This window comes from Falsiroseomonas frigidaquae, assembly GCF_012163145.1.
GTDB lineage: Bacteria > Pseudomonadota > Alphaproteobacteria > Acetobacterales > Acetobacteraceae > Falsiroseomonas > Falsiroseomonas frigidaquae.
Genome location: NZ_JAAVTX010000002.1, coordinates 785,992 through 839,784, shown reverse-complemented (window position 1 = coordinate 839,784; position 53,793 = coordinate 785,992). Strand labels below are relative to the sequence as shown.

The following is a 53,793-nucleotide window of genomic DNA, read 5'->3' as shown; positions in this document are numbered from 1 at the left end:
CACCATCCTCGGCACGCTGGTCGGCATCGCGCGGCTGTCGCAGAACTGGCTGCTGTCGAAGATCGCCGGCTTCTATGTCGAGGTGATCCGCGACCTGCCGCTGCTGCTGCAATTGCTGTTCTGGTACACCATCCTGCAGAGCCTGCCCGGGCCGCGCCAGGCGCTGAACCCGGTGGATGGCGTGTTCCTGTCCAATCGCGGCCTGCTGCTGCCCTTCATCGAATGGTTGCCCGCGCATGGCTGGGCCATGGTGGCGCTGGTGGCGGGCTTCGTGGCCACGCTGTTCTACGCCCGCGCCATGCGCGCCCGCCAATACGCCGATGGCCAGCCGCGCAAAGTATGGCCGGCCGGCCTGGTGCTGATGGTCGGGCTGCCGCTGCTGGTCTGGATCGCGCATGGCGCCCCCTTCACACCGGATATCCCGGCGCTGCGCGGCTTCAACTTCCGCGGCGGCATCGCGATGACGCCGGAGTATTTCGCGCTGCTGCTCGGCCTGGTGACCTACACCGCCGGCTTCATCGCGGAGATCGTCCGCGCCGGCATCCAGGCGGTGAACCAGGGGCAGTGGGAAGCGGCGCAGGCGCTGGGCATGCGCCGCGGCGACATCCTGAAGCGCATCGTGCTGCCGCAGGCGCTGCGGGTGATCGTGCCGCCGATGACCAGCCAGTATCTGAACCTGACCAAGAACAGCTCGCTGGCCGTCGCCATCGGCTACCAGGACATCGTCAGCATCGCCAACACCACGCTGAACCAGACCGGCCAGGCGATCGAGGGCATCGCCATCATCATGCTGGTCTACCTGACCATCAGCCTGTCGATCAGCCTGTTCATGAACTGGTATAATTCCAGAATTGCCCTGGTGGAGCGCTGAGCATGAGCGACGTCACGCTGAATGCCGCGGCGGCCAGCCCGGAAGCCGCGCCGCGCGCCGCGCCGGTGACCAGCACGGGGACGGTGGCTTGGCTGCGGGCCAACCTGTTCTCCTCCTGGATCAACACCGCCGTGTCCCTGGCGCTGGCCTATCTGCTGGTGCGCTGGACCATCGGCTTCATAGACTGGGCCTTCATCAATGCCATCTGGACCGTGCCCATGCAGGGCAACGTGCCGCAGACCCAGGCCTGCCGGGCGCTCGAAGGCTCCGGCGCCTGCTGGGCGGTGATCGGGGAGAAGCACCGCTTCATCCTGTTCGGCACCTACCCGTATGAGGAGCATTGGCGGCCGCTGCTGGTCTGCGCGCTGTTCATCGCCCTGTACGTGGTTTCCGCCATGCGGCGCTTCTGGTCCTGGGTGCTGATCCCGATCTGGGTCGGCACGCTGACCCTGATCGGCGTGCTGATGTGGGGTGGCGTGCTCGGCCTGTCCTATGTGCCGCAGGAACGCTGGGGCGGGCTGCCGATCACGCTGATCCTGTCCACCTTCGGCCTGGCCTTCGCCTTTCCGCTGGCGGTGCTGGTGGCGCTCGGCCGGCGGTCCAAGCTGCCGGCGATCAAGACGCTCTGCGTGCTGTATGTGGAACTGGTGCGCGGCGTGCCGCTGATCAGCCTGCTCTTCATGGCCAGCGTGATGTTCCCGCTGTTCCTGCCGGAGGGCATGAACATCGACAAGCTGCTGCGCGCGCAGGTCGCCATCACGCTGTTCGCCGGCGCCTACCTGGCGGAAGTGGTGCGCGCCGGGCTGCAGACCCTGCCGCGCGGGCAGTATGAGGCGGCCGAGGCACTCGGCCTGTCCTACTGGCACAAGACCGGCCTGATCATCCTGCCGCAGGCGCTGCGGCTGGTGATTCCGCCGCTGGTGAACACCTTCATCGGCTTCTTCAAGGACACGTCGCTGGTGCTGATCATCGGCATCTTCGACCTGCTGACCGCCGGCAAGACGGCGATCGTGGAGCCCGCCTGGCAGGGCTTCGGGATCGAGGTCTATGTCTTCGTCGGCGCCATCTACCTGGTCTTCTGCTTCGCCATGTCGAAGTACAGCCAGGACCTGGAACGCGACCTCAACCAACATCGCCGCCGCTGAACGCAGGCCCCGGAAGAATGAGCAGGGAAGCTGAAAATGGGTGACACCATCGAGACCGAGGGCCGCTTTGCCTCCGCCATGCGGGCCGATGCGCCGCCGGCGATCGTGCTGCAGGACGTGAACAAGTGGTTCGGCGCGCTGCATGTGCTGCGCGACATCAACCTGACCGTCGCAACCGGCGAAAGGGTGGTGGTCTGCGGCCCCTCCGGCTCCGGCAAATCCACCATGATCCGCTGCATCAACCGGCTGGAACAGCACCAGCAGGGCAAGATCATGGTGGACGGGATCGAGCTGTCCGACGACCTTCGCAGCCTGGACGCGATCCGCCGCGAGGTCGGCATGGTGTTCCAGTCCTTCAACCTGTTCCCCCACCTCACGGTGCTGGAGAACTGCACCCTGGCGCCGATCTGGGTGCGCCGGATGCCGAAGAAGGAAGCCGAGGAACTGGCGATGGAGTACCTGGAACGGGTCCGCATCCCGGAGCAGGCGAAGAAATACCCCGGCCAGCTTTCCGGCGGCCAGCAGCAGCGCGTCGCCATCGCGCGCGCGCTGTGCATGAAGCCCAAGATCATGCTGTTCGACGAGCCGACCTCGGCGCTCGACCCGGAAATGATCAAGGAAGTGCTGGATACCATGGTGATGCTGGCGGAGACCGGCATGACCATGATCTGCGTGACCCACGAGATGGGCTTCGCCCGCCAGGTGGCCGACCGGGTTGTGTTCATGGACCGCGGCGAGATCGTCGAGAGCGGGGAGCCGGAGGCACTGTTCAGCGACCCCAAGACCGACCGCCTGCGGCTGTTCCTGAGCCAGATCCTGCGCGGGCATTGAGGCGCCGGGTTGCGCCGGTGATCTCGGAGAGGGCTTCGCCCTCCCCGCGCCCTACCCACCAGGGGCCTCGGGCCCCTGGACCGCGAGGTCCTGGGCAGGAATGGGTTCGAAGGGCCGAAGCCCTTTGTGGCGGGGGTATGGGGGGAGGCAACGCCTTCCCGGCATCGCCGGCGCAACCCGGGGGCCAGCGTGCTTGCGCCGGCCCCGGCATCGGTCCTATGGCTCCCCAGGTTCCGCGCTTGGAGCAACGCCTTTGAGTCATCCTCCTGCGGCCGCGCGTCCTGTGACGGCGGTTGCCCTGATTGGTGTGCTGGGTGTCGTCTACGGCGATATCGGGACCAGCCCGCTTTATGCGTTGCGGGCCTCGCTGCTACATTTCTCATCCGATGGGATCGAGCGCTGGGAGATTCTCGGGCTGCTGAGCCTGATCTTCTGGGCGCTGGTGCTGACCGTCACGGTCAAGTACGTCACCCTGATGCTGCGTGCCGACAATCGCGGCGAGGGCGGCATCCTGGCCCTGATGGCCCTGGCGCAGCGCCAGGCGCAGTCCGACCGGGGGCGCTGGCTTGTGGCGCTGGTGGGCATCGCAGGGGCCAGCCTGTTCTTCGGCGACGGCATCATCACCCCGGCAATCTCCGTGCTGTCGGCGGTCGAGGGCCTGAAGGTCATCTCGCCGACATTCGAGGAAGCGGTGGTGCCGATCGCGCTCGGCATCCTGCTGGCGCTGTTCCTGGTACAGTGGCGCGGCACCGGCAGCATGGGGCGCATCTTTGGCCCGATCTGCGCGGTATGGTTCGCCGTCATCGGCCTGCTCGGCCTGATCGAGGTGGTGCAGGAACCTGAGGTGCTGGTGGCGCTGTCGCCCACCTACGCGATCCAGTTCTGCCTGCACTACCACCTGGCGGCCTTCATCGCCTTCGGGTCGGTCGTGCTGGCGGTGACGGGGGCGGAGGCGCTGTACGCCGATATGGGCCATTTCGGCCGTCGGCCCATCCAGATCGCCTGGGTCGCGCTGGTGCTGCCGTCGCTGGCGCTGAACTACTTCGGCCAGGGCGCCCTGCTGCTGTCCAACCCCGCGGCCATCGAGAACCCGTTCTTCCTGCTGGCGCCCGAATGGGCGCGGCTGCCGCTGGTGGTGCTGGCGACGCTGGCCACCATCATCGCCAGCCAGGCCATGATCTCCGGCGCCTTCTCCATCGCCCGGCAATGCGTGCAGATGGGCTTCCTGCCGCGGCTGACCGTGCTGCACACCAGCGAGACGGAACAGGGCCAGATCTACCTGCCGCAGGTGAACATTCTGCTGCTGATCGGCGTCGTCATCCTGGTGCTGGAGTTCAAGAACAGCGACAGCCTGGCGGCCGCCTATGGCCTGGCGGTGACCGGCACCTTCGTCTGTACCTCCTGCCTCGCGCTGCTGGTGTTCCGGGGGCTGTACCGCTGGTCCTGGCCGCTGGTGATCGGGGTGTTCGGCCCGCTGCTGCTGCTGGACCTGACCTTCTTCATCTCGACCGCGCTGAAGATCCCGGAGGGCGGCTACGTGCCGCTGGTGCTGGGCGTCATCCTGTTCACGCTGATGCTGACCTGGCGCCGCGGGCGGGACCTGCTGTTCGCCCGCTTCCGCCAGGACAGCCTGCCGCTGAAATCCTTCCTGGCCCGGCTGCCGCAGTCACGCACCACGCGGGTGCCGGGGATTGCCGTGTTCATGACCAGCCAGGCGGATTTCGTGCCCGGCGCGCTGCTGCACAATCTCAAGCACAACAAGGTGCTGCACCAGCGGGTGCTGTTCGTGACCGTGCTGAACGAGGACATTCCCCGCGTCGAGGACCGGCGGGAGGTGACGGAGCTGGCGCCCGACATCCACCGCGTGATCCTGCGCTACGGCTTCCTGGAAAGCCCGAACCTGCCGAAGGAGCTGGAAGCGCTGCGCGATGTAGGCATTCCCTTCGAGCCGATGCAGGCCAGCTACTTCCTGGGGCGGGAGACGGTGGTGGCCGCCGCGGTGCCGAAGATGCCACGCTGGCGCCAATGGCTGTTCACGCTGATGAGCCGCAACGCGCTGCCGGCCACGGAATTCTTCCGCATCCCCTCGGACCGGGTGGTCGAGCTGGGCGTGCGGGTGGCGATCTGAACCGGGGCCGCGCTGCCGCGTTGCCCCGCTGCCACGCCGTGTCGCGCTGGCGAGGGAGGGGGCAGCGTGGCCGCGTCGAGGCTGGTTGACGTGACATTGGTACGGACCTGGAGCCCGGCGGAACCGCAGGGCGAAGCCGGGTACCGCATCGTCTTCGCCATGGCGCTGGACGCGCAGGGCGCGCCGGACGGCCAGGCCTGGTTGGATGACCCAGACCCCTGGCCGGCAAGGCTGGAGGCGCCGGACGCGGCCCTGGCACATGGCGACGTGGCCTATGACGAGGAAGGCTGGTCGCTGCGCTTCCCGCACGGCAGCGTCCCGCTGGCGGACGCCCCGCCGCACCGCATCCTGGGCGGCGCCGGCTGGCTGCGGCCGGGGGAGGTGGTGACCATCCGCACCCCGGAGGGCACCGAGGCCGCCTGGCGGGTGGTGGCGGTCGGCTGAGCGCCGGGGCGGCGCGCCGCCACAGGTCACCGCCAAAAGGAAAGGGCGCCCACCTTGCGGCGGACGCCCTTCCGAAAACTGGTGGAGCCATGGGGAGTCGAACCCCAGACCTCTTGAATGCCATTCAAGCGCTCTACCAACTGAGCTATGGCCCCGCACGCTTCAGCGCGAGGCCGGCCGTATAGCCGCCACTCGGGGGCTACGCAAGACTGCCACATGCGGCTTTTGCATCACCCCTTCCGCCCCGCCACGGACCCGCATAGGTTCCGGGGATCGGCGCTGGAAGGCACAGGGTGGCAATGGGCAAGATCTACGGGGATGCGACTTCGGCACTGGCCGGGCTGTTGCGGGACGGCATGACCATCATGTCCGGCGGCTTCGGCATCAGCGGCATACCCTCCGTCCTGATCGAGGCGATCCGGGAATCCGGCGTGAAGGACCTGACGGTCATCTCCAACAACGCCGGCATCGACGATGCGGGGCTCGGCCTGCTGCTGCACACGCGGCAGATCCGCAAGATGATCAGCTCCTATGTCGGGGAGAATGCGACCTTCGCGAAGCAGTACCTGGCCGGGGAACTCGAGATCGAGTTCAACCCGCAGGGCACGCTGGCGGAACGCATCCGCGCCGGCGGCGCCGGCATCCCGGCCTTCTTCACCAAGACCGGCTACGGCACGGCGGTGGCGGAGGGCAAGGAGACCCGGGAATTCGACGGCGAGCACTACGTGATGGAGCGCGGCCTGGTCGCCGACCTCGCCATCATCCACGCCTGGATGGCGGACCACGAGGGCAACCTCGTCTATCGGAAGACCGCGCGGAACTTCAATCCGGTGATGGCCACCGCGGCCAAGGTGACGGTGGCGCAGGTCGAGCACATCGTCCGCAACGGTGAGATCGAGGCCGACCACATCCACACCCCCGGCATCTTCGTGAAGCGCATGATCGCGCTGCCGCCGGATTTCCAGAAGCGCATCGAGCAGCGCACCACCCGCAAGCATCCCGCCCCGGCTGCGGCCGGGTCTGAATCGCCGGCCGTGGCCGGCGCCGAATCGCAGGCCTGAAAGGACCCTACCCATGCCCTGGACCCGCGACGAAATGGCGGCGCGCGCGGCGCGCGAGCTGCAGGACGGCTTCTACGTCAATCTCGGCATCGGCATCCCGACGCTGGTGGCGAACCATGTGCCGCCCGGCATGACGGTGCAGCTGCAATCCGAGAACGGCATGCTCGGCCTCGGCCCCTTCCCCTATGAGGGGGAGGAGGACCCGGACCTGATCAATGCCGGCAAGCAGACCATCACCCAGCTGCCCAGCAGCAGCTTCTTCGACAGCGCCCAGAGCTTCGGGATGATCCGCGGCGGGCATATCGACCTGTCGATCCTGGGCGCGCTGCAGGTGGCGCAGAATGGCGACCTGGCGAACTGGATGATCCCCGGGAAGATGGTGAAGGGGATGGGCGGCGCCATGGACCTGGTGGCCGGCGTCAAGCGCGTGATCGTGCTGATGGAGCACACCGCCGGCGGCAAGCCGAAGCTGCTGCGCGAATGCACCCTGCCGCTGACCGGCCGCCGGGTGGTGGACATCGTGGTGACGGAACTCGGCGTCTTCGGCATCGACAAGAAGGGCGATGGCCCGATGCGCCTGCTGGAGCTGGCCCCCGGCGTGACCGAGGCCGAGATCCGCGACAAGACCGAGGCGGAGTTCACCACCGCCCTGGCCGACGCCTGAATTCAGGCAGGGGGCGCCGCCCTGGCGCCCCCGCAGACAGATCCTACTGAAGCTGCGGCTGGCGGACCTGTTCGTAGCGCAGGCGGTCATCCTGCAGGATGCGGCGCAGCCGCTCCAGCTCCCTCTCCCGCTCCGCCAGGGAGCGTTCCCAATCGGCGCCGCCCGACTGGGTTGCGGAAGCGCGGGCGGTCGGCGCTGGCGCGGCGTACGCTGGCTGCGCCGGTGGGGCGCGGCGCACCGTGCGGCGCGGCGGGCTGCGGCGCCGCGTCGTGGGGGCGGCGGCGGGCACCGGCGGAGGCGGCACCCAATCCAGCAGCGGGATCGGCCCGCGCGCCTCGGCCTGGCCGCCCGGGGCGCCGGGCGTGAAGCCGGCGCCGGAGGAGAACGAAGGCGGTGCCGGCGTGCGTTCCCGGAACGCCTCGAAATCGGTCACGGTGGAGCCGAGCAGGTCGCGGCCCGGGCCGGAATCATTCCAGTGCTGCGCCAAAGCGGGCCGGTCGAGCATCAGCCCGAGGGCCAGGACGGCAGGCAGGGAGAGAAGGGCAAAGCGACGCATCGGGCGGTTTCCCATTTGGCTCAAGGGCCGGGCGACGCGGGGGCGCCTATCGGCCGGAAGATGGACGCCCCTGCCGCGCCGCACAAGCGATGAAAGGCCGATGCCGCCGGCAGGCGCCGCCTATAGCAGGCAGAGCGCCTCCAGCTCCCGCCGCAGGGCGGGGGGCAGGTCGGCCAGCCCGCTGGCGGCGGAGCTGCCGCGGGGTGCATCCGGCGGAGCCGCGGCGGCCTCCAGGTAGCGCCAGCCCTGGAACGGCTTCTGCGGCCGCGGTTCCAGCAGCACCAGCTCCGGGTCCAGCACCAGCCCGGCGCAGCTGCTGCCGTCGTCCCAGCGTTCCTCCCGCACCTCCAGGATGCGTTGGCGCACCCGGATGGCACCCGACAGCACCCAGTAGAGCGAACCGCCCTCCACCAGCTCCGCCGCCCGCTTCGGCATCATCCGGGTCTGGTGGCGCAGTGGCGGGTCCGCCACGGCACGCCGCGCCTGGCCAGCGGCGAGCTCGGCCACTTCCTTCGGTCCGACACAGAGCTTCAGCAGGTGCAGCATGTGGCGATGGATGTGGCCAATTCCGGAGTCCGCGCAAGCCCTTCCCGCAGGCTCTGCGACGGTACCCCGCCAGCCGGGCTGCTGGCGCGCCTGCCGCTAAAGCTTGCCCCGCCGCGTGATCCGGGGATAATCGGAAGCAACGAAACAGTCCAAGGGAGACAAACCATGCTTCGCCGCAACCTGCTGGGTGCGACAATCCTGGGCGCCGCCGCGCCAGCGCTGTTCGCGCCGGCCATCGCACAGCCGCGCAACGCGTCCTGGCCGCGCGCCCTGAACATGGGCACTGCCGCGCCCGGCGGCACCTATGCGCTGTACGGACCGGCCTGGGGCCAGATCGCGCAGGAAGCCACCGGCGTGCAGATCTCCTACCGCACGACGCAGGGCCCGAACCAGAACATCATCCTCGTGAACCGCAAGGAGATCGAGCTGGGCATGGCCACGATGGGCGTGGCGCTGCAGGCCTGGAACGGCGTCGGCGCCTGGACCCAGGGCAACAAGTTCCGCGACATCCGCGCGCTGTTCCCGATGTACGACACGCCGTTCCACGGCATCGCGCTGAAGCGCACCGGCATCACCAAGCATGCCGACCTGAACGGCAAGAGCGTCGGCGTCGGCCCGCGCGGCGGCACGCCGGGCACCTACTACCCGCAGCTTCTGCAGGAACTGGGCGTCACGCCTTCGGCCGTGCGCTACGGCTCGGCTTCCGACCTGGTGGGGCAGATCCAGGACGGGCTGCTGGACGCGTTCCTGTTCGCCTCCGGCGTGCCGGTGCCGGCCTTCTCCGAGATCGAGGTGCAGGCCGAGGTGAACTTCCTCGACTTCACGCAGGATGAGATCACCAAGCTGACGGCGAAATACCCGGAACTGGCGGCGGGCTCGCTGCCCATGGGCACCTATCGCACCCAGCAGAAGCCGCTCGGCATCGTCGGCATGTACAACTTCGCCATCGTCCACAAGTCGATCCCCGACGACCTGGCCTATGAGATCACCAAGTCGGTGCTGTCGCAGAACGCCCGGCTGAAGGCGGCGATCGCGGCGGCGTCGGAGACGCTGGCGGCGAATTGGACGAAGAACACCTTCCTGCCCTTCCACCCCGGTGCGGCGCGCTATCTGCGCGAAAGCGGCCAGCAGGTGCCGGACAACCTCGTCCAGGCCTGAACCAGCGCAGACGGGTCACGGAGCCGAACGTCAAGAGACGCTAACGGTTCCGTGATCGGTCTGCCGCAGTTGGCGTGCGAACCATTCACACGCTGGCAAGACCGCATCGTCATCCTGCAGCTCCAGTCGTTTTCGTGGAGCCTGCATTATGCGTTTCCTCCTCGACCTATCGGTCGGTCGCAAACTGGCGGCCTCCGCCGCGCTGACTTTGCTGCTGCTCGGCGGACTTGTGACCCTGGTCTGGCAGGAGACGTCCGGGATCATGTCCGAGCAGGCCGCCTCCGCGCGCATGCAATCGGCCATGGACCGGATGGAGGACGGCGCGGACCAGCTGCGTGAAGTGGCGGTGCTGGAACGCGACCTGATGCTGACGCATGACGAGGCCGGCCAGGTGCCGGCCTGGCAGGCGGTGGAGGCTGCGATCCGCACCGGCGTCAGCGGGGTGCAGGAAGCGGCGCAGGCCTCCGGCTCCCCCCGCGTGGCCGAGACCGCCACGGCCGTGGCCCAGGCGTCCGAAGCCTATCGCGAAGCGCTGGAAGTGGTCGCGCAGCTCCGCCTGCAGGTGATCCAGGCGCGCGACAAGGAACTGTTTCCGCTCTCCTCCGAATACGACAGCCTGTTCGAGGCGGTCTCCGCCAGCTTCGGCTTCGACCTGCCGGCCGACCAGCAGGATGACGCGCGGCACCGGCTGCTGACCGTGCATGGCGCGGTGAACGATGTGCGGATCGGCGTGCAGCGGTTGCTGGCGACCGGCGACGAGGCGCAGCTTCGCCGCGTGCGGCGCGGCATCGCGCAGGCCCGTGTGCACAGCCGCGGCCTGCTGGCGATCGAGGCGCCGGGCCGGCTGCGCGAGGATGTGAACCGCCTGGCGGAACGCGCGCAGGCGATCGGCCTGGCCGCCGCGAAGATCCTGGATGCCGGCGAGGAGATCGAGAAGGCACGCCGCGAACGCGTGACGGCGGCGCGGGCGGGGCTGCAGGACGCGATCCACGAACTCGGCACGGCCGGGCTGCAGGTGGCCACCGCGCAGCGGCAGCAGGTGATGCACCGCGCCGAGGTGGTGCGTGACGTCGGGATCTGGTCCGGCGGCGCCATCGGCCTGGTGCTGCTGCTGTCCTCCTTCGGCATGGCGCGTGGCATCGGCGCTCCGATGCGCCGGCTGTCCGCCGTGATGGCCCGCATCGCCAGCGGCGACGCCACGGCGACGGTGCCGGATCGCGGCCGCCGCGACGAGATCGGCCAGATGGCGGAGGCGCTGGAGGGCCTGCGCGCCACCGTCAATCGCGCCTTCGCCCAGAGCCAGATGATCGAGCAGCTTCCGGCGGCGGTGATGAGCGCCGACCCGAACGACAATTTCCGCATGACCTACATGAACGCGGAATCGAACCGCCTGATGGAATCCCTGCGCCGGGTGCTGCCGATCGCGCCGGACGAGATGCTGGGCCAGAGCATGGACGTGTTCCACAAGAACCCGGAGGCGCAGCGCGCCGTGCTGGCCGACCCGTCCCGCCTGCCGCATACCGGGCGGATCACCCTGGGCGACGAGGTGCTGGAGCTGCGCGTTTCGGCCATCCGCGACGCCGCCGGCAAATACAATGCCGCGATGCTGACCTGGAGCCTGGTGACGGAGCAGGTGCGGCTGGCCAATACCTTCGAGACGGAAGTCGGCGCGGTGGTGGCGGCGGTGGCCGAATCCGCGGCGCGCCTGCAGCAATCCGCCATCTCCCTTTCCGGCACCGCGGCGACCTCGGGCGAGGAAGCCGCGGCGGTTGCGGCGGCCGGCGGCCAGGCACAGGGCGACGTGCAGGCGGTGGCCGCGGCGGCGGAGGAGATGGCCAGCTCGGTCAGCGAAATCTCCCGCCAGGTGGGTGAGGCGGCGCAGGTCGCCAGCCGCGCCGTGACGGAAACCCGCGCCACGGACGCGACCGTGCAGGGCCTGTCCGAGGCGGCGGCGCGGATCGGCGACGTGGTGCGGCTGATCGGCGACATCGCCGGCCAGACCAACCTGCTGGCGCTGAACGCCACCATCGAGGCGGCGCGGGCGGGCGAGGCCGGCAAGGGCTTCGCGGTGGTCGCCAGCGAGGTGAAGTCCCTCGCCGGGCAGACCGCCAAGGCGACGGAGGAGATCGCCGCCCAGATCGGCCAGATGCAGCAGGCCACCAGCCAGGCGGTGGCCGCCATCCGCGGCATCGGCGCGACGGTGGAACGCACCAGCGAAATCGCCACGGCCATCGCCGCGGCGGTAGAGGAACAGGGCGCCGCGACGCAGGAAATCGCCCGCAGCGCCAGTCAGGTGGCGGATGCGACGCAGACCGTGGCACAGCGGATCGAGGGGGTGCGCGGCGCCGCCCAGGCCACCGGCGTGGCCGCCAGCGCCATGCGCGACGACAGCGGCGCGCTGGCCAACCAGGCGACCCAGCTGCGCCAGAAGACCGACAGCTTCCTGCGCGCCGTGCGGTCCATGTAGGGGCCGCGCCTGCCGGCGCCTTGCCGGTCTGGGGGCGGAGCGCCTAAGCCCACCCCCGGACAAGGCAGGAGCGGCAGCATGGGCTACAGGATGGCCGTGGTCGGCGCCACCGGGGCGGTGGGGCGGGAGATCCTCAAGACCCTGGCGGAACGTACCTTTCCCGTGGACCGCATGGTGGCGCTCGCCTCCGGCCGGTCCGCCGGGCAGCAGGTCTCCTTCGGGGATGACCAGGTGCTGACGGTGCAGTCGCTGGACAGCTTCGACTTCAAGGGCACCGACCTGGCGTTGTTCTCGCCAGGTGCCGCGATCAGCGCGGTGCATGCGCCGCGGGCCGCGGCCGCCGGCTGCGTCGTGATCGACAATACCAGCCAGTTCCGCATGGACCCCGACGTGCCACTGGTGGTGCCGGAGGTGAACCCGCAGGCGCTGGCCCGCTTCAAGAAGCGGCGGATCATCGCCAACCCGAACTGCTCCACCATCCAGATGGTGGTGGCGCTGAAGCCGCTGCACGATCTGGCGCGGGTGAAGCGGGTGGTCGTCTCCACCTACCAGGCCGTCTCCGGCGCGGGGCGGGAGGCGATGGACGAGCTGTGGTCGCAGACCCGCGGCGTGTACGTGAACGAGACTCCGCCCTCGGAGCAGTTTACCAAGCAGATCGCCTTCAACTGCATCCCGCATATCGACAATTTCCTCGGCGACGGTTCGACGCGGGAGGAGAAGAAGATGGCGGAGGAAACCCGCAAGATCCTCGGCCCGGATATCGCCGTGATGGCGACCTGCGTCCGCGTGCCGGTCTTCATCGGCCATGCCGAGGCGGTGCATGTGGAATTCGAGGAGCCGATCACCGAACAGCAGGCCTGGGAGGCGCTGCGCGAGGCGCCGGGCGTCATCGTGCTCGATCGCCGCGAGGATGGCGGCTACGCGACGCCGGCCGAGATCGCCGGCGAGGATTCGGTCTATGTCAGCCGCCTGCGCCGCGACCTGACGGTGCCGCACGGGCTCGCCTTCTGGTGCGTCTGTGACAATCTGCGGAAGGGCGCGGCGCTGAACGCGGTGCAGATCGCGGAGGAACTGGTGGCGCAGGGGCTGTTGGCCGCCTGACGGCCGCGCGCCACCATTCCCGACGGCGATGCCCGGAGGCAAAGACTGCGCGGCGGTGGCCCTCACGCCGCTGAAGAAGAATTGCGCCTGCTGAACGCGCGCGTCGCGGGTCGCGGCGCTGAGTTGCAGGCTGGGCAGGATTGTAGGGCGTTTCGACGCGCGAGAACGAGGGCCGCGGCGGTCAGCAAGGTCTCGTCCACGCCGTGGACAAGACCTCGACCCTCCCGGAGATGGTGCCTCCGGGCTCCGATCAGCTGACTGGTTGCCCAGAGGGGGCGACTCGCAGAAGGGCCTGAGCAAGCTCAGCGTCGTCCCCGATCATCCTGATCAGTTTTCGCAAGCCGTCCTCAAGTGCCAGGCGTGCATTGGCTCCGGTAGCCAATTGGAGGCTTGGAACAATTCCCTCGGCGGTAAAGGTCTTTGCGAGGACGAGCCGGCCGGATCGGTCAGTCAGGCGCACGTTGACAGACAGGTCGGCGTTCGCTGACCCGGCAAAGAATCCTGTGCGGAACTGGCTGAAGAAGCGCAGGACCTCGACGTCCAGCCGAGCGTCGCTTCCTCCGATTCTGAATCCTCTGGAAGTCAGTTCCTCTACGACTGCACGCTGAGTTTCGGCGATCACGTCGTTGGTGGAGATGATGGGAGCCATCTCCATCCCGTATCCATTGATCTTGTTGCTCACCCTGTCCCTGATCGTTCGGCCATCCCGCGTCTCGACTGTCACGCCAACTTCGCTGGCGCCCGGAATAGCTTGAACTCCAGGCGCCGCCACGTGCCGGACCTCAATGTAGTCGCGTTCAAGGGCGCACCCGCCCAACAGCAGGCACGCAAGAAGTAGGCGCCGCATCTCGATTCCTCCCCATTTGGATCGGAAGGGTATCAGGATCTATCGTTACGGGTAGTCTGCCCAGGCGTCGGCAGTCTTCTTGAGACGCCACCCGCCCCGGCGCTATGCCTGCGATGAGCACGAACCGGCGGCCTTCAAGGCTGCGCAAGTTGCGCCGAAACTTGTGGAGTGAGAGGCAACCTGAGTGCCGCTTCGGCGCGGAAATGCGGACGCGCAGTCGCGGTTAACCGCGTCTTCAGAACAACAGCCGCATGATCGTGGCCAGCGCCGCGCCGGCCGTCAGCAGCTTGTGCACCACGTCGAGCAGCGCCTTTGGCCAGCCGGGGCCGCTGCCGCGCGCGGCAGTATTGGCGCAGTTTCGGCGGGCGAAGCGGGGCAGTCGGGCCTTTGGGACTCGGGGGAGCATGCGAGCGAGGATATCATTCCTAATCACGCTGCCTATTCACGATTTGTTCTCCGATTTCCGCCAGCCTGCGTTGACGCTATGGCGCGGTGCACCATAAAACCCTGTCAACACTGTGCGCGCGCCCCCCAATCAGGCGCGTCATGAGGAGCGGGCACCGCATGTCATCAGTCCCAGACGCAAGCGACGCGACCATGCTGGGTCGCCGCACCGATGGCACGCCGGTCCGCCGGCCGCTGTCGCCACATCTGCAGGTCTACGACATGATGCAGATGACCAGCGCCATCTCCATCTCCCACCGTGCCACCGGCATCGCCTGGACCGCCGGCGCCGTGTTGATGGTGTGGTGGCTGGTGGCCGCGGCATCCGGGCCCGAGGCTTTCGACCGGGTGCAGTGGTTCCTCGGCTCCTTCGTCGGCATCCTGATGCTGATGGGCGTGACGGCCGCGGCCTGGTTCCACACCCTGGCTGGCGTGCGCCACCTGTTCTGGGATGCCGGCTATGGCTACGACATCCCGACCACCTACAAATCCGGCCGCGCGGTGCTGATCGGCACCGCGGTGCTGACGGCGCTGACCTGGCTCGCGCTGCTGATCTCCTGGTGAGGGGCGAGACCATGGAACAGACCACCCGCGCCACCACCCTCCGCACCCCGCTCGGCCGCGTCCGCGGCTCGGGTTCGGCCAAATCCGGCACGCATCACTGGTGGATGCAGCGCGTCACCTCACTGGCGCTGCTGCCGCTGACCGTCTGGTTCATCGCCATACTGGCCACCTCCGCCGGCATGACGCATCTGGAAGCGATGGCCTGGATCGGCCATCCGGTGAATGCGGTGCTGCTGCTGGCGCTGATCGGCCTGACCTTCCACCACACCGCCTCCGGGCTGCAGGTGGTGCTGGAGGACTACGCCAAGCCGGAATGGGTGAAGATCACCTCGATCCTGGCCGTGAAGGCGGTCTGCGCCTTGTTGGCGCTGGCGGCCGCCCTGGCCGTTTTGCGCCTTGCGGTCTGAGGCATTGCACCAAACTCGGTACCAAACGGCGCGGGCCATTTCGCCCCGCCTCACGGATGGACGGCAGGACAGATGAACGCCATCTCCAAGCCCGCAATCGGCGGCGGGGCCTATCGGATCGTCGACCACACCTATGACGTGGTCGTGGTCGGCGCGGGCGGTGCGGGGTTGCGCGCCACCTTCGGTATGGGGGCCTCCGGCCTCAAGACCGCCTGCATCACCAAGGTCTTCCCGACGCGCAGCCACACCGTGGCGGCCCAGGGCGGCGTCGGCGCCGCGCTCGGCAACATGGGCGAGGATGACTGGCGCTGGCACATGTACGACACCGTGAAGGGGTCGGACTGGCTGGGCGACCAGGATGCCATCGAATACATGTGCCGCGAGGCGATTCCTGCGATCATCGAGCTGGAGCACTACGGCGTCCCGTTCTCCCGCACCGAGGACGGCAAGATCTACCAGCGCCCCTTCGGCGGCCATATGCAGGACTACGGCAAGACGCCGGCGATGCGCGCCTGCGCCGCCGCGGACCGTACCGGCCACGCCATCCTGCACACGCTGTACCAGCAGGCGCTGAAGGCCAATTGCGAGTTCTTCGTCGAATACATCGCGCTCGACCTCATCATGGATGATGAGGGCGTCTGCCGCGGCGTTACCGCCTGGAACCTGGAAGACGGCAGCCTGCACCGCTTCCGCGCCCAGACCGTGGTGATGGCGACCGGCGGCTATGGCCGCGCCTATTTCTCCTGCACCTCCGCCCATACCTGCACCGGCGACGGCGGCGGCATGATCCTGCGCGCTGGCCTGCCGCTGCAGGACAACGAGTTCGTGCAGTTCCACCCGACCGGCATCTACGGCTCCGGCTGCCTCGTCACCGAAGGTGCGCGCGGCGAGGGTGGCTACCTCACCAACTCCGAGGGTGAGCGCTTCATGGAGCGCTATGCGCCGACGGCGAAGGACCTGGCGTCCCGCGACGTCGTCTCCCGCGCCATGTCGGTGGAGATCCGCGAAGGCCGCGGCGTCGGCCCGATGAAGGACCACATCCACCTGCACCTGGAACACCTGGGCGCCGATCTTCTTCACGAGCGCCTTCCCGGCATCTCGGAAACGGCAAAAATCTTTGCGGGCGTGGATGTGACGAAGGAGCCGATCCCGATGCTCCCCACCGTCCATTACAACATGGGCGGCATCCCGACGAACATCCACACCGAGGTCCTGAACCCCACGGCGCAGGACCAGGACCGGGTGGTGCGCGGGCTGATGGCGGTGGGCGAGGCGGCCTGCGTCTCCGTGCACGGCGCCAACCGCCTCGGCACCAACTCCCTGCTCGACCTGGTGGTGTTCGGCCGGGCCGCGGCGCATCGCGCGGCGGAGACCATCAAGCCGGGCGCCAGCCAGGCCCCGCTGCCGCCGGGCGCGGGCGAGTCCAGCTGGGCGCGCTTCGACAAGGTGCGCAACGCCAAGGGCGGCTCCACCGTCTCCGACGTCCGCCTGCAGATGCAGCGCACGATGCAGGAGCACGCGGCGGTGTTCCGCACCAGCGAGCTGCTGCGCGAGGGCGTCGCCAAGATGGGCAAGGTCGCCTCGAGCTACGACGACATCAAGATCGCCGACCGCAGCCTGATCTGGAACAGCGACCTGGTCGAGGCGCTGGAACTGGACAACCTCATCGGCAACGCGCTCACCACGATCCACGGCGCGGAAGCCCGCAAGGAAAGCCGCGGCGCGCATGCGCATGAGGATTTCCCGGACCGGGACGATGCGAACTGGATGAAGCACACCCTCGCCTGGGTGGACGACAACCGGAACGTGAAGCTGGATTATCGCGACGTGAAGATGCGCACCCTGACCAACGAGGTCCAGGTCTTCCCGCCCAAGGCGCGCGTGTACTAGGAGCCCGATCAGAGCCATGGCCACCTTCACGCTGCCGAAGAACTCCACGATCACCAAGGGAAAGCACTTTCCCGCGCCGGCTGGCGCGAAGAACGTGCGGGCCTTCAAGATCTATCGCTGGGACCCGGATTCCGGCGAGAACCCGCGTACCGACACCTACGACATCGACCTGGACCAGTGCGGGCCGATGGTCCTGGACGCGCTGATCAAGATCAAGAACGAGGTGGACAGCACGCTGACCTTCCGGCGTTCCTGCCGGGAGGGCATCTGCGGCTCCTGCTCGATGAACATCGACGGGCTGAACACGCTGGCCTGCCTGAAGCCGATCGAGGATGTGAAGGCCGAGGTCCGCATCCACCCGCTGCCGCACATGCCGGTGGTGAAGGACCTCGTTCCCGACCTGTCCCAGATCTACGCGCAGCTGCGCAGCGTGGAGCCCTGGCTGAAGGCCGACACCCCCCCGCCGCCGGATGGCGAGCGCCTCCAGTCGAAGGAGGAGCGCGCCAAGCTCGACGGGCTGTGGGAATGCATCCTGTGCTTCTGCTGCTCGACCGCCTGCCCGTCCTATTGGTGGAACGGCGACCGCTACCTCGGCCCGGCCGTACTGCTGCAGGCCTATCGCTGGATCGCGGACTCGCGCGATGAGCATACGGGCGACCGGCTGGATGCGCTGGAAGACCCGTTCAAGCTGTATCGCTGCCACACCATCATGAACTGCACCCGGACCTGCCCGAAGGGGCTGAACCCGGCGCAGGCCATCGGCGACATCAAGAAGATGCTCGCCGAACGGGTGGTCTGATCGACGCGGCAGGGCGGCCAGACCATGACCGCCCTGCTTGTCATCGCGCTGTTCTGCACGGCGCTGCTGTTCGGCGGCATGGCCTTCTTCGCCGCCCTGATCGCCCCCATCGTGTTCCGCGTGCTGCCGGGGGACATGGCCGGGCGCTTCATCCGCAGCGTCTTCCCGCCCTACTACCTCTGGGTGCTCGCCACCTCCGCCGCGGCCTGCGTGGCGCTGTTTCCGCTGTCGAAGCCCGATGCGGGCATCATGGCGGCCATAGCCGGCCTGACCGTCTTCCTGCGCCAGGTGCTGATGCCGCGCATCAACGCATTGTCGGACCGGGTGAAGGCGGGCGATGCCAGCGCCCAGCGCGGCTTCGACACAGGCCACCGGCTTTCCGTCGCCGCCAACCTGCTGCAACTCATCGCCGCCGGCGCGGTGCTCGCGGGATTTGTCCTGTAGGCCTGTTTCGGATGCATTCCGAGTCGCCTTGCGAAGCCGCAAGGCTTGAAATGCTTGAGCGCCGCAATAATCCGCTACTTTCCGGCGGCTGCGGGATCGATTAATCCTGAGTTCAGAAGCGGGCCATCCGTCCGTGCGCCCAATCCGGGAGGAAGTTCCATGAACCGCCGTGCCATGCTGGGCGCCGCCGCCGCGGCCGCGCCCCTCGCCCTCGCCACGCCTGCCGTCGCCCAGGCCAATCCGGAAGTGCGCTGGCGCGCCGCCTCCTCCTTCCCCCGCGTCTTCGACGTGCTCTACGGCACCTTCGAGAAGGTGGCCGCCCGCGTCGCCCAGCTCACGGAGGGCAAGTTCCGCATCCAGACCTTCCCGGCGGGCGAGATCGTCGGCGGCCTCCAGGTGCTGGACGCGGTGCAGGCCGGCACGATCGAGGCCGGGCACACCGCCTCCTACTACTACATCGGCAAGGAACCGGGCTTCGCCCCCTTCACCGCCATGTGCTTCGGCCTGAACACCCGCCAGCTCACCTCCTGGTACCGCTACGGCGGCGGCAACCAGCTCGCGGCCGAATTGCTGAACGAGTACAACATCCACGGCATCACCTGCGGCGACACCGGCGCGCAGATGGGCGGCTGGTTCCGCAACGAGATCACCTCCGTCGAGCAGCTCCGCGGCCTGAAGTTCCGCATCACGGGTCTCGCCGGGCAGCTGTTTACCCGCCTTGGTGCCGCGCCCACGCTGATCGCGCCCGCCGATATCTACCCCTCCCTGGAGCGCGGCGTGATCGATGCCGCGGAATTCGTCGGCCCGCACGACGATGAGCGCGCCAACTACGTGCGCGTCGCCCGCTACTACTACGCCCCGGGCTTCTGGGAGCCGGGCGCGCGGCTGCACTTCATGTCCAACATGCGCGCCTGGAACGCGCTGCCGGACCAGTACAAGCACGCGCTGGAAGTGGCCTGCGCCGAGGCGGATGCCGACATGGTCGCGCGCTACGACTTCATGAACCCGCAGGCCCTGCGCCGCCTGGTCGCCGCCGGCGCGCAGCTGCGCTTCTGGCCGCGCCCCGTGCTGGAAGCCGCCTGGAAGGCGAATGAGGAAATGAACGCGGACCTGGCCCGCGGCAATCCGCGCTTCGCCAAGATCATGGAAAGCTACACCCGCTTCCGCACCGAGCAGTTCCAGTGGTTCCGCATCGCCGAGAACAGCTACGATAACTTCGCCTTCTCCGCGGCGCAAACGGTTCGCTGAGCCGATAAATTCGCGGCCATCCCAGCCGGCGCGCCATCGCGGCGCGCCGGCCACTGCCGTATAGCCGGGGACGACACCGGTACGGATGAGGCACGGATGGATCTCGGGACGCTACTGTCTGCCCTGGCCATGGGCGTGGTCGAGGGCGCGACTGAATTCCTGCCCATCTCCTCCACCGGCCACCTCATCCTCCTCGGCGAACTCATCGGCTTCCAGGGACCGCCCGGGAAGACCTTCGAAATCTGCATCCAGCTCGGCGCCGTCCTCGCCGTCATCGTCGTGTTCCGCGCCACGCTCTGGCGACTGGCCACACTGGCCTGGAAACCCGGCCCGGAACGCTTCTACGCGCAGAACCTGATCCTGGCCTTCCTGCCCGCCGCCTTCCTGGGCGCCACCTTCCACGGCACCATCACCCGCCTGCTGTTCAGCCCCTGGGTGGTCTGCTTCGCGCTGATCCTCGGCGGCATCGCCATCATCGCCATCGAACGCTGGCGCCCCACCCCCTCCATCCACACCGTGCCCCAGATGGGCCCCCTCGCAGCCCTGCTGATCGGCTTCGGCCAGGCACTCGCCATGATCCCGGGCACCTCCCGCTCCGGTGCCACCATCATCACCGCGCTCCTCGTCGGCGTCGAACGACGCACCGCCGCGGAATTCAGCTTTGTCCTCGCCATCCCCACCATGTTCGCCGCCACCGCCTACAGCCTCTACAAGGCCCGCGCGGAACTGGACCTGTCCGATCTCGGCCAGATCAGCATCGGCTTCGTCACCGCCTTCGCGGTCGCCCTGGTCATCGTGCAATGGCTGATGCGCGTCATCTCCCGCATCGGCTTCACCCCCTTCGGCTACTACCGCATCGCCCTCGGCACCCTCATGCTCGCCTTTCTGATCCTGCGCTGAGACTGGGCGGCCCTGGGGGCTCGAGTTGCCTGCAGGGGGACGCTGTCCCCCTGCACCCCCTGCCAGGGGCCTCGGGCCCCTGGACCGCGAGGACCTTGAGCAGAAATGGAGAGGGGGCCAGCAGTCCCGCTGAACAGGCGGTTGCTCCGGCCCTCTCTCCATTTCTGCTCATATTCATGGGTTCAAAGGGCCAAAGCCCTTTGCGGGGAGGTGCAGGAGGGGCAGCGCCCCTCCTGCAATCACCCGCGCCCCCCCCGGCCATCCCGGTCTCGGCGTCAGTTTCCGAAGAGGCGTTGCAGGCGGTTGGTGATGTCGGGGAGGGTGAGGCCGGAGGACGGCGGTGGGGTGCTGCCTTCCGGCACGCGGGCGCGGAAGCGGGCCAGGGCGGTCTGGGTCTGGTTCAGGCGGAGTTCGGCGGGGTCGGCGCGGTCGGAGCCGGCGCCGAGGCCGGTCATGCGGACCAGGGCGGTTTCGGCGGTGGCGAGTTCGCTGGCGGCGCGGGGTGCGTCTTCGGGGCGTGGGGCGCAGACCAGGCTGCGGCCTTCCAGGGTGCAGGGCAGTTCGAAGTAGCGGTTGGGTGGGAAGCGGAGTTGTGCGGTGCCGGTCACGGCCAGCAGGCCGCGGCTGGCGGATTCGAGGGAGAGGTCGCGCGCGGCGATGACGGGCACCAGGTGTCCGCCGCGGTCCTGCACTTCGAGGACGAGGGAGGATCCGGTCGCGCTCTGCGATTGTTCCACGGGTTCGCGGTGGCGCAGCAGGCAGTCGGCGCGGTCGGTCATGCGGTCCTGCAGGCAGGACAGGCGCCAGGAGCCGATTTCCTCCGGCACCTGGCCTTGGACGCTCGGCACGGGTTGTGCGTTGCCGAGGGTGGCGGCGACCATGAAGGTCGCGAGGGGGAGCGCGATGCGGATCATGTTGCGCAGATGGGATGCGGGAGGCGTGGGTTCCATGGATCAGGTGCGGTTTCAGGATGGTGTCACGGTGCCGGCGCTCGGCCACGGCAGTTGGCGGATGGGTGAGGGTGGGGATCGGCGGGCGGAGGCGGATGCGCTGCGGCTCGGCCTGGATCTGGGCCTGAAGCTGATCGACACGGCGGAGATGTATGGCGAGGGCGGCGCGGAGGAGGTGGTGGGCGATGCCATCGCCGGGCGGCGGGAGGAGGTGTTCCTCGTCTCCAAGGTCTATCCGCACAATGCGTCCGCGAAGAAACTGCCGCTGGCCCTGGCGGCCAGCCTGAAGCGGCTGCGGGTGGAGCGGCTGGACCTGTACCTGCTGCATTGGCGGGGCGGCGTGCCGCTGGCGGAGACGGTGCAGGCGATGGAGGCGGCGCTGGCCAGGGGCCAGATCGCGCGCTGGGGCGTGTCCAACCTGGATGTCGACGACCTGGAGGAGTTGGGCCCGGCGCTGGCGGATTGCGCCACGGACCAGGTGCTGTGGAACCTGGAGGCGCGCGGCGTGGAATATGACCTGCTGCCCTTCTGCGCGGCGCGGGCGATGCCGGTGATGGCCTATTCCCCGATCGGCCAGGGCGGCGCCTTGTTGCGGCATAAGGCCTTGCGGGTGGTGGCGGAGCGGCATGGCGTGGCGCCGGCGCAGGTGGCGCTGGCTTTCGTTCTCGCGCGGCCGGGGGTGATCGCCATTCCGAAGGCGAGCGACCCGGCGCATCTTCGCGCCAATGTCGCGGCGCGGGATTTGCGGCTGACGGAGCAGGACTTGGCCGAAATCGACGCCGCCTTCCCGCCGCCGAAGCGCAAGCGACCGCTCGAGATGATCTGAGCGGGGCGGCTACCCTCGCTTGCGGACGAATTCCGTGCGCAGCACCAGCCCCTTGATGCTGTCGTGCCGGCAGTCGATTTCCTCGGGATTGTCGGTCAGGCGGATGGAGCGGATGACCGTGCCCTGCTTCAGCGTCTGATTGGCGCCCTTCACCTTCAGATCCTTGATCAGGGTGACGGAATCGCCATCGGCCAGGGCATTGCCGGCGGCATCGCGGATGACCGCCGGGCCGGGCGTGGTGGCGGCGGCGATTTCGCTGGCGGGGCGCCATTCGCCGGTCGCCTCGTCGAAGACATACTCGTCGTCAGCCATCTGGTTCGCTCTCCGCGTCGCGGCGCTTTCGCCCGGCCTGGGCGGCGCCGCAAGGGGCGGGCTACCAGTAGCCGGCCATGATCTCCCGCGCCCAGTCGGGCTCGCGGATTTCGCCGCGCGGGTCGAAGCCGGTCATGTGCGGCTTGATGTCGAAGACCGGGCTGCCGGCAATCGCATCCAGCCCGCGCACCCGCAGCACCAGGCCCTGGGCGGAGAGCAGCGTGCAGGTGGTCACGCCGATCCGGTTTGGCCGCGGCGCGCCGCGCTGGGCCAGGATGCCCATGCGCGGCCAGTCCTGGCGGCCGCGCGGGTGTCGGGCGTTGTCCTCCACCGAAGCTGCGTCCAGGCGGTGGAAGCCGAACACCACCAGGATGTGGCTGAACTGATCGAGCCCCAGCGCCGCGTCCGGCCCCAGCACGGCGGGGTCCAGCCGGATTTCGGCCTCGACGCTGTCCCAGGCATCGTCGAGGGGTTCCGCCCGGCCGCCATCGACCGTGCCGATCGGGACCAGCTTCATTGGAAGATCGGCACCGAGGGGATGTCCGGCGTTGAGACCGGCGGCGGCAGGTCGATGATGACGGTGCTCGGGTCCACCCGCGGTCCGCGGTCCAGCCAGTAGGTCACGCTCTGCGGCCAGAAGATCACCACAGCCACCAACAGCAGCTGCAGGCCCAGCCAGGGGATGGCGCCCAGGTAGATGTCCCGCGTCAGCACCGATTTCGGCGCCACGCCGCGCAGGTAGAACAGCGCGAAGCCGAAGGGCGGGTGCATGAAGGCGGTCTGCATGTTGATGCAGATGAGCACGCCGAACCACACCAGGTCGATGCCGAGCGACTTGGCCACCGGGGCCAGCAGCGGGATGACGATGAAGGCGATCTCGAAGAAGTCGAGGAAGAAGGCCAGGAAGAAGATGAAGATATTGACGAAGACCAGGAAGCCGGTCTGACCGCCCGGCAGCAGGCCGAGCAAATGCTCGATCCAGATGCCGCCATCCACCCCCTGGAACACCAGGGTGAAGACCGTGGCGCCGATCAGGATGAAGATGACCATGCTGGTGATCCGCATGGTATTGCCCATCGCCTGGCGGATCAGCGGCCAGGTCAGCCGCCGGTTCAGCGCGGCCAGCACCACGGCGCCGACCACGCCCATGGCGCCGGCCTCGGTGGGGGTGGCGAGGCCGAGGAAGATGGTGCCGAGCACCATGAAGATCAGGCCCATCGACGGGACCATGCCCTTCAGCACCCGCCACCACAGCCGCCAGTCACGCGGTGCCAGCGCCTCCGCCGGCAGCGGCGGCACCTTGTGCGGCTGGAAGATGGACACGCCCCAGATGAACAGCAGGAACAGCGATATCTGCAGCAGCGACGGCCCGATGGCGCCGGCATACATGTCCCCCACGCTCTGCCCGAGCTGGTCCGACAGCACGATCAACACGAGCGAGGGCGGGATGACCTGGGTGATGGTGCCCGACGCGGCGATCACGCCCGTCGCGATCCGCATGTCGTAGCCGTAGCGCATCATGATCGGCAGGCTGATCATGCCCATGGAGATGACGCTGGCGGCGACCGTGCCGGTGATGGCGCCCAGGATGGCGCCGACGATGATGACGGCATAGGCCAACCCGCCGGGGATCTTGCCGAAGAGCTGGCCGGTGCCCTCCAGCAGGTCCTCCGCCAGCCCGCAGCGTTCCAGCACGGCGCCCATCAGCGTGAAGAACGGGATCGCCAGCAGCAAATCGTTGGACAGGATGCCGAAGACCCGCAGCGGCAGGTTGAACATCCAGGCTTCCGGGAAGAAGCCGAGCTCGATGGAGATGAAGCCGAAGAACAGCCCGACGGCGGCCAGGGAGAAGGCCGCGGGGAAGCCTATCAGCAGGAACACCACCAGCCCGCCGAACATCAGCGGCGGCATGATATCCTCATGGAGCATCGTATCAGGCCTTCGGGCGGCGTGCGGGGGTGGTGCTCACTGGTCGGGGCGGGCGTAGGTGGCGAAAAGCTGGCCGCGCGGCAGCTCGACGCCCCGCAGCACCGCCACGCGCTTCACCAGTTCCGAAAGCCCCTGCGCGCACATCAGGCAAAAACCCAGCGGCAGCAGCAGCTTGACCGGCCAGCGGATCAGCCCGCCGGGGGAGGAGGAGATTTCCTCCCGCACCCAGGATTCGATGAAGAAGGGCCAGGTCATCCAGGCCAGCAGCGCCATGGCCGGCATCAGGAAGAAGGTCAGGCCGAGGATATCCACCCAGATCCGCGCCCGCTGCCCCAGCGCGCCATAGACCAGGTCCACCCGGACATGCTCGTTCCGGCGCAGCGTGTAGCTGGCGCCGAGCATCACCATCCCGGCGAAGCAATACCACTGCACCTCCAGCCAGGCGTTGGAGCCGGCGGAGAAGCCATAGCGCAGGAATGCATTGCCGGCGCTGACAGCGCAGGCGATCAGGACCAGGTAGTCCGCGATGCGCCCGAAGCCGGTGTTCAGGGCATCGACGCCGCGGCTGAAGGCGAGCAACGGGCCCAAAGGACGCATCCCCTCAAGGCATCAGGGTTGTTTCACCCGGTCTCGCGGCGCCGTGCCACGCCGGGCGCGGCGCCGAAATAGGCCAGGCGGGTTGCTGTAGCGCTGGCGGCTGGCCTTGGAAAGCGGCGCCTTGCCGGGCCGGCAAAATCCGCGCCCATACGAGACTTGATGGCGCAGCGCCTGGGCGCCCCCTTCTGCCGGCGCGGGCGGGCTCCTAAGCTGGCAGCCGGTGACCCGCTTTCCCCTCCTGCCGTGCTGACGGCGCTCATCCTCATCCTGGCGGGCCTCGCGCTGCTGGCGGTGGTGGCCGTGCCGCTGGCGCGCTTTGCCTGGGCGGGGCTGGTGGTGCACGGCTTCTGCCTTTTTGCGGCGGCGGTGCTGGCCGGGGTGGGGCTGGCGGTGCTGTTGGCGGGCGCGCTTCCGGTGCAGGCGCTGCCGCTCGGCGTGCCGGCGCTGGTGGCGGTGGATGCGCTGTCCGCCTGGTTCCTGCTGCTGCTGGGGCTGGCCGCGGCGTGCTCCGCGCTGTTCGGCCTGGCGCATCCCCTTGCCGCACCGCGGCTGCTGGCGGCCTATCCGCTGTTCCTGGCCGGCATGGCGCTGGCGCTGGTCGCGGCCGATGGCTTCACCCTGCTGCTGGGGTTCGAGGCGATGTCCCTCGCCTCCTGGGTCCTGGTCGCCGCCGATCATGCGCAGGCGGAAAATCGGCATGCGGCACGGCGCTATCTAGCCTTCGCGCTGCTCGGCGGTGTCTGCCTGGTGCCGGCGGTTGGCCTGCTGGGCGGCGTGGCGGGCGACCTGTCCTTCGCGGCCATCCGCGTCGCGCCGCCGCAGGGCTGGGTGGCGGCGGCGGTGCTGGCGCTGGTGGTGGTCGGCGCCGGCGCCAAGGCCGGGCTGGTGCCGCTGCACAACTGGCTGCCGCTGGCCCATGCCGCCGCGCCGAGCCACGTTTCCGCGCTGATGTCGGGCGCCATGACCAAGGTCGCGGTCTATGTGCTGGCGCGCCTTCTGCTGGACCTGTCCGGCCCGGCGCAGCCCCTGTGGTGGGGCGTGCCGCTGCTGGTGCTGGGGGCGGCTTCCGCCGTGCTCGGCGCGCTGCGCGCCAATCTGGAGGAGGACGGCAAGACCCTGCTGGCCTGCTCCACCATCGAGAATATCGGCCTGATCTGCCTCGGACTTGGTTTGGCGGCGTGCTTCCGCGCGGCGGATCTCGGCGTGCTGGCCGGGCTGGCGGCGGGTGCGGCGCTGCTGCACGCGCTGAACCACGCCATGTTCAAGTCGCTGCTGTTCCTCGGCATGGGGGAAGTCGCGCATGGCGCGGCGTCGCGCCGGCTGGACCGGCTGGGCGGGCTGATCCACGCCATGCCCTGGACCGCCGGCGCCGTGCTGGTTGGCGCCGCGGCCGCGGCCAGCCTGCCGCCGCTGTCGGGCTTCGCCAGCGAATGGTTGCTGCTGCAGGCGCTGCTGGCGGCTTGGCGGGTGGGTGATCTGGCCTTCCAGGTGCTCGGCGTGGCGGTGGTGGCGGCGGCCGCACTGGCCGCGGCGCTGGCGGCGGCGGCGATGGTGCGGCTGTTCGGGCTGGTCTTCCTCGGCCGGCCGCGCACGCCGCGCGCCGCGGGGGCGGTGGATGGGCCGATGCCCGCCCGGCTGGCGCTGCTGCTGCCGGCCGCGCTCACCATCCTGTTCGGGCTGCTGCCCGGCACGCTGCTCGGCCTGGCGGAGGGCGCGGTGCAGGTGCTGGTGCCGCATGGCATGGTGGAGCGCAGCGGCCTGGCGATGGTCCGCGTCGGCGATGGTGGGGCGCGCTACTGGCCGCTGGCGCTGACGCTGCTGCTGGCGGTGGTGGGCGGCGCCATCTGGTGGCTGGTGCGGCGCCGTGCGCCGGCGGGCGTGGCGCGCGGCCCGGCCTGGGATGGCGGCTTCATGGCCCCGCCGCAGCACCTGCCTTTTGGTGATCCCGTCACCCAGCCCTCGGCTGCCGGCTTCGGCCAGCCGCTGCGGCGGATGCTGGGCGGTTCGCTGCTGGCGGCGCATGAATCCGTGGAGATGGCGCGTCCGGGCGACCCGGGCGCGGCCCGCGTCACCTCCGGCTTCACCGATCCCTCCGAGGCCCGGTTGCTGGCACCCTTGGCCCGGCTGCGGGATGCGCTGGCGGCGCGGGCGGAGCAGCTGCGCGACCTGCCGCTGACGGCCACCCTGATGCTGCCCTTCGGCACGCTGGTGGCGCTGCTGGCGCTGGCCGCCTGGCTGGAGGCGGGCTGAGATGGACTGGCTCGCCGCCATCCTGACCCAGATCCTGCATCTGGCCCTGGTGCTGGCTGCCGCGCCATTGGTGGTGGGCGGCATCCGCTGGCTGAAGGCGCGGATGCAGGGCCGCATCGGCGCCTCGCCCCTGCAGCCGCTGCGGGATTTTCTCAAGCTGCTGCGCAAGCGGCCGCTGCTGGCGGAGAATGCCAGCTGGATCAGCCAGGCCGCACCCCATGCCGGCGCCACCCTGGCCCTGGCCGCGCTGGTGCTGGTGCCGAGTTTCGCGCGCGGCATGGCGCTGGCGCCGCTGGCCGACCTGGTGGTGATCGCCGGGCTGCTGGCGGCCGGGCGCGTTGCGCTGGCGCTGGCCGGCATGGATGTCGGCACCGCCTTCGGCGGGCTGGGCGCATCCCGGGAAATGTCCTTCGCCGCGCTGGCCGAGCCGGCGCTGCTGCTGGTGGCGCTGGTGCTGGCCATGCTGGCCGGCAGCACGGGGCTGGAGACGGTGGGCGCGCTGTTCCAGGAGGGATCGCTCGGCCTGCGCGTCTCGCTCGGCCTGGCGCTGGTGGCGCTGCTGGCGGTGGCGGTGGCGGAGAATGCGCGGATCCCGGTGGACAACCCCGCCACCCACCTGGAACTGACCATGGTGCATGAGGCGATGATCCTCGAAGCCTCCGGCCGGCACCTGGCCTTGTGGGAGGCGGCCTCCGCCTTGCGGCTGACGCTGTGGCTGGCGCTGGTGGCGGCCATCTTCTTCCCCTTCGGCACGGCGCCTGCCGGCTTCGCGCTGCTCGGGTGGGTGGTTGGCGTGGCGGCCTGGGTCGCGAAGATGGCGCTGCTTTGCCTGGCGCTGGCGGCCTTCGAGAGCGCGATCGCGAAGATGCGCGTGTTCCGGGTGCCGGAATTCCTCGGCGCCGCGCTGCTGCTGGGGCTGCTGGCGGCGTTGCTGCTGTTTCTCTCGACGAGGCTGGCGTGATGGGCAAGGACACCGGCTCAAGGCCGCGCCAGCGGCCCGCGCACAGTGCTTCCTTCCCCCCTGCGCAACGGCGCGTCGGCGCGAAGGCAAGCGCGCGCCCGCCGTTTGAGGGTCTGAAAAGGGGTCATGATGCCGCGTGCCGAAGGCACCCGGCATCATGACCTTCGGCTCAACCGGCTACGACATCGCGCATCTGCTCGGCGGCGGCATCCTGCTGCTGTCCTTCGTGCTGCTGTACCAGCGGCGGCTGGAGGGGGTGATCGGCGCCTTCGCCATCCAGGGTGGGTTGCTGGCCGCGGCTGCCGCCTGGCAGGGCTGGATGCAGGATGAACCGGGCCTGTATGTCACGGCGCTGCTCGCCTTCGGCGCCAAGGCGCTGCTGATTCCCCTCGCGCTGCGGCTGCTGCTGCGCCGGCTCGGGCTGCATCGCACGGTGGAGCCGGCGCTCGGCATCGGGCCCTCGCTGCTGGCGGCTTCCGCGCTGGTCGGGCTTTCGGTGATGGTCGTGCTGCCCGTCACCGCCGGCCAGGCCCAGGCGCTGACGCGGGAGAATCTGGCGCTCGCCTTGTCCGTGGTGCTGCTCGGCATGCTGATGATGATCGGCCGGCGCAACGCCATCAGCCAGGTGATCGGCCTGCTGAGCCTGGAGAATGGCCTGATCCTGGCCGCCATCGGCGTGCGCGGCATGCCGCTGGTGGTGGAACTGTCCACCGCCGCGCTGGTGCTGATGCTGGCGCTGGTCGCCGGCATCGTCGTGTTCCTGCTGCGCGACCAGCTCGCCACGCTGGATACGGATGTGCTGCACGGGCACCAAGGGGAACGGCACCAAGGGGAACGGCACCAAGGGGAACGGCACCAGGGGGAGGGGCCATGACCCTGCACCTGCCCTGGATCATCGTCTTCCTGCCCTGGGCCGGCGCGCTGCTGCTGGCCGCGCTCGCCCCGCGCGGGCGCTGGCCGGCGCTGGTCAATCTCGGCGTCTCGGGCGTGAGCTGCGGCCTGGCCCTGGCGGTGCTGGCGGTGCCGGAGGGGGTGCAGGGCTGGACCCGGGTGGATGCGGTGAACCAACCGCTGGTGGCGCTGGCCGGCATCATCGGCCTGGCCACCGCCGCCTTCTCCGCCGCCACGGTGGAGGCCGAGCGCTTCGACGGGCTGCGCGCCAGGGCCTACCACGCCGCCTTCCAGCTTTTCATGGGCGCGCAATTCCTGGCGCTGCTGTCCGACAATCTCGGCGTCATGTGGGTGGCGATCGAGATCGCGACGCTGGCCTCCGTGCTGATCGTGGCGGTGCATGGCACGCCGGCGGCGATCGAGGCGGCATGGAAGTTCTTCCTGCTCTGCGGCATCGGCATCGCGCTGGCACTGTTCGGCACCATCCTGCTGTACCTGGCGGCGCAGCCGCTGGTGGGCCAGGGCGATCCGGGCCTGTCCTGGGGCGCGCTGCGGGCCGTGGCGCAGCAATGCGACCCGGGCATCCTCTCGCTTGCCTTCATCTTCCTGGTGGTTGGCTACGGCACCAAGGCGGGGCTGGTGCCGCTGCATGCCTGGCTGCCGGATGCGGAAGCCGAGGGGCCGCTGCCGATCACCGCCGTGTTGTCCGGGCTGCTGCTGAACGCCGCGCTGGTGGCGGTGCTGCGGGCCAAGGCGATCGTCGGGTTGAACCCTGGCGCGCTGGAGCCGGGGCCGCTGCTGGTCGGCTTCGGCCTGGCCTCCCTGCTGCTGGCGTCCCTGGCGCTGTGGCGGCGGCGGGATGCCAGGCGGTTGTTCGCCTGGAGCAGCATCGAGCATATGGGCCTTTCCGCCATCGCCTTCGGGCTGGGCGCCAACCTCGCGGGCATGCTGCACCTGATGGGCCATTCCCTGGTGAAGAGCGCGGTGTTCTTCGGCATCGGCGCCGCCGCGCAGATCAAGGGCAGCCAGAAGATTTCCGACATTGGCGGGCTGGCGGCGAGCCACCCGGCGCTCGGCTGGGGCCTGGCGCTGGGCATCGCGGGCCTCGCCGGGCTGCCGCCGTTTTCGCTGTTCGTCTCCGAATTCCGGCTGGTGGTCGCCGCCGCCGCGATGCAGCCCTGGCTGGTGCTGTCGATCGGGATCGGGCTGCTGCTGGCGGGCACGGCGCTGGTGCGGGCGCTGCAGGCGCTGTGCCTCGGCCCGCCCACCCCGGATGCGCCGGTGCCCGGCGCCTTCACCCTGCCCGGCGGGCTGTGGTGGGCGACCGGCCCGGCCTGGGCGCTGCTGGCGCTGTCCATGCTGCTCGGCTTCGCCCTGCCTGCCTGGTTCACCGCCTTGCTCGGCGATGCCACGAGGCTGCTGGGATGAGCGCCGCCGAATTGATCCGCCGCGGCAAGCCGCTGCCCTGCCGCCCGGTGCCGCGCCATCTGCTGGCGCCGGAGGATTTCGCGCGGCTGCCGGCGGCGCTGGTGATGCAGCCTTCCCTGGCCTTACTGTCGCTGTGGGCAGAGCCGGCAATGCTGCATGCCGCCTTCCTCGATGAAGCCGACGGGACGCTGCTGCTGGCCAGCACCCCGGCCGAATCCGGCCAATACCCGGCCCTGTCCCCCGCCCGCCCCGGCGCGGTGCGCTTCGAGCGGATGATCCGCGACCTCTGGGGGCTGGAGGCGGTGGGTGGGCTGGACCTTCGCGCCTGGCTCGACCATGGAAGCTGGCCGCTGACCCTGCCGCTATCCCCCCGCCCCGCCCGCAACGGCGCCCGTCCGGAACAGCCCGTCTTCCTGCCCGTGGAGGGCGAGGGATGGCATCAGATTCCGGTCGGCCCGGTGCATGCCGGCATCATCGAGCCCGGCCATTTCCGCTTCACCGTGCAGGGGGAGCTGGTGGTGCGGCTGGAACAGCGCCTGGGCTACACCCACAAGGGCACGCTCGGCCTGATGCTCGGCAAATCGCCGCGCACCGCCGCCCGCTTCGCCGCCCGCATCTCGGGCGACAGCACGGTGGCGCATTCCCTGGCCTTCGCGGAAGCCGCGGAGGCCGCCAGCGCCACCACCCCGCCGCCCCGCGCCCTGTGGCTGCGCGCGGCGATGCTGGAGCTGGAGCGGATCGCCAACCACCTGAACGACTGGGGCGCCATCTGCAACGACGCCAGCTTCGCCTGGCTGCACGCGCAATGCGGCCTGCTGCGGGAGGGGCTGCTACGCGCGCATATGGACGCCTTCGGCCACCGGCTGATGATGGACCGGGTGATTCCCGGTGGGCTGGCGACGGAGCCGCAACCCTCCGGCATCGCGGCCATCCTCGCCGCGCTGGCGGCGGTGGAGGCGGCGCTGCCTGGGCTGGTTTCGATCTATGAGGAGCATGCCAGCCTGCAGGACCGGATGGTCGGCACCGGCGTGCTGGCGCCGGCGCTGGCGGCGGGTTTCGCGGCGGGCGGCGTGGTCGGGCGGGCCTCGGGCCGCGGCTTCGACGCGCGGGTGGCCTTCCCGAACGGCCCCTATGCCGGCGGCCCGCCGACCATGGCGCTGCGGCAGGAAGGCGATGTGGATGCCCGGGTGCGGGTGCGGCTGGCGGAGCTGACGGAGAGCATCCGCCTGGTCCGCCGCATCCTGGCCACCCTGCCCCCCGGCGAGATCCACGCGCCCCTGCCGCAGCGGGGCGGGGAGGGGCTGGCCCTGGTCGAGGGGTTCCGCGGCGAGATCGCCACCTGGATGGCGCTGGATGATGGCGGGCTGATCCGCGCCGTCTTCCCGCGCGACCCGTCCTGGCTGCAATGGCCGTTGCTGGAGGCCGCGATGGAAGGCAACATCGTCGCGGATTTCCCCTTGTGCAACAAGAGCTTCAACTGTTCGTACAGCGGGGTCGATTTGTGATGAGCAGCGCCGCGCCCCAAGACCGATGGCACTGGCGGCCGCAGGCCGAGGCCGCGAATGCGGCCCGCGCCCAGACCATCCCTGCCACCGGGCGCGCCAGCGCACCGGCGCGAAGGCAAGCCGGCGGATGCCGGCGCCCGCCGTCTGAGGGCGTGGAAGGATGAGCGGGCGGCATGGCGCCCGCGCGGACCAGGGTGCGACGGGGCTGTTCACCATCACCCTGATCAAGCCCGGCCCCGGCCGCGGCGTGATGGAGCACTGGGCCTATGACGACCGCGCCCATGCGCTGGATGAGATCGGCTGGCTGGCGGAACGCGTCGCGCCGGGGACCGAGCTGGTGGTGCGGGATCCGGAGGGCAACGACCTGTTCCGCGTGGCCCGCACCGCATGAGCCGGCCGGGCAGGATGCTGTGGCCCAGGCTGGCGAGGGGCCTGTTCTCCCGCCCGCTGACGGAGCCGGTGCAGGCGCCGCCAGAGGAGGTGGTGCTGGCGCTCGCCCAGAAGCTGGAGGTGACGTCCCGCGCCCGGCTGGGTCGCAGCCTGGCGATCCGCCAGGTGGATGCCGGGTCCTGCAATGGCTGCGAGCTGGAAATCCACGCCATGTCCGGCGTGCTCTACGACCTGGAACGGCTGGGCCTGCGCTTCGTCGCCTCTCCCCGCCATGCCGATGTGCTGCTGGTGACGGGCCCGGTGACTCGCAACATGCGGGAGGCGCTGGAACGCACCCGCGCGGCCACCGCCGAGCCTTGCTGGGTGGTGGCGGCCGGCGATTGCGCGGTGGATGGCGGCGTCTTCAAGGGCAGCTATGCGGTGGAGGGGGGCGTCGCGCAGGTGCTGCCCGTGGATCTTCTGATCCCCGGCTGCCCGCCCAGCCCGGCGCAGATGCTGGAGGGGCTGTTGGCCCTGATGCAGGCGCAGGGCTGAGGGGTAGGGCTGGCCGCATCGCTGCGCCCGGCCGCATGAGGATCAGCCCCCGGCGCGGCTGCGTCGTTCAGCCCCGGCGCGGCTGCGTCGTTTAGCCTCCGCGTGGAGGCGCCGTTCAGCCCCGGCGCGGAGGCGCCATCAGCCCTGGCGCGGCTGCGCCGGTTGGCGGGCTCGGCGCGGCTGGCCGGCGCGGCGCGAGGCCCGGACTTCCGCCGTGCGGGCCTGGCGCGCGCGGCGGGTTTCGGCGGTGCGGGCGCGGCGGGCGGTGCGGGCCTCGCGGGAGCGCCGCGGTGCGGTCGCGGCGCTGCGACGGGTGCGGCGCGGCGTGGCGGCCTGGGGCGTGGCCGTGCCTTCGGTTGCCTGCGGCGTCGGTGCGGCCAGCCCCTGGGCGCCGGCCGGCGCGGTCAGCAGCAGCGGCGCGCCCAGCAGGGCGGCCGCGATGAGCAGGCGAATCGTGTTTCGCATGGTGGGTGTTCCTCTCCGGATGCAGCGGGTTCGCGGGCGGCCGGGGGGAAGCGCCTTCGATGCGGTCCATTCTGCGCGCCGGCGGCTGTCCGCGGCATGGGGCGGCGCTGAATTCGGCGTAACCGTCAGCCGGTGACCTTGGCCGGGCCGGTGACCTTGGCCGGGTCGGTGTTCGACCCGCACAGCACCAACGCGACGCGCGCCCCGGCGGGCGGGACGAAGGCGCCGCTGACCAGGGCGGCCAGCGCCGCCGCGCCGCCAGCCTCCGCCACCAGCCGCAGTGCCGACCACAGGCGGCGCTGGGCCTCCGCGATGGCGGCATCCGGCACCAGCACGGCCTGCGCCACATGGTCCCGCGCCACGGCGAAGGACAACGCGCCGATCTGCTTCGCACCGAGGCTGTCCGCCGCCAGCCCGCCGACCGGGGCGGGCAGCGGGTGGCCGGCGGCGAGCGCATGGTGCAGGGCCGGGCAGCCCTCCGGCTCCACGCTGATCACCTGCGCCCCCTTATCCGCGTACCAAGCGGCGATGCCGCCGATCAGCCCGCCGCCGCCGGTCGCCACCAGCACATGTGTCGCCTCCGGCGCGTCCTGCCACAGTTCCATCCCGACGGTGCCCTGGCCGGCCAGGATCTCCGGCTGGTCATAGGCATGCACCAGCATGGCCCCGGTCTCCGCCGCGCGGGCCTCGCTGGCGATGCGCGCCTCGTCATAGGCGGCACCGATCCGGTGCAGGGTGGCGCCATAGGCCTCGATGCGGTCGGTCTTGGCGGCGGGCGTCGCCACCGGGCAGAACACCTCGGCCCGGTGCCCGAGCGCGCGGGCGGCATAGGCCACCGCGGCGCCGTGGTTGCCGCCGGACGCGGTGACCACGCCGGCCGCCGGCACCGCCTGCGACAGCAGCCGGTTGAAGGCGCCGCGGGGCTTGAAGGACCCCGTGGCCTGCAGCAATTCCAGCTTCAGGATCAAGGGGATGGACAGGCCAAGGTCGGCCCCCTCCAGGCGCAGCACCGGGGTGCGGCGGATATGGGGGGCGATGCGGGCGGCGGCCGCTTCGATGGCGGCGGTGCTGGGATCTGGCATGCGGCGGAAGCTGGCAGGCGCCTCCCTCACTGGCAACCGGCCCCGGCAGTTGGCAACCGGGCCGCGCTATCCGGGAGTCCTCTTTAACCCTCGCCACCTTTCTGCCATGGTCCGGCGCCCTTTCGAGGTGAAGTGCCTGTCATGTCGCTGCACGGGTCCTGCGTGGCCCTTGATGAGGAAGGCGTTCTGATCCTGGGTCCTTCGGGCAGCGGGAAATCTGACCTCGTCCTGCGCCTGCTCGGCCGGGGCTGGTCGCTGGTGGCGGATGACCAGGTGGAGCTGGTGGCGGAAGGTGGCGGGCTGTGCGCCAGCGCGCCGGCGCCGCTGCGGGGCCTGCTGGAGATCCGCGGCCTCGGCCTGATGCAGGACCTGCCGGTGGCCGGGCCGGTGCGGGTGCGGCTGGCCGTCCAGCTGCTGCCGCCGGACACCCCGCTGCCGCGGCTCCCGGAGCCGCAATGGTACAGCGCGCTGGGCCAGGCGGTGCCGCAGATTGCACTGCGCGGGCTGGAGCCTTCGGCCCCGGACAAGCTGGGCTTCGCGCTGGCGACTGCCTGCGGTCGCGCCCGCATGGCGGCCGGTTCGCTGGAAGCCGCGTCATCCCCGGAAGCCGCGCTGCGGCGGGATAAACCCGCGGCATGACCCGTGGACCGCGCCCGGTGCTCCTCGTCACCGGCCTGTCCGGCGCCGGCAAGGCCAGCATCCTCCGCACGCTGGAGGATCTGGGCTTCGAGACGGTGGATAACCCGCCGCTGCAAATTCTGGATGAGCTGGTGGCGGATGGCGATGCGCCGCTGGCGATCGGCGTGGATACCCGCTCCCGCGGCTTCGATGCCTCGGCCCTGCTGGACCAGGTGGTGCGGTTGCGCGCGGAGCCCGGCATCGCCGCCAACCTGGTCTTCGCCACGGCGGAGGAGCCGGTGCTGCTGCGCCGCTTCTCCGAGACCCGCCGCCGCCACCCCCTGGCCCCCGGCGGCGCCATGGGCAGCCGGGTGACGGAGGGCATCGCGCGGGAGGCGGCGCTGCTGGCGCCGCTGCGGGATGCGGCGGATTGGGTGGTCGATACCTCCGAATTGCCGCTGCCGGAGCTGCGCCGGCTGATCGAGCGGCGCTTCCGGCCGGAGAACGCGGCGGGGCTTGCCATCGGCATCGTCTCCTTCGGATTTCCGAAAGGACTGCCGCGGGAGGCTGACCTGGTCTGGGATGTGCGCTTCCTGCGCAACCCGCATTACGACCCGGCGCTGCGGCCGATGACCGGCCGCGATGCGCCGATCGCCGCCTTTGTCGAGTCCGATGCCACCTTCACCCCATTCTGGGACCGCATGACCGGGATGATGGAGCTGCTGTTGCCCCGCTACGCGGCGGAGGGGAAGAAGTATCTGACGGTGGCCATCGGCTGCACCGGGGGGCGGCACCGCTCCGTCCTTGTGGCGGAGCGTCTGGCATCCCATCTCGCGTCTCTTGGCTGGCGGGTGGACCTGATCCACCGGGACCTGGCCACCCCTCCGGCGATACAGGGAGGGGCATCGGTTGCGGGGCGGGAGGCCCTGTCGCACACATCATGATTGGTCTAGTGCTCGTCACCCACGGCCGTCTCGCCGAAGAATTGCGTCTCGCCATGGAGCATGTGGTGGGACCGCAGGGCGCCGTGGCGACAGTCTGCATCTATCCCGAGGACAAGCTGGAAGCGCGGCGGGAGGATATCCGCCACTGCATCGCCCGCGTCGACCAGGGCGATGGGGTCGTGGTGCTGACCGACATCCTGGGTGGCACCCCCTCGAACCTCGCCTTCCAGCTCTGCGACCACCGCACGGTGGAGGTCATCGCCGGGGTCAACCTGCCCCTGCTGGTGAAGCTCGCGAAGATTAGGGGCAGCGAGCCCTTGCCCGAAGCGGTCGCGCATGCGACCGCGGCAGGACGCAAATACATTGCCAGCGCGGCCGACATGTCGGAGGGCGCCAGGCCGGCGCCCGCCAACGGCCACGCCACGCCGGAAGCAGGCCCCAAAAGGGACGATCCATGAACGAATGGCCCGATGAAGCCGGTGAGTCCAAGGCGAGCGCCCAGCCCGTGTCGCTGGCAGCGGAGCCCGGCCCCTGTGGCTGCGACCCCTCCGGCGGCCTGGCGATGCGGAAGACGGTCAAGATCGTCAACAGCCGTGGCCTGCATGCCCGCGCCGCCGCCAAGCTGGTGACCGTGGCGGAGCGCTTCTCCGCCTGTGTCAACGTCTCCCGCCACGGACAATCGGTGCCGGCCTGCTCCATCATGGGGCTGATGATGCTGGGCGCCGGCCAGGGCAGCGAAGTGGTCGTGGAAGCCGAGGGCTGGGACGCCAAGGAAGCGCTGGAGGCGATCACCGGTCTGATGGAAGCCGGCTTCCATGAGGATTAGCACCCGGGGCGCCAGATGAAGGCGGAAAAGCCGGACGCCGCCAAGCGCGCGCCGCGCCGCACCAAGGAAGTCGTCATCCGGGGTATCCCGGTGTCGCAGGGCATCGCCATCGGCATGGTGTTCGACACCACCGAGCCGCCGGCCGAAGCCCCGCGCCGCAGCATCGCCGAGGCGGCGGTGGATGGCGAGAAGCAGCGCCTCGCGGCGGCGGTCAGTGCCTCCCGCAAGCAGGTCGCCAAGCTGAAGATGCGCCTCGGCGTGCTGCCGGAGGAAGCGCAGGAAGAACTCGAACCGCTGCTCGACGCCTATGCCATGATGCTGGGCGACAGCCGCCTGATCCGCGGCGCCCGCAAACGCATCGAGGCCGGCCTGCTGGCCGCCGAGACCGCGGTGGCGGATGAGGCGGATGCGATCGCGGAAATCATCCTCTCTGCCAAGGATGACGACAAGGCCGGGCTGCGCCGCCGCGCCGGGGAGGTGCGGGAGATCGCCCGCCGCCTGACCCGCAACCTGACCCAGAATCCCTTCCGCAGCTTCAAGGACGTGCCGGAAGGCGCCATCCTGGTGGCGGAGGAAGTCACCCCCGCCGATGCGGCGCTGCTCGACCCGGCGCGGATCGCCGGCGTGGCGACGGAGGAGGGCGGCGCCGATGGGCATACCGCCATCATGCTGCGTGCGCTGGGGATTCCCGCGGTGCTCGGCGCGCATGGGCTGACGGAAGCCGCGCGGCGCGGTGACCAGATGGTGCTGGACGGCGCCGCCGGCACGATCGCCCTGCACCCGACGCCCGCCACCCTGGTCTGGGCCAAGGACCAGGTCGCGGGATACGCGCGGGAACGCACGCGGCTGGCAAAACTGCGCCGCCTGCCGGCGGTGACCACGGATGCCGAGGCGGTCGAGCTGCTGGCCAATATGGAGATCCCGGCGGAATTGCCGCTGATCGCCCAGGCCGGCGCCCAGGGCATCGGCCTGCTGCGCACCGAATTCCTGTTCATGAACCGCGAGGATCTGCCGGACGAGGAGGCCCAGATGGCCGCCTATGCCCCGATCGTCGAGGCCATGGCTGGCGACCCCGTGACCATCCGCGTGCTGGATTGGGGCGGGGAGAAGGACATGCAGGCGCTGGCGGCGGGGATCGAGCCGCTGCATTCCAGCCCCAACCCGGCACTCGGCCTGCGCGGCATCCGCATGCTGCTGAAGCGCCCGGAGTTGCTGGAGGCGCAGTTCGCCGCCATCCTGCGCGTCGCCGGACGGGCGCCGGATGGCGTGGTGCGCGTGCTGCTGCCGATGGTGACCATCCCGTCCGAGGTGAAGCAGGCGCGGGAGATCTACGAGCGCGTCGCCCGCCGCCTGCGCCGGCGCGGCGAGAAACTGCCGGAGAAGCTGCCCGAGCTCGGCGCCATGATCGAGACGCCGGGCGCTGCCCTGGCCGCCGATGCCATCGCGCTGGAGGCGGATTTCTTCGCCATCGGCACCAATGACCTGGCCATGTACACGCTGGCGGTGGACCGCGGCGATGCCGAGGTCAGCCACCTGTACGACCCGCTGCACCCGGCGGTGCTGCGGCTGATGCAATTCGCCACGGAAGCGGCGCTGCGGCTGCGCATGCCGGTCTCCGTCTGCGGCGAGATGGGCGGCAATCCGCGCCTGGTACCGCTGTTGCTGGGCCTCGGCATCCGCTGTCTGTCGATGAATGCCAGCGCCATCCCGCGCGTGAAGCAGGCGGTGCGTGCGCTGGATATCGGCGACTGCGCCCGCTTCGCGCGCCGCGTCATGGAACAATCCGACCCGGCCCGCATCCGTGAGCTGGTGGACGGTTTTGCGAGCGGCGTGACGGAGCGGGGCTGACCTCGCGGTGGCGTGATGCTCCGCCGCTTTGTCGCCGCGAAGGTGCCGCCCATCTGCCTCGCAGGACCGGCGCAATCGGCATGGTTCAGCGAAGGAGGTTTCTCCGCCATGCGACAGATCCGCCGCGCCGCGGTCACCGGGTTGCTCGCCATCTGGCTGGCGCCGCTCGGGGCCATGGCCGAAAGCCAGTCCTCCAACAGTTCCTCCAACTGCTCCGATGGCCGCTGCACCCGGGTGGAATCCCTGGTGGTGGAAAACGGGCGGGAGCGCCGCGGCTGGACGCGGACCGAACGCTGGCGGGAGGATGACGACCGCGGGCGCGGCGAGGACCGGCGCCGGACACGTCGCGACCACGATGATGACGACCGGGACGACGACGACCGGGACGACGACGACCGGGACGACGACTGAGGCCTGATCAGCCCCGCCGGAACGCCACCAGCAGATTATTGGCCGGCATCTGCGTGACGGTGGGCGCGCCGAAGCCGGCCGCCGCAGCCTCCGTCGCCACATCCTCCAGCCGCCGCAGGCCCCAGGACGGGTCGCGGGCGCGCAGGCTGGCGTCGAAATCGAGATTGCTCGGCGCCGTCTCCACTCCCGCCTGGATATAGGGGCCGTACAGCACCAGCGGCGCGCCTTCCGGCAGGATGCGCGCGGCGCCGCGCAGCAGGCCGAGCGTCGCCAGCCAGGGCGCGATGTGGATCATGTTGATGCACAGCACCGCATCGGCGCGGTCCAGCTTCCAATCCGGCGCGGTGGCATCCAGCGCCAGGGCCGGGCGGATATTGGCCTGCCCCGAACACCAGGCATCGATGCTGGCACGGGATTCCGCCTGCGGGTCGCTCGGCTGGAACACCAGGCCGGGCAGCGCCTGGGCCAGGTGCAGCGCATGCTCCCCGGTGCCGCTGGCCACCTCCAGCACCAGGCCGGCGGGCGGCAGCAGGGGGCGCAGCGCGGCCAGGATCGGGTCCCGGTTGCGGGCGGCGGCGGGGGCGAAGCGGCGAGGCTCGCCTTCGGGGGTCTCCGGCATCCAGGCCGTTTCGGCCGTGCTGGCGCAGACGTCAACCGGCCAGGGCCGCAAACGGTTGCAAAGTCGCTTGAAGCCCTGCCCGCGGCGGTTGCATCCTGCCGCGCGAAGCGGGCCCGCCATGGTCCGCCCGAACACAACAAGAATGGGGGAAACAGACATGGTCCGAACCCGAATCGCCGCGGCCGGCCTGCTCGCGGCGCTCTGTCTGGCGCCGGTCGTGCAGGCCCAGCAGACCCCCGCCCCGGCGCCCGCCTGGGCCGCCGGCCGCGAGGGCAGCGGCATGGCCGCCAACCTGGCACCGCACGCCCCGCGCCTGACCGTGACACCGCGCGACCAGCTGCCGCTTTCCGCCATCCGCCTGCCGCAGGGCTTCACCGCCGAAGTCTACGCCCATGGCATCCCCGGCGCGCGGATGATGGCGGAGGGTCCGAACGGCACCATCTTCGCCGGCAGCCGCACCATCGGCCGGGTCTATGCCATCACCCGCAACCCGGACGGCACCACCCGCACCCGCACGCTGCTGCAGGGTCTGAACCAGCCGAACGGCATCGAGGTGGTGGACGGCAACCTGTACGTCGTCGCCATCAACCGGGTGCTGCGCTTCGACAACATCGAGCAGAACCTGGACAATCCCGGCAGCGGCACGGACCTGACCGCCGCCTTCGGACTGCCGACCGAGGAGCATCACGGCTGGAAATTCGTCACCGCCGGGCCCGATGGGCGCCTCTATATGAATGTCGGCGTGCCCTGCAACATCTGCGAATTCGACCGCGACAAATTCGCCCTGCTGGTCTCCTTCCGCCCGGATGGCAGCGACCGGCGGATCGAGGCGCGCGGCATCCGCAACAGCGTCGGCATGGACCACCACCCGCAGACCCGGGAATTGTGGGCCACCAATAATGGCCGTGACTGGGCCGGCAACGACATGCCGAACGACACGCTGCACCGCGTCCGCCGCAGCGGCGAGGATCACGGCTTTCCCTTCTGCGTCGGTGACTGGGCCGATCCGGGCGCGCATGCGCAGCGCAATTGCAGTGAGTTCCAGCAGCCCGCCGCCCTGTTAGGTCCGCATACCGCCTCGCTGGGCATGCGCTTCTACACCGGCACCATGTTCCCCGAGGCCTATCGCAACCAGATCTTCATCGCCCGCCGCGGGTCCTGGAACCGGGAAGGCCTGAACGGTTACGACGTGGTGGTGGCGAAGCTGGACGGAGAAAGCCGCGTCACCGGCATCGAGCCCTTCCTGGAAGGCTTCCGGGACGAGGCGAACAACCGCTTCCTCGGCCGGCCCGTCGATGTGCATGTGATGCGCGACGGATCGCTGCTGGTGGCGGAGGAGCAATACGGCGCGATCTACCGGATTACCTATCGCCAGTGACTTTTCCTCATCTCGCCCTGCTGGCGGCCATCCTGGTCGCCTGCGCCTTCCACCCCGCCGCCGCGCAGGACGCGGCGCGGGGTGCCACCATCGCCGCGGAACGCAACTGCGCCGGCTGCCACGGCGCCGCCGGGGTCAGCGAATTGGAGCGGATACCCTCCCTCGCCGGCCAGCCCGCCGAATTCATCACCCTGCAGATGATCCTGTTCCGCGAGGGGCTGCGCCAGGCGCCGCCGATGAACGAACTGTCCCAGGGGCTGGAGGACCAGGCTGTCGAGGATCTGGCCGCGCATTACGCCAGCCTGCCCGCGGCGCCGCCGCCCGGTCTGGCCCCGCGCGACGCGGCATTGGCGGAACGCGGCCGGCAGCTTTCCGCCGCGCTGAATTGCGGCGTCTGCCACCTGCCGGACTATAGCGGGCGCAACCAGATCCCCCGCATCGCCGGGCAGCGGGAGGATTTCCTGCGCCACACGCTGGCCCAGTACCGTGACAGCCAGCGCCGTGGCACCGACACCAACATGAACGCGGTGATGTACGGCGTGCCGGACGACGCCATCGCCGCGCTCGCGCATTACATGGCGCATCAGCCGGTCCGGCCGGAGTAGGCGCAGCGGCACTGGCCTGCTCCCCCGCCCTGCGGCATGAGGAGGCATGGATGACCTGATCCTTCGCCTCGGCGTCGCGCTCGCCATCGGCCTGCTGGTCGGGCTGGAACGCGGCTGGCGGGAGCGGGAGGAAGCGGCTGGCCGCCGCACCGCCGGCATCCGCACCTATGGCATCTCCGCCCTGCTCGGCGCCGTGATGGCCGCGCTGGCCGCCAGCCTTGGCTCCGCGCTGGTGCTGGCGGTCGGCTTTCTCGGCTTCGCGCTGGTCTTCGGCTGGTTCCAGGCGCGGGAAGCGGTGCAGGAGAACAGCCTGAGCGCCACCAGCGCCATCGTCGGCCTCTGCACCTTCGCCCTCGGCGCCCTGGCGGTGGTGGGGGACCAGCGGGCGGCGGCGGCGGGCGGCGCCGCGCTGGCCGCGATCCTGGCGAGCCGGGAAGTGCTGCACCGCCTGGTGAAGCGCCTGTCCTGGGTGGAACTGCGCTCCGCGTTGATGCTGGCGGTGATGACCACGATCATCCTGCCGCTGCTGCCGGACCGCACCATCGACCCGTGGGGCGGCCTCAACCCGCGCGAGATCTGGTTCTTCACCGTCCTGACCGCGACGATCTCCTATCTCGGCTATGTCGCCACCCGCATCCTGGGGCCACGGCGCGGCGTGCTGGCGGGGGGGCTGCTGGGGGCGGTGGTATCCTCCACCGCCGTCACCCTCGCCTTCGCCCGCAGCGCGGCGGCGGGGAAGGCAAGCCGGCCTTTGGCCGAGAATGCCAGCCGGCCGCTGGCTGAAAATTCCAGCCGGCCTTTGGCTGAAAGTTCAAGCCGGCCGCTGGCCGGGGCGGCGGCGCTGGCCGCCATGGTGTCGGTGCTTCGGGTGACCGGCCTGGTGCTGATCCTCAATCCCGGCGTGCTGCCCGTCATGGCCCCCGCCGCCCTGGCTGCCGCGCTGGTCTTCGCCGCCTGCGGGGGCCTGCTGATCTGGCGTGGCGGCGGCGGCGAGGGCGCCGCCGGGCCCGCCCGCAATCCCTTCGACCTGGTGCCGCTGCTGGTCTTCGCGGCCGGCTTCGCCGTGGTCTCCACCGCCAGCGCCGCCCTGGTCGGCAGCTTCGGCGCCGCCAGCCTGCTGGGCAGCTCGGCGCTGTCCGGCGTGTTCGACGTGGATGTCGCGGTGCTCAGTGCGCTGCGCCTGGTGGATCCGGTGCCGCGCCTCGCCATCGGCCAAGCCGTGCTGGCGGCGCTGGCGGCGAATGCGATGGGGCGGCTGCTGCTGGCTTCCGCCGCCGGGCCGCGCGACTTCGCGCTGCCCCTGGCGGGCGCCACGCTCGCCGCGCTGGTCGCCGGTGGCCTGGCCGGCTTCGCCACCTTCGGCTGAGCCGCCCTCAGCGCAGGACGATGCGGCCATCCAGCCGGGCCGCCACCTGGCCGAGCGCGGCCAGATGCGCGGCGAAGGCATCCTCCAGCGGCGGGCCTTCGTCATAGGCCTCCAGCGCCCGGTCGCGCAGCATGGCGTAGCCATCGCCGCCTCGGCGGATGAAGTTGTTGGTGGCCAGCAGGTAATCCGCCTCCGGGTCGACCGGGCCGGGGCGGCGGCCGGTGGTGATGCGCGCCTCGCCGATCCGCTGCCCCACCGGGGCCAGCGGGTTCCAGGTGAAGACCACGCCCGCCACCTGCGGGAAGCGGCCGCTGCCGGGGTTCGAGACCCCGTTCTCCAGCGCCGCCCGCAGGTCCCGCCCGCGCAGCCGCACCGTCGCCAGGGTGTTGGAGAAGGGCAGGGTGGTCAGCACGTCGCCCAGCGTGATGGTGCCGGCGGGCAGCCCGGTGCGGATGCCGCCGGCATTGGTCAGCGCCAGGTCCGCCTGCGGCGCGGCGCGCAGCAGCGCATCGGCCAGCAGGTTGCCCACCGCGCATTCGCCGAGCCGGCAGCTGGTATTCTCCAGCCCGCCGGCGGAATGCGCCACGAACTGGGCGCGCATCTCGTTCAGCGGCCGGGCGAAATCCGCCACCAGCGCCGCCGTTGCCGGGTCCTCCGGCATCGCGTCGGTGATCTCCTGCGCCCCGCCGCCATGCGCGGCGACGCGGCCATCGGTGGCGAGGTCGAGGTCGAGCCGGCCGCGCCAGCGACCCAGCGCCCCGGCCTGCACGATCCGCACCGCGCGGTCCGCGCCGTCCATCAGCAAGGGCGGGCTGACCAGCGTGTGGGAATGGCCGCCGACGATCACGTCGATGCCGGGCACCGCCGCCGCCAGGGCACGGTCGGCCTCCACCCCGCGATGCGACAGCACCACGATGGTGGCCGGACCCTCGGCGCGGATCGCCGCGATCGAGCGCGCCGCGGCTTCCTCGGCCGCGGTGAAGCGCAGATGCGGGCCGGGCGAGGAGATCTGCGGGATGTTCTCCAGCGTCAGCCCGACCACGCCGATGCGCGCGCCGCCCAGCCGGAACACCGCATGCGGCGCCACCAGCCCGGCAAGCGTAGGTTCGCCCGCCACATCCATGTTCGCGGCCAGCAGCGGCGCGCCCAGCGCCCGCAGGAAGCCGGCCAGGGTCTCCGGCCCGCCATTGAAGTCGTGGTTGCCGGGCGCCATGGCCTGCACGCCCCATTGCCGCTGCACCGCCGCTTCGGCCAGGCCGCGGTGCCGCGTGTAGAACAGGCTGCCGAGGAACTGGTCCCCGGCATCCAGCGCCAGCACCGCGCGGCTTTCCGCCACCGCCGCCGCCCGCGCCGCATGGAAGCTGGCCACCAGCCGCGCCGCGCCGCCGCCGCAGGGCGCGCCGACGCGGCAGCCGGCGCCGGAGGCCTGCGTGCCTTCGTGCCGGCTGTGGAAATCATTCAGGTGCAGCAGCGCCACCCGCGTGGCCGCCTGCGCGGCCGGGGCGCGCAGGCTGGGTGCAGCCAGGGTGGGGGCGGCGAGCGACAGGCTGGCCAGAAGCTGTCGGCGGCGGATCATCGGCATGTTCCTGCAACGTCCCGGGCATGCCGCGCATAGCGGATCGGCCGCCTCGCGTCATGCGGCTTCATGCCGTGCCATGCAGGTGTCACCCGCTTGCCGCGCGCACGCCGATCTGACCGGAACGATCGCATTCATTGGCCGCTTGCGGGTTGCGGGCATGGACGCGGAGGTTGATACCCGCCCTCTTGTTGCCACGCCGTCAGCCGAGACTCGCCCGCGGAATGCAGGTCTATCTGCCGATTGCCGAGATGTCGGTGGATGCCCTGCTGCTGCTGGGCATCGGCTTTGGCGTGGGCTGGCTCTCGGGCCTGTTCGGCGTCGGAGGCGGCTTCCTGCTGACTCCGCTGCTGATCCTGATCGGCATCCCGTCCCCGGTGGCCGTAGGCTCGGGGGCCAACCAGACGCTCGGCGCCTCCGTATCCGGCCTGATCGCCCAGTGGCGGCGCGGCAATGTCGATGTGCGGATGGGCACCGTGCTCATCATCGGCGGCTTCTTCGGCTCGCTTGCCGGCGTGCAGTTGTTCGCCTGGCTGCGGCGCGCCGGGCAGGTCGACCTCGCGGTCGCCATCTTCTACGTCGTGGTGCTGGGCGGCGTCGGCGCGCTGATGGTGCGCGAAAGCGTCGCCGCCATCCTGCGGCGCAAGCGGTCCCGCCCGGCCCGGCTGCACGAGCATCTCTGGATGCACGGGCTGCCCTTCAAGATGCGGTTCCGCAAGTCCCGCCTGTACATCTCGGTCATCCCGCCGCTCGGCATCGGCTTCGCCATCGGCGTGCTGTCCGCCATCATGGGCGTCGGCGGCGGCTTCATGCTGGTGCCGGCGATGATCTACCTGCTCGGCATGCCGACCGCGGTGGTGATCGGCACCTCCCTGTTCCAGGTGGTCTTCGTCACCGCCAACGTCACCTTCCTGCAGGCGATCCAGGTCGGCAGCGTCGATATCGTGCTGACCCTGCTGCTGCTGGCCGGTGGCGTCTCCGGCGCGCAGTTCGGCGCCGCCATGGGCACCAAGCTGCGCGGCGAGGAAATGCGCGCGCTGCTCGGCGCCCTGGTGCTGGCGGTGGCACTGTCCCTGCTGTGGGACCTGCTGCGGGTGCCGGAGGCGCTGTTCGTCATCGGTCCCGTGCCATGAAGTGGCTGTGGCTGGCCCTGCTGCTGGTGCTGGCCCCCGCCGCCGTAGCGCAGGAGGCCGCCGTCGCGCCGCCCTCGCTGGCGGCCGAGCTGTCGGTCAACCGGGTGGAGGTGACCACCGCCTTCTCCGGCTCCGAGATCCTGGTCTTCGGCGCCACCGAACGGCTGATCGGGCCGGAGGGCGACGAGGTGGTGGTGCTGGTCACCGGGCCCGAGACCTCCATGATCGTGCGCCAGAAGGTCAGCGTCATGGGCTTCTGGATCAACGGCGCCTCCGCCCGCTTCAACCGGGTGCCGAGCTACTGGGCGCTGGCCTCCACCCGCCCGGTGCCGGCCATGCTGGACCGGGTCGAACGCTCCGAGCTGCGCCTCGGGCTGGACCAGTTGCCGCTGGTACAGCTTGGCGCGCAGGGGCCGACCTTCCGCCTGGCGCTGGCCGATCTGCAGCAGGATGCCGGGCTGTGGGTGGACCGCGACCGGCCGATCCAGGTTTCCGGCGGCCGCCTGTTCCATGCCCGCCTGCCGCTGCCGGCGACGGTTGCGCACGGCATCTATCAGGTGCAGGTGATGCTGGTGCGTGACCGCCGCGTGGTGGCGCGGCAGGAATTGCGGCTGGATGTGGTCCGCACCGGCACCGCCGCCTGGATCGCCGACATCGCGCGGGAACAGCCGGTGCTGTATGGCATCGCCTGCATCATCCTGGCGGCCATGGCCGGCTGGATCGGCAGTGTCGTGTTCCGTCGCAACTGATCCGCCGCGCACCTCGCTGGGGATTCCGCCGGAAATTGAGGGGATCGAGCAATGGGTGAGACGGCGGAGGCCGCACAGGCACGGCGGGACCGGGTCTTCCTGGTGGTGGTGGATGACAGCGCGGAACGCAGCGTGGCGCTGCGCTACGCGGCGCTGCGCGTGCGCAAATCCGGCGGCCGCATGGCCCTGCTGCGGGTGATCGAGCCGGCCGGCCAGGTGGAATGGGCCGGCGTCGGCGCCATGCTGGCCGAGGAACGGCGGGAGGAGGCGGAGCGCCTGCTCTCCGGCCTCGCCGCCGAGGTCAACGAGCTGACCGGCGGCCTGCCGATCCTGCTGATCCGGGAGGGTGATGCGCGCGACGAGCTGCTGGCGCTGCTGGCCGAGGACCCGCGAATCTCCATCCTGGTGCTGGCCAGCGCCACCGGCGGAACCGGCCCCGGCCCGCTGATCCAGGCGCTGACCGGTCGCTACGCCACCAAGCTGCTGGTACCGATGACCATCGTGCCTGGCGGCATGAGCGACGCCGAGCTCGACCGGGTTACCTGATTCCGGTGCCGGCTGGGCGAGGGGAGCCGCGCCGCCTGAACACGCATTGCGGTGCCATGCGCGGCGCGCTGGTTGCAGCGGGGGCTAAAACGGACCACATAGGTCGGGTATAGCCAGCACCGCGAAAGCGACAAAGATGTTCATCGAAACCGAAGCCACGCCCAACCCCGCCACGCTGAAGTTCCTGCCGGGCCGGGATGTGACGGGCAGCCGCGGCACCGCCGACTTCACCGCGGCCGAGGACGCCACCGGCCGCAGCCCGCTCGCCGCCCGGATCTTCGCCGTGGGCGATGTCGCCCGCGTCTTCCTCGGCCAGGACTTCGTCACCGTGACCAAGACGGAGGATTCCGACTGGCAGATGCTGCGCCCGCGCGTGCTCGGCGCGGTGATGGAGCACTACCTGGCCGGCCTGCCGGTGATGGAAGGCGAGGACGCCGCCAGCGAGGACGAGGATTTCGACGCCGAGCACGGCGAGATCGTCGCCCAGATCAAGGAATTGCTGGACACCCGCGTGCGCCCGGCAGTGGCCGGCGATGGCGGCGACATCGTCTTCCGCGGCTTCCGCGAGGGCGTCGTGCGGCTGCACATGCAGGGCGCCTGCGCCGGCTGCCCGTCCTCCCGCGCCACGCTGAAGCACGGGGTGGAGACCATGCTGCGGCACTACGTGCCGGAAGTGCTGCGCGTGGAGCAGGTCGAGGCCTGACGCGCCGCCGCCGCCCGGCCACCAGTCCGGCTGATCATTCCGGACAATCATTCCGGGCGGCGATGACGACCATCGGGGCGGAGGATTGGCCCGCCGCCCGGCGCTGCCCTATCTCCGCCCCGGCAACTGCCAGACGGAGATTCCATGACTGACCGCGTGACGCTCGACGACCAGGCCCTGGACACGCTGTTCCGGGAGGCCCGGACGCAGAACAAGTGGCAGGACCGGCCGGTGCCGGACAGCAAGCTGGAGGAGATGTACAACCTCCTCAAATTCGCACCGACCTCGGCCAATGCGTCCCCGGCCCGCTTCGTCTTCATCCGCACGGACGAGGGAAAGGCACGGTTGAAGGAGGCGCTGTCGCCCGGCAATGTCGAGAAGACCATGACCGCGCCGGTCATCGCCATCGTGGCGCATGACACCGCCTTCTACGACAAGCTGCCCTTCCTGTTCCCGCATGCCGATGCGCGGTCCTGGTTCGCCGGCAACCCGGCGCTGGCGGAGACCACCGCCTTCCGCAACGGCACGCTACAGGGTGCCTACCTGATCCTGGCGGCGCGCGCCGTGGGGCTGGATGCCGGGCCGATGAGCGGCTTCGACAACGCCAAGGTGGATGATCTGTTTTTCGCAGGCACCACCTGGAAGTCGAACTTCCTGGTCAACCTCGGCCATGGCGATCCGGCAGGGCTGTTCCCGCGCAGCCCGCGGCTGAGCTTCGACGAGGCCGCCCGCCTGGAATAGTCCAGGCGCGGGCTCCGCGAGGGGGGAAGGGCGTTTCCATCCCCCCGCAACGTCCTCAGGCCGCCTGGGCGCGGCCTGCGGTGGGGTCCAGCCGATAGCCGCCGCCCTCGGTGACGAGCAGGCGGGCATTGGTCGGGTCCGGCTCGATCTTCTGGCGCAGGCGGTAGATGTGGGTCTCCAGCGTGTGCGTGGTGACGGCGCTGTTGTAGCCCCACACCTCGTTCAGCAGGATCTGCCGCCCCACCGGCCGGCCGCCGGCGCGGTACAGGTACTTCAGGATTGCCGCTTCCTTCTCCGTCAGCCGGATCTTCCGGTTGCGCGCCGCATCCAGCAGCAACTTGGCGGATGGGCGGAAGGTGTAGGGCCCGACGCTGAAGACCGCATCCTCGGAATTGTCGAAAACGCGAAGTTGCGCGCGCAGCCGGGCCATCAGTTCGGAAACGCGGAACGGCTTGGCGATATAGTCGTTGGCACCAGAGTCGAGACCCCGGACCACGTCCTGTTCCCCGTCTGCACCTGTCAGCATCAGGATCGGCATGCGATGGCCCTGCTTGCGAAGCCGGGCGCAGAGGTCGCGGCCGTCGCCATCCGGCAGGCCGATGTCGAGCACGATGGCATCGAAGCGCGAATCCTCGGCCGAGAGACGGGCCAGGGCATCTGCCGCGGTCCCTGCTTCGGTCGCGGCGAATTCACCATCATGTGCCAACTGTTCCGCCAGCGTTTGGCGGAGGGCGTCGTCGTCGTCCACGACGAGGATAGGGCGTGGACCGGCCATGGTAGCTCCCGTTTCTGTGAGGCCTCGAGACAACGGGCCTGAGGCGGATCGGTTTCACGTCTCCGTGCCATCGCCGCGGAATTAGATGGCGGAACAGCGAGATTCCGGCAAGCGATTTTGCGCTAGCGTAGGCGTGATCGGCAAGCCCCGCAATACAAAGTCGTGACTGCGCCGGGCTTGGCCGTGTCTACCGCGGGGAATCGTTTTTCTTGCGGCAGGCCCCCCTTTCAAACGCCTTTGGCGCGCCACATTCGAAATCGCCAATAGGCGGCATACGGAACGCCAAAAAATCATATGAGCAGCATGGCCCCCATCGCTTCCCAGCGCCCGCAAGGCGCCAATGATGCCGCTTCGCCCGATGCCCTGGCGTCGGGCCTGCGTGCCGTCCACCGTGCGGCGAGTGAGTTGCGCCGCGGTACCCCTATCCTGCTTGGCGGGCCCGACGGCACGCTGGTGGTCGCGGCGGCGGAGACCGTCTCGGCCCGCGGCCTGCGCGAATTGGCGGCCGCGGCGCGCGGCCCGGCCGTGCTGCTGCTGGCGCCGGTACGCGCCGCGGCGGTGCTGCAACGGCCGGTACCGCAGGCGCTCGGTGCGCCGGCGGTCGGCAGCGCGGCGGAGATGGGCGTGGTGGCGCTGCGGCTACCGCCCTCGCTGCTGGACCCGGCCGCGCTGCGGTCGCTGGCCGACCCGACCGCCGAGCGCCTGCTGCCGGAGCAGCCGGAGCGCACGGCAACCCCGCCCCAGGCCCTGCCCGCCATAGCCCTGGCCAAGCTGGCCCGGCTGCTGCCCGCGCTGGTTGTCGCCCCGGCGGCGGAATCGGCCGCGTCGCGGCTCGACCTGTTCGCGGTGCGGGCGGCGGATGTTGTCGCCTACCCGATCGATGCCCCGGCCAGCCTGACCCGCGTCGCGGAAGCCCGCGTGCCGCTGGAGGATGCGCCGGAGGCACGGATCATCGCCTTCCGCGCCGCGGACGGCGGGATCGAGCACCTGGCGATCCTGGTGGACAGCACCGCCCCCACCCCCACGCCCGGCGCCGTTCCGCTGGTTCGGGTGCATTCGGAATGCTTCACCGGCGACCTGCTGGGTAGCCTGCGCTGCGATTGCGGCCCGCAGCTGCGCGGCGCCATCAAGCGCATGGCCGCCGACCCGGCGGGCGGCGTCCTGCTATACTTGGCGCAGGAAGGCCGCGGCATCGGGCTGGTGAACAAGCTGCGGGCCTATACGCTGCAGGACCAGGGCCTCGATACGCTCGATGCCAATCGCGCGCTGGGCTACGGCGCGGATGAGCGGAATTTCTGGGTGGCGGCGGAAATGCTGCGCGCCATAGCCGTGCCGCGCGTGCGGCTGCTGACCAACAACCCGGATAAGCTGGCCGGCCTCGCCGCCTGTGGCATCGAGGTGGAGGGTCGCGAGGCCCACCAGTTCGAGGGCAATGGCGTGAATGACGGCTACCTGGAGACCAAGGCCCGCCGCTTCGGCCACCTGCTGACCTGACCGCCGCCCTGGCACGCAAGTTGCTCTCTCGCAGGCAACTGCCAGGAGCCGTGCCCCATGGAAACCGCCGCGACACGCGCCCAAGCCGAGATCCTGCCCCGCCTCGGGGCCGATGAGCATGTGCCGGTGCCCGGGACGCTCCGCTTCGATGAGGTGCTGCAGGCGCTGAACCCCCTGCATCATGTGCCGGTGGTGGGCAGCATCTACCGGGCTGCAACCGGGGAAAGCCTGAACCCGGCACTGCGCGTGCTGGGGGCCGCGGCCTTCGGTGGGCCGATCGGCATGCTGTCGACCGCCGTCTTCGCCGCCATCGAGCAGTTCTCGGCTCCCGCCAACGCGTCCACCGCAACGGCCGGCCGCCAGGCCGGGTCGCAGGCGCCGCGCGCGTAGGGCGTGATCCGCGAAGGCGGCATGGCGGTAGTAGTGAATCACCCTCTCGGCGAAGGCCAGACCATGATCCGTGTTCGCGGATCACGGTCTGGGGCATGTTGCGCGCCTGACGACGCGGGAAGATGGAGCGGGAACATGCGGGATGGATGAATCGGGCTGGGCGATCGCGACGGCGGATGGCCGCTTCCGCTTCCATGGCCGCACGCTGCGCTGCGCGCTCGGCAAGGGCGGCGTGGTGCCGGCGGAGCGCAAGCAGGAAGGCGATGGCGCCACCCCGGCCGCACGCCTGGAACTGCGCCGCCTGCTGTACCGCGCCGATCGCGGCCCGGCGCCTGCCGGCGCCGTGCCGGTGGAGCCGCTGGCGCCGCAGGATGGCTGGTGCGACGACCCTGCCGACCGCGCCTACAACCGCCCCGTCCGCCTGCCCTTCGGCGGGCGGCACGAGGAGTTGTGGCGCAGCGATGCGATCTACGACGTGATCGGCATCCTCGGCTGGAACGACGCGCCGGTGGAGCGCGGCCGCGGCAGCGCCATCTTCCTGCATCTCGCCCGCCCGGACTACGCGCCGACCGAGGGCTGCGTCGCTTTGTCCCTGCCCGATCTGCGCCAGGTGCTGGCGGCCGGGCTGCGCGGGGTGCAGGTGATGGGCGGGTAGGGGGGCCTGATCGGCCCTAGCCGGACCGGCGCCGCATCATCCGCGCCGCCTCCCGCAGGTCCAGCCCGCGCAGGGCATGCGCCGTGCCGAAATAGGTCACCAGCCCGGCGGCGATCAGCAGCGCCAGTGCCAGGAAGCGGGCCAGCGGGCCAGGCTGCGGGAACAGCGCCATGTTCAGCGCCAGCAGCACGCAGCCCATCACCAGCGCCGCCGCCAGCAGTCGCGGGGCGCGCCGGCGCAGCCGCCGGTCCAGCACCAGCTGCCGGCGGCGGGTCAGCAGCAGGCCGAGCACCGCCACATTCACCCAGGCGGCGATTGATGTGGCGAGCGCGATGCCGACATGCGCCAGGAAGGGGATCAGCGCCAGGTTCAGCGCGAGGTTCAGCGCGACGATGCCGAGCCCCACCTTCACCGGCGTCGCCGTGTCGCCACGCGCGAAGAAGCCGGGGGTCAGCGCCTTCACCAGCACGAAGGCGGGCAGGCCGAAGGCGCCGGCCACCAGCGCGGCGGCGGTGGCGGCGCTGGCCCGCGCATCGAACAATCCGCGCTCGAACAGGGTGGCGATGATCGGCCCGGCCGTCACCGCCATGGCGCAGGCCGCCGGCAGCGCGAAGGCCATCGACAATTCCAGTGCCCGGTTCTGGCTGCGATGCGCCGCCAGCCGCCGGCCGGTGCGAAGCTGCCGCGCCAGCAGCGGCAGCAGCGCCGTGCCGATCGCGGCCCCGATGACGCCGAGCGGCAATTGCGCCACGCGGTCCGCATAATACAGGTAGCTGACCGCCCCCGCCGGCAGCAGCGAGGCCAGGACCACGTCGATCGCGAGGTTGAGCTGCGTGACACCGGCGCCGAACAGCCCCGGCACCATGCGCTTCAGCACCCCGGTGACATCCGGCGTCATGCGCGGCCGCGACAGCGGGTTGATCGCCATCCCCGCCGCCCTTACCGCCACCAGCAGCAGCGCCAGCTGGGCGATGCCGGACACCATCACGCCCCAGGCCAGGGCATGCCCCGGCGTCGCCACGAAGGGCGTCAGCCCGAGCAGGGCCGCCATGGCGATCAGGTTGAACAGCACCGGCGCGGCGGCGGCGGCGGCGAAGCGGTTCATCCCGTTCAGCACGCCGGAAACCAGCGCGGCCAGGCAGATGAACAGCAGGTAGGGGAAGCTGATCCGGGTCATCTCGATGGCCAGGGCCAGGCGTTCCCCCGAAAAGCCGGGCGCCAGCACGAACAGCAGCTGCGGCATGAAGACGATGCCGAGAATCACCAGGCAGGCGAGCCAGATCGACATCAGCCCGGCCAGCGAATTGGCCAGGGCGCGCGCCTTGGCCGGGCCATCGAGCGCGAAGGTGCCGGCGAAGGCGGGCACGAAGGCGGCGTTGAAGGCGCCTTCGCCGAACAGCCGGCGAAACAGGTTCGGCAGTTTCAGGGCGATGAAGAAGGCATCGGCCACCGGCCCGGCGCCGAGGCGGGCGGCGATCAGCATGTCCCGGGCGAAGCCGAGGATGCGGCTCGCCATGGTCCAGCCGCCGACGGTGAAGACGCTGCGTAGCATCCGGCCTGTGTAGGCCGGAACGGGGGCGGCGTGAATCGGGCGGGTGTGAATCGGGCGGGTGTGAATCAGGCGGGCGTGCTCAGGCCGGGTGAAGCGGACGCCCCGGACCACGCCATTCCGCGCCGGTTAAGACGGCGTTCGTGTTGCCGTCGCATGATGTGCAATGAGCGTTGCCAAACCTTCCAAGGCAGTGAATGCCACCATGCCTGCGTTGCTGCTGCTTGCAGCG

General features: G+C 70.3%; 58 protein-coding genes and 1 tRNA gene (2 of these 59 cut by a window edge). 43 read left to right on the top strand and 16 right to left on the bottom strand.

From position 1 onward, the window contains the following. The 5 genes from HB662_RS08420 to HB662_RS08400 form a co-directional block, all read left to right on the top strand. A protein-coding gene (locus tag HB662_RS08420) for an amino acid ABC transporter permease (RefSeq protein WP_168049122.1) crosses the window boundary here: on the top strand, positions 1 to 871 show its 3' portion. Its footprint begins 335 nt before the window's first position; only the last 871 of its 1,206 coding nucleotides appear in the window; the start codon falls outside the window, past its left edge; it ends in the stop codon at positions 869 to 871. A gap of 2 nt (positions 872 to 873) precedes the next feature. Then, complete coding sequence (locus HB662_RS08415; protein ID WP_168049120.1) at positions 874 to 2,016, top strand: amino acid ABC transporter permease; 1,143 nt, start codon at positions 874 to 876, stop codon at positions 2,014 to 2,016. 36 nt (positions 2,017 to 2,052) lie between these two features. Next, entirely contained in the window at positions 2,053 to 2,847 is a 795-nt protein-coding gene (locus HB662_RS08410) for an amino acid ABC transporter ATP-binding protein (protein ID WP_168049118.1), read from the top strand. A 283-nt stretch (positions 2,848 to 3,130) separates the two neighbouring features. Further along, positions 3,131 to 4,975: a potassium transporter Kup gene (locus HB662_RS08405; RefSeq protein WP_342449467.1), complete on the top strand. Its 1,845-nt coding sequence runs from the start codon at positions 3,131 to 3,133 to the stop codon at positions 4,973 to 4,975. Between the two features lie 90 nt (positions 4,976 to 5,065). Then, entirely contained in the window at positions 5,066 to 5,419 is a 354-nt protein-coding gene (locus HB662_RS08400) for a hypothetical protein (protein ID WP_168049114.1), read from the top strand. A gap of 79 nt (positions 5,420 to 5,498) precedes the next feature. Here HB662_RS08400 and HB662_RS08395 read toward each other — a convergent pair. Beyond that, positions 5,499 to 5,574: transfer RNA gene (locus HB662_RS08395), tRNA-Ala, on the bottom strand. 144 nt (positions 5,575 to 5,718) lie between these two features. On the opposite strand from HB662_RS08395, the gene HB662_RS08390 reads away from it, so the two are divergent. Further along, the gene (locus HB662_RS08390; protein ID WP_168049112.1) at positions 5,719 to 6,480 is read left to right on the top strand and encodes a CoA transferase subunit A; all 762 of its coding nucleotides are present in this window, start codon (positions 5,719 to 5,721) and stop codon (positions 6,478 to 6,480) included. 13 nt (positions 6,481 to 6,493) lie between these two features. Further along, the gene (locus tag HB662_RS08385) at positions 6,494 to 7,144 is read left to right on the top strand and encodes a CoA transferase subunit B (protein ID WP_168049110.1); all 651 of its coding nucleotides are present in this window, start codon (positions 6,494 to 6,496) and stop codon (positions 7,142 to 7,144) included. A 43-nt stretch (positions 7,145 to 7,187) separates the two neighbouring features. Here the strand turns inward: HB662_RS08385 and HB662_RS08380 are convergent, their stop codons facing one another. Further along, the gene (locus HB662_RS08380; protein WP_168049108.1) at positions 7,188 to 7,700 is read right to left on the bottom strand and encodes a hypothetical protein; all 513 of its coding nucleotides are present in this window, start codon (positions 7,698 to 7,700) and stop codon (positions 7,188 to 7,190) included. Positions 7,701 to 7,820: 120 nt separating this feature from the next. After that, positions 7,821 to 8,246, bottom strand: coding sequence for a DUF1489 family protein (locus HB662_RS08375; RefSeq protein WP_168049106.1), 426 nt, complete (start codon positions 8,244 to 8,246; stop codon positions 7,821 to 7,823). A gap of 165 nt (positions 8,247 to 8,411) precedes the next feature. Here HB662_RS08375 and HB662_RS08370 point away from each other — a divergent pair, with 165 nt between their 5' ends. The 3 genes from HB662_RS08370 (at position 8,412) to HB662_RS08360 (ending at position 12,972) form a co-directional block, all read left to right on the top strand. After that, positions 8,412 to 9,404, top strand: a complete 993-nt coding sequence (locus tag HB662_RS08370) for a TAXI family TRAP transporter solute-binding subunit (RefSeq protein WP_168049104.1) — start codon at positions 8,412 to 8,414, stop codon at positions 9,402 to 9,404. A 148-nt stretch (positions 9,405 to 9,552) separates the two neighbouring features. Continuing rightward, the gene (locus HB662_RS29665) at positions 9,553 to 11,871 is read left to right on the top strand and encodes a methyl-accepting chemotaxis protein (protein ID WP_168049102.1); all 2,319 of its coding nucleotides are present in this window, start codon (positions 9,553 to 9,555) and stop codon (positions 11,869 to 11,871) included. Between the two features lie 78 nt (positions 11,872 to 11,949). Beyond that, a complete protein-coding gene (locus tag HB662_RS08360; protein WP_168049100.1) occupies positions 11,950 to 12,972 on the top strand; it encodes an aspartate-semialdehyde dehydrogenase in 1,023 nt (340 codons plus the stop codon). Positions 12,973 to 13,222: 250 nt separating this feature from the next. Here the strand turns inward: HB662_RS08360 and HB662_RS08355 are convergent, their stop codons facing one another. Both HB662_RS08355 and HB662_RS08350 read right to left on the bottom strand, forming a co-directional pair. Further along, on the bottom strand, positions 13,223 to 13,819 hold the full coding sequence (locus tag HB662_RS08355; RefSeq protein WP_168049098.1) for a YajG family lipoprotein: 597 nt from the start codon (positions 13,817 to 13,819) through the stop codon (positions 13,223 to 13,225). Positions 13,820 to 14,054: 235 nt separating this feature from the next. After that, the gene (locus tag HB662_RS08350) at positions 14,055 to 14,225 is read right to left on the bottom strand and encodes a hypothetical protein (protein ID WP_168049096.1); all 171 of its coding nucleotides are present in this window, start codon (positions 14,223 to 14,225) and stop codon (positions 14,055 to 14,057) included. A 158-nt stretch (positions 14,226 to 14,383) separates the two neighbouring features. Here HB662_RS08350 and sdhC point away from each other — a divergent pair, with 158 nt between their 5' ends. From sdhC to HB662_RS08315, 7 genes are all read left to right on the top strand, one after another. Continuing rightward, entirely contained in the window at positions 14,384 to 14,827 is a 444-nt protein-coding gene (gene sdhC / locus HB662_RS08345; RefSeq protein WP_168049094.1) for a succinate dehydrogenase, cytochrome b556 subunit, read from the top strand. A gap of 11 nt (positions 14,828 to 14,838) precedes the next feature. Next, positions 14,839 to 15,234, top strand: coding sequence for a succinate dehydrogenase, hydrophobic membrane anchor protein (sdhD, locus tag HB662_RS08340; RefSeq protein WP_168049092.1), 396 nt, complete (start codon positions 14,839 to 14,841; stop codon positions 15,232 to 15,234). Positions 15,235 to 15,306: 72 nt separating this feature from the next. Further along, positions 15,307 to 17,124: a succinate dehydrogenase flavoprotein subunit gene (gene sdhA / locus HB662_RS08335; RefSeq protein ID WP_168049090.1), complete on the top strand. Its 1,818-nt coding sequence runs from the start codon at positions 15,307 to 15,309 to the stop codon at positions 17,122 to 17,124. A gap of 16 nt (positions 17,125 to 17,140) precedes the next feature. Continuing rightward, positions 17,141 to 17,923, top strand: coding sequence for a succinate dehydrogenase iron-sulfur subunit (locus HB662_RS08330; RefSeq protein ID WP_168049088.1), 783 nt, complete (start codon positions 17,141 to 17,143; stop codon positions 17,921 to 17,923). Between the two features lie 24 nt (positions 17,924 to 17,947). Further along, a complete protein-coding gene (locus tag HB662_RS08325; protein ID WP_168049086.1) occupies positions 17,948 to 18,367 on the top strand; it encodes a DUF4149 domain-containing protein in 420 nt (139 codons plus the stop codon). A gap of 159 nt (positions 18,368 to 18,526) precedes the next feature. Beyond that, positions 18,527 to 19,615: a TRAP transporter substrate-binding protein gene (locus tag HB662_RS08320; RefSeq protein ID WP_168049084.1), complete on the top strand. Its 1,089-nt coding sequence runs from the start codon at positions 18,527 to 18,529 to the stop codon at positions 19,613 to 19,615. A gap of 96 nt (positions 19,616 to 19,711) precedes the next feature. After that, positions 19,712 to 20,515, top strand: coding sequence for an undecaprenyl-diphosphate phosphatase (locus HB662_RS08315; protein ID WP_168049082.1), 804 nt, complete (start codon positions 19,712 to 19,714; stop codon positions 20,513 to 20,515). 275 nt (positions 20,516 to 20,790) lie between these two features. Here HB662_RS08315 and HB662_RS08310 read toward each other — a convergent pair whose 3' ends face one another. Next, positions 20,791 to 21,465 carry a hypothetical protein gene (locus HB662_RS08310; protein ID WP_168049080.1) on the bottom strand — a complete coding sequence of 225 codons (675 nt, stop codon included), beginning with the start codon at positions 21,463 to 21,465 and terminating at the stop codon, positions 20,791 to 20,793. Between HB662_RS08310 and HB662_RS08305 the strand changes: the two genes are divergently transcribed. Continuing rightward, positions 21,464 to 22,291 carry an aldo/keto reductase gene (locus tag HB662_RS08305; protein ID WP_168049078.1) on the top strand — a complete coding sequence of 276 codons (828 nt, stop codon included), beginning with the start codon at positions 21,464 to 21,466 and terminating at the stop codon, positions 22,289 to 22,291. The genes HB662_RS08310 and HB662_RS08305 overlap by 2 nt on opposite strands. A gap of 9 nt (positions 22,292 to 22,300) precedes the next feature. Here HB662_RS08305 and HB662_RS08300 read toward each other — a convergent pair whose 3' ends face one another. The 4 genes from HB662_RS08300 to HB662_RS08285 all read right to left on the bottom strand — a co-directional run bounded on the left by HB662_RS08300 (position 22,301) and on the right by HB662_RS08285 (position 25,129). After that, positions 22,301 to 22,603, bottom strand: a complete 303-nt coding sequence (locus tag HB662_RS08300; RefSeq protein ID WP_168049076.1) for an alkylphosphonate utilization protein — start codon at positions 22,601 to 22,603, stop codon at positions 22,301 to 22,303. Between the two features lie 61 nt (positions 22,604 to 22,664). Next, positions 22,665 to 23,120 (bottom strand): SAM-dependent methyltransferase, encoded by a 456-nt coding sequence (locus tag HB662_RS08295; protein WP_168049074.1) that lies wholly within the window; start codon positions 23,118 to 23,120, stop codon positions 22,665 to 22,667. Next, positions 23,117 to 24,532 (bottom strand): TRAP transporter large permease, encoded by a 1,416-nt coding sequence (locus HB662_RS08290; protein ID WP_168049072.1) that lies wholly within the window; start codon positions 24,530 to 24,532, stop codon positions 23,117 to 23,119. Before HB662_RS08290 ends, HB662_RS08295 begins: the two co-directional genes overlap by 4 nt. Before the next feature lie 36 nt (positions 24,533 to 24,568). Continuing rightward, positions 24,569 to 25,129 (bottom strand): TRAP transporter small permease subunit, encoded by a 561-nt coding sequence (locus HB662_RS08285; protein WP_245185490.1) that lies wholly within the window; start codon positions 25,127 to 25,129, stop codon positions 24,569 to 24,571. A 159-nt stretch (positions 25,130 to 25,288) separates the two neighbouring features. On the opposite strand from HB662_RS08285, the gene HB662_RS08280 reads away from it, so the two are divergent. From HB662_RS08280 to HB662_RS08250, 7 genes are all read left to right on the top strand, one after another. Next, positions 25,289 to 27,379 (top strand): proton-conducting transporter transmembrane domain-containing protein, encoded by a 2,091-nt coding sequence (locus HB662_RS08280; RefSeq protein WP_168049068.1) that lies wholly within the window; start codon positions 25,289 to 25,291, stop codon positions 27,377 to 27,379. A 1-nt stretch (position 27,380) separates the two neighbouring features. Further along, the gene (locus HB662_RS08275; RefSeq protein WP_168049066.1) at positions 27,381 to 28,340 is read left to right on the top strand and encodes a respiratory chain complex I subunit 1 family protein; all 960 of its coding nucleotides are present in this window, start codon (positions 27,381 to 27,383) and stop codon (positions 28,338 to 28,340) included. Between the two features lie 157 nt (positions 28,341 to 28,497). Next, positions 28,498 to 29,214, top strand: coding sequence for a hydrogenase-4 component E (locus HB662_RS08270; protein WP_168049064.1), 717 nt, complete (start codon positions 28,498 to 28,500; stop codon positions 29,212 to 29,214). After that, positions 29,211 to 30,659, top strand: coding sequence for a hydrogenase 4 subunit F (locus HB662_RS08265; RefSeq protein WP_168049062.1), 1,449 nt, complete (start codon positions 29,211 to 29,213; stop codon positions 30,657 to 30,659). Before HB662_RS08270 ends, HB662_RS08265 begins: the two co-directional genes overlap by 4 nt. Next, positions 30,656 to 32,164 carry a hydrogenase large subunit gene (locus tag HB662_RS08260; RefSeq protein ID WP_168049060.1) on the top strand — a complete coding sequence of 503 codons (1,509 nt, stop codon included), beginning with the start codon at positions 30,656 to 30,658 and terminating at the stop codon, positions 32,162 to 32,164. Before HB662_RS08265 ends, HB662_RS08260 begins: the two co-directional genes overlap by 4 nt. Positions 32,165 to 32,324: 160 nt before the next feature. Then, positions 32,325 to 32,555: a hypothetical protein gene (locus HB662_RS08255; protein WP_168049058.1), complete on the top strand. Its 231-nt coding sequence runs from the start codon at positions 32,325 to 32,327 to the stop codon at positions 32,553 to 32,555. Positions 32,556 to 32,569: 14 nt separating this feature from the next. Further along, the gene (locus HB662_RS08250; protein ID WP_168049056.1) at positions 32,570 to 33,088 is read left to right on the top strand and encodes an NADH-quinone oxidoreductase subunit B family protein; all 519 of its coding nucleotides are present in this window, start codon (positions 32,570 to 32,572) and stop codon (positions 33,086 to 33,088) included. A gap of 138 nt (positions 33,089 to 33,226) precedes the next feature. On the opposite strand, the gene HB662_RS08245 is transcribed toward HB662_RS08250, so the two are convergent. Both HB662_RS08245 and HB662_RS08240 read right to left on the bottom strand, forming a co-directional pair. Next, positions 33,227 to 33,553, bottom strand: coding sequence for a hypothetical protein (locus HB662_RS08245; RefSeq protein WP_168049054.1), 327 nt, complete (start codon positions 33,551 to 33,553; stop codon positions 33,227 to 33,229). Positions 33,554 to 33,678: 125 nt separating this feature from the next. Then, on the bottom strand, positions 33,679 to 34,635 hold the full coding sequence (locus HB662_RS08240) for a serine/threonine dehydratase (protein WP_168049052.1): 957 nt from the start codon (positions 34,633 to 34,635) through the stop codon (positions 33,679 to 33,681). 141 nt (positions 34,636 to 34,776) lie between these two features. Here HB662_RS08240 and HB662_RS08235 point away from each other — a divergent pair, with 141 nt between their 5' ends. The 6 genes from HB662_RS08235 to HB662_RS08210 all read left to right on the top strand — a co-directional run bounded on the left by HB662_RS08235 (position 34,777) and on the right by HB662_RS08210 (position 39,282). Next, on the top strand, positions 34,777 to 35,274 hold the full coding sequence (locus HB662_RS08235; protein ID WP_168049050.1) for an HPr kinase/phosphorylase: 498 nt from the start codon (positions 34,777 to 34,779) through the stop codon (positions 35,272 to 35,274). Further along, positions 35,271 to 36,197: an RNase adapter RapZ gene (gene rapZ / locus HB662_RS08230; protein ID WP_168049048.1), complete on the top strand. Its 927-nt coding sequence runs from the start codon at positions 35,271 to 35,273 to the stop codon at positions 36,195 to 36,197. Before HB662_RS08235 ends, rapZ begins: the two co-directional genes overlap by 4 nt. Continuing rightward, on the top strand, positions 36,194 to 36,655 hold the full coding sequence (locus HB662_RS08225; protein WP_168049046.1) for a PTS sugar transporter subunit IIA: 462 nt from the start codon (positions 36,194 to 36,196) through the stop codon (positions 36,653 to 36,655). The genes rapZ and HB662_RS08225 overlap by 4 nt, the downstream gene beginning before the upstream one ends. A 104-nt stretch (positions 36,656 to 36,759) precedes the next feature. Further along, positions 36,760 to 37,023: an HPr family phosphocarrier protein gene (locus HB662_RS08220; protein WP_168049409.1), complete on the top strand. Its 264-nt coding sequence runs from the start codon at positions 36,760 to 36,762 to the stop codon at positions 37,021 to 37,023. A 15-nt stretch (positions 37,024 to 37,038) separates the two neighbouring features. Next, positions 37,039 to 38,871, top strand: coding sequence for a phosphoenolpyruvate--protein phosphotransferase (gene ptsP / locus HB662_RS08215; RefSeq protein WP_168049044.1), 1,833 nt, complete (start codon positions 37,039 to 37,041; stop codon positions 38,869 to 38,871). 108 nt (positions 38,872 to 38,979) lie between these two features. Further along, entirely contained in the window at positions 38,980 to 39,282 is a 303-nt protein-coding gene (locus HB662_RS08210) for a hypothetical protein (protein WP_168049042.1), read from the top strand. A 7-nt stretch (positions 39,283 to 39,289) separates the two neighbouring features. On the opposite strand, the gene HB662_RS08205 is transcribed toward HB662_RS08210, so the two are convergent. After that, the gene (locus HB662_RS08205) at positions 39,290 to 39,901 is read right to left on the bottom strand and encodes a DUF938 domain-containing protein (RefSeq protein WP_168049040.1); all 612 of its coding nucleotides are present in this window, start codon (positions 39,899 to 39,901) and stop codon (positions 39,290 to 39,292) included. A gap of 157 nt (positions 39,902 to 40,058) precedes the next feature. On the opposite strand from HB662_RS08205, the gene HB662_RS08200 reads away from it, so the two are divergent. From HB662_RS08200 to HB662_RS08190, 3 genes are read left to right on the top strand one after another with little or no spacing between them, the layout of a single operon-like run. Beyond that, positions 40,059 to 41,279, top strand: a complete 1,221-nt coding sequence (locus tag HB662_RS08200) for a PQQ-dependent sugar dehydrogenase (RefSeq protein ID WP_168049038.1) — start codon at positions 40,059 to 40,061, stop codon at positions 41,277 to 41,279. After that, a complete protein-coding gene (locus HB662_RS08195; RefSeq protein ID WP_168049036.1) occupies positions 41,276 to 41,884 on the top strand; it encodes a c-type cytochrome in 609 nt (202 codons plus the stop codon). Before HB662_RS08200 ends, HB662_RS08195 begins: the two co-directional genes overlap by 4 nt. 46 nt (positions 41,885 to 41,930) lie before the next feature. Further along, complete coding sequence (locus HB662_RS08190) at positions 41,931 to 43,250, top strand: MgtC/SapB family protein (protein ID WP_168049034.1); 1,320 nt, start codon at positions 41,931 to 41,933, stop codon at positions 43,248 to 43,250. A gap of 7 nt (positions 43,251 to 43,257) precedes the next feature. On the opposite strand, the gene HB662_RS08185 is transcribed toward HB662_RS08190, so the two are convergent. Further along, positions 43,258 to 44,826: a bifunctional metallophosphatase/5'-nucleotidase gene (locus HB662_RS08185; RefSeq protein ID WP_168049032.1), complete on the bottom strand. Its 1,569-nt coding sequence runs from the start codon at positions 44,824 to 44,826 to the stop codon at positions 43,258 to 43,260. Between the two features lie 224 nt (positions 44,827 to 45,050). Between HB662_RS08185 and HB662_RS08180 the strand changes: the two genes are divergently transcribed. The 5 genes from HB662_RS08180 (at position 45,051) to HB662_RS08160 (ending at position 48,698) form a co-directional block, all read left to right on the top strand. Then, a complete protein-coding gene (locus HB662_RS08180; protein WP_168049030.1) occupies positions 45,051 to 45,959 on the top strand; it encodes a sulfite exporter TauE/SafE family protein in 909 nt (302 codons plus the stop codon). Further along, entirely contained in the window at positions 45,956 to 46,708 is a 753-nt protein-coding gene (locus tag HB662_RS08175; RefSeq protein WP_168049028.1) for a TIGR02186 family protein, read from the top strand. Before HB662_RS08180 ends, HB662_RS08175 begins: the two co-directional genes overlap by 4 nt. Positions 46,709 to 46,759: 51 nt before the next feature. Then, entirely contained in the window at positions 46,760 to 47,254 is a 495-nt protein-coding gene (locus HB662_RS08170) for a universal stress protein (protein WP_168049026.1), read from the top strand. A gap of 136 nt (positions 47,255 to 47,390) precedes the next feature. Continuing rightward, entirely contained in the window at positions 47,391 to 47,957 is a 567-nt protein-coding gene (locus tag HB662_RS08165) for a NifU family protein (protein ID WP_168049024.1), read from the top strand. Between the two features lie 144 nt (positions 47,958 to 48,101). Beyond that, a complete protein-coding gene (locus tag HB662_RS08160; protein WP_209443155.1) occupies positions 48,102 to 48,698 on the top strand; it encodes a malonic semialdehyde reductase in 597 nt (198 codons plus the stop codon). A gap of 55 nt (positions 48,699 to 48,753) precedes the next feature. Here HB662_RS08160 and HB662_RS08155 read toward each other — a convergent pair whose 3' ends face one another. Further along, positions 48,754 to 49,473 carry a response regulator transcription factor gene (locus HB662_RS08155; RefSeq protein ID WP_168049022.1) on the bottom strand — a complete coding sequence of 240 codons (720 nt, stop codon included), beginning with the start codon at positions 49,471 to 49,473 and terminating at the stop codon, positions 48,754 to 48,756. A 303-nt stretch (positions 49,474 to 49,776) separates the two neighbouring features. Between HB662_RS08155 and ribA the strand changes: the two genes are divergently transcribed. The 3 genes from ribA to HB662_RS08140 all read left to right on the top strand — a co-directional run bounded on the left by ribA (position 49,777) and on the right by HB662_RS08140 (position 52,012). Further along, a complete protein-coding gene (ribA, locus tag HB662_RS08150) occupies positions 49,777 to 50,967 on the top strand; it encodes a GTP cyclohydrolase II RibA (RefSeq protein WP_408871622.1) in 1,191 nt (396 codons plus the stop codon). Positions 50,968 to 51,024: 57 nt separating this feature from the next. After that, entirely contained in the window at positions 51,025 to 51,357 is a 333-nt protein-coding gene (locus HB662_RS08145; RefSeq protein WP_168049018.1) for a hypothetical protein, read from the top strand. Positions 51,358 to 51,499: 142 nt separating this feature from the next. Further along, a complete protein-coding gene (locus HB662_RS08140) occupies positions 51,500 to 52,012 on the top strand; it encodes a L,D-transpeptidase family protein (RefSeq protein WP_168049016.1) in 513 nt (170 codons plus the stop codon). Between the two features lie 16 nt (positions 52,013 to 52,028). On the opposite strand, the gene murJ is transcribed toward HB662_RS08140, so the two are convergent. Then, a complete protein-coding gene (murJ, locus tag HB662_RS08135) occupies positions 52,029 to 53,564 on the bottom strand; it encodes a murein biosynthesis integral membrane protein MurJ (RefSeq protein WP_168049014.1) in 1,536 nt (511 codons plus the stop codon). 163 nt (positions 53,565 to 53,727) lie between these two features. Here murJ and HB662_RS08130 point away from each other — a divergent pair, with 163 nt between their 5' ends. Next, positions 53,728 to 53,793 carry the 5' end (the start) of a hypothetical protein gene (locus HB662_RS08130; RefSeq protein WP_168049012.1) on the top strand. Its footprint extends 291 nt past the window's final position, so 66 of the gene's 357 nt are visible here — the first part of the coding sequence; the start codon lies at positions 53,728 to 53,730; its stop codon lies beyond the right edge, outside the window.

Coding starts and splice junctions, on each gene's coding strand:
- HB662_RS08310 (WP_168049080.1), bottom strand. CDS start 21,465: ATGGAACCCACGCCTCCCGCATCCCATCTGCGCAACATGATCCGCATC.
- HB662_RS08390 (WP_168049112.1), top strand. CDS start 5,719: ATGGGCAAGATCTACGGGGATGCGACTTCGGCACTGGCCGGGCTGTTG.
- HB662_RS08145 (WP_168049018.1), top strand. CDS start 51,025: ATGGAAACCGCCGCGACACGCGCCCAAGCCGAGATCCTGCCCCGCCTC.
- ptsP (WP_168049044.1), top strand. CDS start 37,039: ATGAAGGCGGAAAAGCCGGACGCCGCCAAGCGCGCGCCGCGCCGCACC.
- HB662_RS08140 (WP_168049016.1), top strand. CDS start 51,500: ATGGATGAATCGGGCTGGGCGATCGCGACGGCGGATGGCCGCTTCCGC.
- HB662_RS08415 (WP_168049120.1), top strand. CDS start 874: ATGAGCGACGTCACGCTGAATGCCGCGGCGGCCAGCCCGGAAGCCGCG.
- murJ (WP_168049014.1), bottom strand. CDS start 53,564: ATGCTACGCAGCGTCTTCACCGTCGGCGGCTGGACCATGGCGAGCCGC.
- HB662_RS08185 (WP_168049032.1), bottom strand. CDS start 44,826: ATGATCCGCCGCCGACAGCTTCTGGCCAGCCTGTCGCTCGCCGCCCCC.
- HB662_RS08295 (WP_168049074.1), bottom strand. CDS start 23,120: ATGAAGCTGGTCCCGATCGGCACGGTCGATGGCGGCCGGGCGGAACCC.
- HB662_RS08305 (WP_168049078.1), top strand. CDS start 21,464: ATGGATCAGGTGCGGTTTCAGGATGGTGTCACGGTGCCGGCGCTCGGC.
- HB662_RS08275 (WP_168049066.1), top strand. CDS start 27,381: ATGGACTGGCTCGCCGCCATCCTGACCCAGATCCTGCATCTGGCCCTG.
- ribA (WP_408871622.1), top strand. CDS start 49,777: ATGGCCCCCATCGCTTCCCAGCGCCCGCAAGGCGCCAATGATGCCGCT.
- HB662_RS08240 (WP_168049052.1), bottom strand. CDS start 34,635: ATGCCAGATCCCAGCACCGCCGCCATCGAAGCGGCCGCCGCCCGCATC.
- HB662_RS08200 (WP_168049038.1), top strand. CDS start 40,059: ATGGTCCGAACCCGAATCGCCGCGGCCGGCCTGCTCGCGGCGCTCTGT.
- HB662_RS29665 (WP_168049102.1), top strand. CDS start 9,553: ATGCGTTTCCTCCTCGACCTATCGGTCGGTCGCAAACTGGCGGCCTCC.
- sdhD (WP_168049092.1), top strand. CDS start 14,839: ATGGAACAGACCACCCGCGCCACCACCCTCCGCACCCCGCTCGGCCGC.
- HB662_RS08265 (WP_168049062.1), top strand. CDS start 29,211: ATGACCCTGCACCTGCCCTGGATCATCGTCTTCCTGCCCTGGGCCGGC.
- HB662_RS08260 (WP_168049060.1), top strand. CDS start 30,656: ATGAGCGCCGCCGAATTGATCCGCCGCGGCAAGCCGCTGCCCTGCCGC.
- HB662_RS08190 (WP_168049034.1), top strand. CDS start 41,931: ATGGATGACCTGATCCTTCGCCTCGGCGTCGCGCTCGCCATCGGCCTG.
- HB662_RS08325 (WP_168049086.1), top strand. CDS start 17,948: ATGACCGCCCTGCTTGTCATCGCGCTGTTCTGCACGGCGCTGCTGTTC.
- HB662_RS08255 (WP_168049058.1), top strand. CDS start 32,325: ATGAGCGGGCGGCATGGCGCCCGCGCGGACCAGGGTGCGACGGGGCTG.
- HB662_RS08250 (WP_168049056.1), top strand. CDS start 32,570: ATGCTGTGGCCCAGGCTGGCGAGGGGCCTGTTCTCCCGCCCGCTGACG.
- HB662_RS08210 (WP_168049042.1), top strand. CDS start 38,980: ATGCGACAGATCCGCCGCGCCGCGGTCACCGGGTTGCTCGCCATCTGG.
- HB662_RS08385 (WP_168049110.1), top strand. CDS start 6,494: ATGCCCTGGACCCGCGACGAAATGGCGGCGCGCGCGGCGCGCGAGCTG.
- HB662_RS08180 (WP_168049030.1), top strand. CDS start 45,051: ATGCAGGTCTATCTGCCGATTGCCGAGATGTCGGTGGATGCCCTGCTG.
- HB662_RS08205 (WP_168049040.1), bottom strand. CDS start 39,901: ATGCCGGAGACCCCCGAAGGCGAGCCTCGCCGCTTCGCCCCCGCCGCC.
- HB662_RS08375 (WP_168049106.1), bottom strand. CDS start 8,246: ATGCTGCACCTGCTGAAGCTCTGTGTCGGACCGAAGGAAGTGGCCGAG.
- sdhA (WP_168049090.1), top strand. CDS start 15,307: ATGAACGCCATCTCCAAGCCCGCAATCGGCGGCGGGGCCTATCGGATC.
- HB662_RS08300 (WP_168049076.1), bottom strand. CDS start 22,603: ATGGCTGACGACGAGTATGTCTTCGACGAGGCGACCGGCGAATGGCGC.
- HB662_RS08380 (WP_168049108.1), bottom strand. CDS start 7,700: ATGCGTCGCTTTGCCCTTCTCTCCCTGCCTGCCGTCCTGGCCCTCGGG.
- HB662_RS08330 (WP_168049088.1), top strand. CDS start 17,141: ATGGCCACCTTCACGCTGCCGAAGAACTCCACGATCACCAAGGGAAAG.
- HB662_RS08280 (WP_168049068.1), top strand. CDS start 25,289: ATGGCGCAGCGCCTGGGCGCCCCCTTCTGCCGGCGCGGGCGGGCTCCT.
- HB662_RS08235 (WP_168049050.1), top strand. CDS start 34,777: ATGTCGCTGCACGGGTCCTGCGTGGCCCTTGATGAGGAAGGCGTTCTG.
- HB662_RS08320 (WP_168049084.1), top strand. CDS start 18,527: ATGAACCGCCGTGCCATGCTGGGCGCCGCCGCCGCGGCCGCGCCCCTC.
- HB662_RS08175 (WP_168049028.1), top strand. CDS start 45,956: ATGAAGTGGCTGTGGCTGGCCCTGCTGCTGGTGCTGGCCCCCGCCGCC.
- HB662_RS08160 (WP_209443155.1), top strand. CDS start 48,102: ATGACTGACCGCGTGACGCTCGACGACCAGGCCCTGGACACGCTGTTC.
- HB662_RS08350 (WP_168049096.1), bottom strand. CDS start 14,225: ATGCTCCCCCGAGTCCCAAAGGCCCGACTGCCCCGCTTCGCCCGCCGA.
- HB662_RS08225 (WP_168049046.1), top strand. CDS start 36,194: ATGATTGGTCTAGTGCTCGTCACCCACGGCCGTCTCGCCGAAGAATTG.
- HB662_RS08155 (WP_168049022.1), bottom strand. CDS start 49,473: ATGGCCGGTCCACGCCCTATCCTCGTCGTGGACGACGACGACGCCCTC.
- sdhC (WP_168049094.1), top strand. CDS start 14,384: ATGTCATCAGTCCCAGACGCAAGCGACGCGACCATGCTGGGTCGCCGC.
- HB662_RS08360 (WP_168049100.1), top strand. CDS start 11,950: ATGGGCTACAGGATGGCCGTGGTCGGCGCCACCGGGGCGGTGGGGCGG.
- HB662_RS08245 (WP_168049054.1), bottom strand. CDS start 33,553: ATGCGAAACACGATTCGCCTGCTCATCGCGGCCGCCCTGCTGGGCGCG.
- HB662_RS08170 (WP_168049026.1), top strand. CDS start 46,760: ATGGGTGAGACGGCGGAGGCCGCACAGGCACGGCGGGACCGGGTCTTC.
- HB662_RS08290 (WP_168049072.1), bottom strand. CDS start 24,532: ATGCTCCATGAGGATATCATGCCGCCGCTGATGTTCGGCGGGCTGGTG.
- HB662_RS08165 (WP_168049024.1), top strand. CDS start 47,391: ATGTTCATCGAAACCGAAGCCACGCCCAACCCCGCCACGCTGAAGTTC.
- HB662_RS08370 (WP_168049104.1), top strand. CDS start 8,412: ATGCTTCGCCGCAACCTGCTGGGTGCGACAATCCTGGGCGCCGCCGCG.
- rapZ (WP_168049048.1), top strand. CDS start 35,271: ATGACCCGTGGACCGCGCCCGGTGCTCCTCGTCACCGGCCTGTCCGGC.
- HB662_RS08270 (WP_168049064.1), top strand. CDS start 28,498: ATGACCTTCGGCTCAACCGGCTACGACATCGCGCATCTGCTCGGCGGC.
- HB662_RS08355 (WP_168049098.1), bottom strand. CDS start 13,819: ATGCGGCGCCTACTTCTTGCGTGCCTGCTGTTGGGCGGGTGCGCCCTT.
- HB662_RS08285 (WP_245185490.1), bottom strand. CDS start 25,129: ATGCGTCCTTTGGGCCCGTTGCTCGCCTTCAGCCGCGGCGTCGATGCC.
- HB662_RS08315 (WP_168049082.1), top strand. CDS start 19,712: ATGGATCTCGGGACGCTACTGTCTGCCCTGGCCATGGGCGTGGTCGAG.
- HB662_RS08220 (WP_168049409.1), top strand. CDS start 36,760: ATGCGGAAGACGGTCAAGATCGTCAACAGCCGTGGCCTGCATGCCCGC.
- HB662_RS08410 (WP_168049118.1), top strand. CDS start 2,053: ATGGGTGACACCATCGAGACCGAGGGCCGCTTTGCCTCCGCCATGCGG.